This is a genomic window from Paracoccus onchidii (assembly GCF_028294535.1).
In the GTDB taxonomy this organism is placed as follows: Bacteria; Pseudomonadota; Alphaproteobacteria; order Rhodobacterales; family Rhodobacteraceae; genus Paracoccus; species Paracoccus onchidii.
The window spans coordinates 170,320-223,570 of record NZ_JAQBIE010000003.1 but is presented as its reverse complement, the minus strand read 5'-3'; the positions used below and the strand labels follow the sequence as shown (position 1 = coordinate 223,570).

Genomic DNA, 53,251 nt, shown 5'->3' with positions numbered 1-53,251 from the left:
CAAGGCCCTGACGGCGGTGCAGTCGGTGCAGGCCATCAACCCGCGTGGGGTATCCGAGGCTGACATCATCGCACTGCATATCGAACACGGGCAGGCCTGTGTGCAGATCTTCTTCATTCGCGGCAATCAGGTCTGGGGGAACCGCGATTTCTATCCCCGGCTGGGGGGCGCGGAATCGCCGGATGAGGTGATGCAGGCGTTCATGATGCAGTTCTATGACAACAAGCCGCCGCCCCGTCAGATCCTGCTGTCACATGGGTTAGAGGATCCTGAATTGGCCGCCGATGTGCTGTCGGATCGTGCTGGCCGCAAGGTCGAGGTTCTGGTGCCTCAGCGGGGCGAGAAATTCGAACTGGTGACCAATGCGCTGCGCAATGCGCGCGAAAGCCTTGCAAGGCGGATGTCGGAAAGCGCAGCGCAGGCCAAATTGCTGCAAGGTCTGGCCGACGCCTTTGATCTGCCGGCTCCGCCGCGCCGGATCGAGGTCTATGACAACAGTCATATCATGGGCACGAACGCGGTCGGCGGAATGATCGTGGCCGGCCCCGAAGGGTTCATCAAGAACCAGTATCGCAAGTTCAACATCAAGGGCACGGAAATCACGCCGGGTGATGATTTCGGCATGATGAAAGAGGTCCTGACCCGGCGTTTCAAACGGCTGCAAAAGGAAGACCCCGACAGGCAGACCGAGGCCTGGCCTGATCTGCTGTTGATCGATGGCGGTGCAGGGCAGGTTTCTGCCGTGGAAGAGATCATGGCAGATCTTGGGGTCGAGGATATTCCCATGATCGGCGTGGCCAAAGGTGTTGATCGCGATCACGGCAAAGAGGAATTCCACCGGCCCGGCAAGCGGCCATTTGCCTTGCGGATGAATGATCCGGTTCTGTATTTCGTGCAGCGTCTGCGTGACGAAGCGCATCGGTGGGCGATCGGCACGCATCGGGCCAAACGGGCGAAATCGGTCATGGCCAATCCTCTGGATGAGATTGCGGGCATCGGGGCTGCGCGCAAAAGGGCATTGCTGGCCCATTTCGGCAGCGCCAAGGCGGTCAGTCGCGCCGGCCTGGTCGATCTGCGGGCGGTCGAGGGAATCTCTGCGGCGATGGCGCAGAAGATCTATGATCACTTCCACGCCAAGGGCTGAAATGCATGCGGCGGCCCGTCATTGCTGACCTTAGGTAAGGTGCTACCGCGGGGTCGGCGTCGAATCACGCTAGGGTTGTGACCTGCTCATCACATCGAACAAGGAGGCTGCCATGCTCCGTTTCGCCAATTCTGGCCTGATTGCTTGCCGCGGTCCGCTATTTGCCCGCGACGATGTCATTTCGCGCGACCATTGGGCGGAATACGAAGACGATGTTACCCGACTGGATGCCGTGATCACGGATATCTATATCAACGGAACCGATCCAACCCTGCAGGTGCGGGCAAGTGATGGGGTCAATTGGACGGTCGAACTGGCCGGCCATGCCCGCAATCGCGAGGTCGGGCTGGAAGACGCGAATGCCAGCCCCGGCGATTCTGTCATTGTCTGGGGGCGCCAGACCCACCATTTTGGCGAAACCCGCATCAAGGCGCTGAAAATCGCGATTCTCGATCGCGTCTTTGATCTGTTCCCGGATCAGTCGCCCCCGGCCTAGCCACATGGGCCGATCCGGCAAGGTGACGGGCATTTCGGTGCCCGTTTTTTTGCCACTTGGTCGCCATCATGTTGCGTCGCCTCTTTCCAAGCGTCTGCGCAAGGACTAGCTTGCGCCCATGCGCTGGACCATTCCCAATATCCTGACCCTCTTGCGGTTGATCGCGGCACCCGCGGTGCCGCTGATGTTCCTGTATTTTCAACGCCCCTGGGCAGATTGGGCCGCACTGGCCCTGTTCATGCTGGCGGCGATCACGGATTGGTTCGACGGCTATCTGGCGCGCGCATGGCAACAGGAAAGCAAGTTCGGCGCCGCCATGGACCCGATCGCGGACAAGGCGATGGTGGTGATCGCACTGGTCGTGATCACGGGCTATTCCGGCATGAATCCGTGGCTGATCCTGCCTGCGGCGATCATCCTGTTCCGCGAGGTGTTCGTATCGGGCCTGCGCGAGTTTCTTGGCCCCAATGCCAAATTGCTCAAGGTGACCAAGCTGGCCAAATGGAAAACCACCTTCCAGATGGTCGCGATCGCCGTGCTGTTCCTGGGGACCGGTCTTGCCTATGTTGAACATGGCAAACCCCCACTTGTCGGCGAGGCAAGACTGCCCTGGTCTGACAGCTGGTCCGATCTGGCCAACCAGCTTGGCCTGAGCTTGATCTGGATTGCCGCGATCCTGACCGGCTGGACCGGATGGGACTATTTCGTGAAAGCGCTGCCCTATCTGAAAGAGCCTGCCAATGACGTTTGACGTTTTGTATTTCGCCTGGTTGCGCGAACGCATCGGAGAGCCGTCCGAACGGATTGAAAGTTCGGCACGAACGGTTGGTCAGCTTGTTGCCGAATTGGCCGCCAAGGATGATTGGCACGCTGCCGCCTTTGCCGACATGTCTGCAGTGCGCTGTGCGGTGGATCAGGAACTGGCCGATATGGATACATCAATTGAAGGCGCACGCGAGATCGCGTTCTTTCCGCCGATGACGGGTGGCTGAGAATGTCTGCGCTGGTTCAGCCCGGACCGTTTCAACCCGAACAGGTCCTGCGGGATTTCGGGGTCGGGGCGGGGGCAATCGTGACCTTCACAGGTGTTGTGCGTGATGATGGCGGGAACCTGGCCGCGCTCGAGATCGAGCATTACCCCGCGATGACGCAATCTTCGTTGACCGCCTATGGCCACGAGGCCGCCAAGCGGTTTCAATTGTCGGATTGGCGGATCGTGCATCGGCACGGGCGTCTGGAGGTTGGCGAACAGATCATGATGGTTGCGACCGCCGCGCGGCACCGGCACGCGGCGTTTCAGGCGGCGGATTACCTGATGGATTGGTTGAAATCGCGCGCTCCTTTCTGGAAGCGCGAAATTTCCAGGGATGGCTCAACGCGTTGGGTTGATGCGCGTGACAGCGATGAACACGCGCTGTCACGCTGGTAGGGTGGCGGTATGATCCGCGAACCCGTGCGCCAGATGATGTCGCGATGGGGCGAGATCTTGGCGGGCCTTGCGATCATGCTTGGAGGTGGGTGGCTGATCTGGCTGGGCGGCTGGTTTTGTCTGGTCATTGGCGGGGTCGTGGTCCTGGTCGCGCTGGCCCTGCTGATCGGGGCTTGGCGGCGATTGCCATTTCGCCGCGATATTGCCGCGCCCGGTCTTGTCGAGGTGGTCGAAGGCGCGGTTCGCTATTTCGGGGCCACGCAGATGGGTGGCGAAATAGCGCTGCGCGATCTGGTTGAAATTCGTCTGTTGCGTCTGGACGGTCGGGGGCATTGGCGCTTGCGCAGCGCGGGGGGCGAGGCCCTGCTGATCCCGGTCGATGCCGCCGGGGCCGATGCGCTGGCCCATGCTTTCACCGCTTTGCCGGGATTGCAGATGGGGGCGGTCTCGAACGCGCTGGCACATGTGGCGGAACAAAGTGACGCCATGCACACCGTTTGGCGGAGAGATGCCTGAGGCGGGTTGACTTGCGCGACGCCCGTTGCCACCTGTGACCGACCGGTAATGCAGAAAGGCCCCGTCGCATGTCCATTCCTCAGCAGGGCGGTGGCCCGATTGAAAGCCGCGATCAACTGGCCGCCTATCTGGCCGCGGGCGAAAAGCCACGCGAGGCTTGGCGGATCGGGACCGAGCATGAAAAATTCGGCTACTGCAAGGACAAGAAGCTGCCACTGCCCTATGAGGGTGATTGTTCGATCCAGGCGATGCTGACGGGATTGCAACAAGGTTTCGGATGGCAACCTGTGCTGGAACAGGGCAAGATCATCGGGCTGGAACGCGACGGCGCCAATGTCAGCCTTGAACCCGGTGGGCAGCTGGAACTTTCGGGCGCGCCGTTGGAAACCATCCACCAGACCTGCGACGAGGTGAACAGCCATCTGGCCGAGGTGAAGGCCGTGGCCGATCAGATCGGGGCGGGGTTCATCGGTCTGGGGGCGGCGCCGATCTGGTCGCAGGATCAGATGCCGATGATGCCCAAGGGGCGCTATCGCCTGATGACCGATTACATGGATCGCGTCGGAACACTTGGCAAACAGATGATGTATCGCACCTGCACCGTGCAGGTGAATCTGGATTTCGCCAGCGAGGCCGACATGGTGCAGAAGCTGCGCGTCGCGCTGGCGCTGCAACCGGTGGCGACGGCGCTGTTCGCCAATTCGCCCTTTCTCGACAATCAGCCCAACGGCATGAAAAGCTGGCGCGCGCATATCTGGCAGAATCTGGATGACGCCCGCACCGGCATGCTGCCCTTCGTGTTCGAAGATGGGTTCGGCTACGAGGCATGGGTGGATTACGTCCTCGATGTGCCGATGTATTTCGTCTATCGCGACGGCAAATATATCGACGCGCTTGGTCAGTCCTTCCGCGATTTCCTGAAGGGCGAATTGCCCGCGCTGCCCGGTCAGGTGCCGACTCTGTCGGACTGGGCCGATCACATGACCACAGTCTTCCCCGAGGCACGGGTCAAGAAATTCATCGAGATGCGCGGCGCCGATGGTGGCCCGTGGCGGCGTCTTTGCGCGCTGCCCGCGCTGTGGGTCGGGCTGACCTATGACCAGCAGGCGCTGGACGCGGCATGGGATCTGGTCAAGGGCTGGGACCACGAAACCCGTCAGGGCCTGCGCGTCGCGGCGGGTCGCGATGCGTTGCAGGGCGAGGTGAACGGCATCCGGTTGCATGATCTGGCGCGCGAGGTTCTGGCGATTGCCGAACAGGGCCTGCGCAACCGTGGCCGCGCGGGCGCGGGCGGTCTGGTCCCCGACGAGACGCATTTCCTGAACGCGCTGAAGGAAAGCGTCGATACCGGCAAGGTTCCGGCCGATGAGCTGCTGGAGAAATATCACGGCGAATGGCAGGGCGACCTGTCGAAGATCTACGGCGAATACTCTTATTGATCGCGACCTCTGGGGGCTGAAAATCGGTGCGCACGACAAGGTGACAGGCCCAACGCTGCTCAGATCTTGAAAAGAATCCGGTCCGGTGGCACCCCGATGAAAAAAGTGACGAGGTGCAAGTGATGCGGGCTGATCCGATGAAATGGGTGCAGCGGCTGGTAGGGCTGGTTTTCCTGACCGGCGTTGTCGGTCTGGGGGCTGCCGTGACGGCGTTGGTGCGGCAGGCGGAAGGGGTGCCTCCGCTGCCGATCTATCTTGGTCTGTTGGGGATGGTTGTGCTGATCTTGCTGGCGGGCAGCTGCCTGGCGCTGATTTCGCTGGCGCTCACCGCATCGCGCAGCGCTGAATTGCTGCAGCGGATCGTGAATCAAGGTCCGGCAAGTACGACGATCCGGCCGTTCTCGGCGACACCGCTGCGCGATGTCGCCCAGCCATCATCCGAAGAAGACAGCGTGCCACCCGCCCGTCCTGCGCGCCCCGCAGGGCGCAAGCTGGTGGCCGAACGCTAGGTTGGGCTGAAGCTAGTCCTTGCGCCCGATGCGCGGCTCGGATCCGTTCAGCAGGCGGGTGATGTTGGCCCTGTGGCGCAGCAGGATCAGCGCAACCATGAACAGGCAGGCCAGGATCAGGTCGCTTCGGCCCATCGACCAGGCCAGAAATGGCGAGGCAAGGGCCGCCAACAGCGCGGAAAGGCTGCTGATTCTGCTGATAGCGGCGGTCAGCAGCCAGATCGCGCAGGCTGTCAGCCCCAGCGGCCAGTAAAGTGCGATCAGCGTGCCCAGAAATGTGGCGACGCCCTTGCCGCCACGAAAGCCAAGCCATACCGGAAAGCAATGCCCCAGAAATGCGGCGCAACCCGCCAGGATCGCGGCGGTTTCACCGCCGAAATAGCGCGCCAGAAGCACGGCGATCGCGCCTTTGCCTGAATCCAGCAACAAGGTGGCAAGCGCGGCGGGCTTGTTGCCTGTGCGCAGCACATTCGTGGCGCCGATATTGCCTGACCCGATCTGACGCAGATCGCCCAGCCCCAATGCGCGCGTAATGACGATGCCGAAAGGCACCGAGCCCAGCAGATAGCCCAGAACGGTCCAGATGATTGCGGTCATGCGCCCTCTCCGAAAACGCGTTGCCCCGCGACCCATGTGCCCTTGACGCGTCCCTCCATGCGGGCGCCGTCAAATGGCGTGTTCTTGGATTTGGACAACAGCTTGAAGCGGTCCATGACGAATGGTGCATCGGGGTCGAACAGCACCAGATCGGCGGGCGCCCCCTTCGATATCCGCCCCGAAGTCAGGCCCAGTCGCCGCGCCGGGTTCAGCGACATCGCCCGCCATAGCTGTGGCAACGCAAGCCCCCCCTGATGATACAGGCGCATGGCGGCGGGCAGCAGGGTTTGCAGACCGACTGCCCCCGGCGCGGCCTCTTCGAAGGGCAGGCGCTTGGATTCTTCGTCCTGCGGGGTGTGAAAGCTGGCGATCACGTCGATGATGCCATCGGCGATTGCCTGCACCATTGCCTGCCGGTCTGCTTCGCTGCGCAGTGGGGGGGTGAAACGGAAGAATGTCCGGTAATCGCCGACATCCAGTTCATTCAGGGTGAGATGATGAATCGAGATCCCTGCCGTAACGTCAAGTCCCGCGTCACGTGCGCGTGTCAGGGCGGGCAGGGCGGCAGCGGTGGTCACCTGATCGGCGTGCCACCGACACCGGGTCATGGCGACCAGTGCCAGATCCCGATCCAGCCCCATGACTTCGGCCATCGGCGACACGGAGGGAATGCCATAGAGCGAAGCGAATTTTCCGCTGGTGGCGGCAGCACCGCGTGACAGCCCCGCATCCTGGGGGTGCCCGACGATCAGCGCATCCAAACCGCGGGCATATGTCATGCAGCGGGACAGAACCTTGGTGTCGGGAATGACCCGCACGCCATCGGAAAATGCGACTGCGCCAAGATCGTTCAGAAACCCGATTTCAACCATTTCCCGGCCTTCGCGTGCCTTGGTCAGCGCAGCCATGTGGTGAATGTTGACCGGCGCATCGGCTGCGCGGCGGGTCACGAATTCCAGCGATTCCGGCGTGTCGATCGGCGGCATGGTGTCGGGGCGGGCAATCAGCGTGGTGACCCCGCCCGCCGCCGCCGCAAGCGCGGCACTGCGAAAGCTTTCCTTGTGGCGCTCGCCGGGTTCGCCGATCTTGACGCCCCAGTCGACAAGGCCGGGGGCCAGCGCATGACCGCAGCAATCGATGACCTCTGCGCCTTCGGGTGCTGCTTCGGCGGCATTGCCCCGGGCCATGATCATGCCGTCGCGGACCAGCAGGCTGCCGGTTTCGTCGGTCTGCGCCTCGGGATCGATCAGGCGGGCATTTGCAAAAACGGTGATGCTCATGCCATGACCTCGGCTGCGGCGCGGCCGCGTTCGGCACGCAGGTTGCGCGCCAACAGGTCCAGCGCGGCCATGCGCACGGCAACGCCCATTTCGACCTGATCCTGAATGACGCTGCGGTTGATGTCATCTGCGATCGTGCCGTCGATCTCGACCCCGCGATTCATCGGGCCGGGATGCATGACGATGGCATCGTCAGAGGCCAGGGCAAGCTTGGCGGCATCCAACCCCCAGCGGTGGTAATATTCACGTTCCGACGGAATGAAGCCCCCGTCCATCCGTTCTTTCTGCAGTCTCAGCATCATCACGACATCGGCGCCCTTCAGGCCTTCGGACATGTCTTCGTAAAGCTCGACCCCCATATCCGATACGCCCGAAGGCATCAGCGTGGCGGGACCGACCAAACGGATCCGGTTTTCCATTTTTCCCAGCAGGATCAGGTTCGACCGCGCCACGCGGCTATGGGCGATATCGCCACAGATCGCGATGGTCAGCCGTTGCAGCCGCCCTTTGGCCCGCCGGATGGTCAGCGCGTCCAGCAGCGCCTGTGTCGGATGTTCATGCCTGCCGTCGCCGGCATTGATGACCGCACAGTTCACCTTTTCGGCCAGCAGGTTCACGGCGCCTGAATTCTGGTGGCGCACAACCAGCAGGTCGGGCTGCATGGCGTTCAGCGTCAGCGCCGTGTCGATCAGGGTTTCGCCCTTTTTCACGCTGGACTGGGCCACGGCCATGTTCATCACATCCGCGCCCAGACGCTTGCCGGCCAGCTCGAAGCTGGCCTGGGTCCGGGTCGAGTTCTCGAAGAACATGTTGATCTGGGTCATCCCGGCAAGGGCATCGGAATGTTTGACCGTGCGCCGGTTCAGCGCCACGTATTCCTCGGCCAGATTCAGCAGGGTCGTGATGTCTGGCGGCGCGAGGTGGTCGATACCCAGAAGATGTCGGGCGCGGAAGGTCATGGGCGGCCTCTGGCTGATATCGGAATGCTGCTTCTATCGCAGAAGGTTACCGACGCGGCAAGCGCCGAGGCATGTCCGGCAAAGGCGGGAAAATGCGCATCACCTGTTCGCGACGATTGCCCAATCGGGAATGCGGCGCTAAGGCAGTTGTATGTTCACGCCCCGTTACCGCCCTCATGTCATCGCGACGCTGTCGCTGGGTTTGCCGTTGATCGGCAGCCATCTGGCGCGCATGGCGATCGGGGTCAGCGATACGATCATGATCGGCTGGTATGGGGTCGAACCACTGGCCGCGCTGGTCATCGCGACCTCGTTCCTGATCATCCTGTTTTTCCTGGGCATGGGGTTCGGCACCGGGGTGATGGGGCTGATCGCGACCTCTATCGCGCAAGGCGACGAGACCGAGGTCAGGCGCGGCACGCGCATGGCATTGTGGTTGTCGGGGATCTATTCGCTGCTGGTCATGCCCCTGATGTGGTTTTCCGAACCGATCCTGTTGGCCCTGGGACAGACGGCCCTGACCGCCGAGCTGTCGCAGGATTATCTGCGCATCGCCGGTTGGGGCCTGTTGCCGATGCTGGCCGGGCTGACGCTGAATTCCTATCTTGCGGCGCTTGAACGAACGCAGGTGGTGATGTGGGTCACGCTGGCGGGACTGCCGCTGAACATCGCACTCAATTATGTGTTCATCTTTGGCAATCTGGGGGCGCCCGAACTGGGCGTGCGTGGCGCTGCCATCGCCAGCCTGTCGGTTCAGGTGACCCAGTTGGTGATGCTGGTCGCCTATGCCGGATGGCTGCCGATTGCACGGAAATACAGCCTGTTCCAGCGTTTCTGGCGGCCCGACTGGCCGGCCTTTTGGGCGATCTTTGGCCTTGGCCTGCCCATTGGCGTTACGATGCTGGCCGAGGGCGGGCTGTTCGTGGCTTCGAACATCATGATGGGCTGGATCGGAACACAGGAACTGGCTGCGCATGGCATCGCGCTGCAGATTACATCGATCACCTTCATGGCGCATCTGGGGCTGTCCAACGCCGCGACGGTTCGGATCGGTCAGGCCAAGGGGCGCGGCGATCCGGTCTGGATGCACGATGCGGGCGTGACCGTCATCGGCATGTCGACGGCCTTTGCCGTCTTTGCCATGGCGCTTTACTTTCTGTTCCCCGAGCCGCTGGTTCGGCTGTATCTGGACCCGGCGGACCCGGAAACGCCGGTGATCGTGACCATCGGTGCCATGCTGCTGTTTTACGCTGCATTGTTTCAGTTGACCGATGCGTTGCAGGTCGTCGCGCTGGGGCTGTTGCGCGGGGTGCATGATACGCGGGTGCCGATGTGGATCGCCGCTTTCAGCTATTGGGTGGTTGGTATGCCGGTGGCCTATGGGCTGGCCTTTGTCGCCGGAATCGGTGCGCCGGGGCTTTGGCTGGGTCTGGTGGTGGGGCTGACGCTGGCGGCGGTGCTGTTGATGATACGGTTCTGGCGCGGCCATGCGCGCGGGGACTGGACCCGTGCGCAATTCGCGGTCTAACCTGCCGGGCGAGATGAGCAACAAGAGGTCAGGGATGCGCGCCGTATTTGTTCAGTTCCGTTGCGAACCCGGCAAAACCTACGAGGTCGCCGAGGCGATTTACGACCGTGAAGTGGTCAGCGAGCTGTTTTCCACCTCGGGCGATTTCGACCTGATCGCCAAGGTCTATATTCCCGAAGACGAAGATGTCGGCCGCTTCCTGTCAGAGCAGTTGTTCGATATTCCTCATATCAGCCGCACGCTGACCACGATGACCTTCCGCGCGTTCTGACGGCCCGCCGGACCTGGGGCAGGCGGTCGCAGCGACAGCCTGCCGCGCAGCCCGCTATTGGGTTGAGCTTCAGAATTGCGTAACATTCCCCTTGTAAGTCCAGAAACTGGATCAGCAAGGAACGCGCCCATGGATATCGGTGTCGTCGAGCTTTCGCGGCTGCAATTCGCCATGACGGCTCTTTACCATTTTCTTTTCGTTCCCCTGACGCTTGGCCTGTCGATTCTGGTCGCGATCATGGAAACGGTCTATGTCATGACCAATCGGCCGATCTGGCGCCAGATGACGAAATTCTGGGGTCTGTTGTTCGGCATCAACTTTGCGATGGGCGTCGCCACGGGCGTTGTCATGGAATTTCAGTTCGGCATGAACTGGTCGTATTACAGCCATTATGTCGGCGATATTTTCGGTGCGCCTTTGGCGATCGAAGGGCTGATGGCGTTCTTCCTCGAAGCGACATTTGTCGGGCTTTGGTTTTTCGGTTGGGACCGGCTTTCCAAACCTGCGCATCTTCTGGTGGCATGGCTGGTGGCCCTGGGGTCGAATTTCTCGGCGCTGTGGATCCTGATTGCGAACGCATGGATGCAGAACCCTGTTGGTGCCGAGTTCAATCCGCTGACCATGCGGATGGAGATGACCAGCTTTTTCGACGTGATGTTCAACACGGTCGCGCAGGCCAAGTTCGTGCATACGGTCAGTGCCGGCTATGTCACCGCAGCGATTTTCGTTCTGGGGGTTTCCTCTTGGTATATCCTTAACGGACGCCATATCGCGTTGGCACGCCGTTCGATTGCCGTTGCGTCCAGCTTTGGGCTGGCAGCCGCGCTGTCGGTCGTGGTTCTTGGTGATGAATCGGGATATGATGCGGGCCTGAACCAGAAAATGAAACTTGCCGCCATTGAAGCCATGTGGGAGACCGAGCCCGCCCCGGCCTCTTTTACGTTGTTCGGCCTGCCGGATCAGGAGGCGCGCGAAACGAAATGGGCCGTGCATGTGCCCTATGTCATGGGGCTTATCGGCACGCGATCACTGACCGAGGAGATCCCGGGCATCAACCAGTTGGAACAACAGGCCGAACGGCGCGTCCGTTCAGGGCTGGTTGCCTATGACGCGTTGATGACCATCCGCGAGGATCGCGAAGCCACCGATCCCGAAATCCGCCAGACATTCGAGAAACATTCCGACGATCTGGGCTATGCGATGTTGTTGCGCCGCTATCTCGATGACCCGCGGCAGGCCACCGATGAACAGATCGCTCAGGCCGCCGAAGATACGATACCGCATGTCTGGCCGATCTTCTGGGCATTCCGGATCATGGTCGGATTGGGCTTCATGTTCATCGCGCTGACTGCCTATTTCTTCTATCGCTCGTCCTTTCGCGGCGGTGTGTTCCCGCGATGGGCGCTTGGTGCGGCCGTTCTGATGATACCGGCGCCCTGGATTGCCGTGGAAATGGGATGGATCGTCGCAGAATATGGACGACAGCCCTGGACGGTCGATGGCATCCTGCCAACCGCCCTGTCGGTCAGCGCGCTCAGCGTGACCGAGCTGTTGCTGACAATTGCCGGCTTCGCGGCTTTCTATACGACGCTTTTCCTCATCGAGATCAGGTTGCTGCTGAAATACATCCGCAAGGGGCCGCATGAGGATGTGCAATTGACCGATGACTGGCAGGCGCGGCACCGCGCCCGCCTGACCCCGGCGGAGTAAGGCCATGATCCTGCATGAATTGATTTCGTTCGAATACCTTCGCCTGATCTGGTGGTTGCTGCTCGGGGTTCTGCTGATCGGCTTTGCGCTGACCGACGGTTTCGACATGGGCGTCGGCATCTTGCTGCCCTTCGTGGCGAAAACCGATGTCGAGCGTCGCGTTGTCATCAATACCGTCGGCCCGGTCTGGGAAGGGAACCAGGTCTGGTTCATTCTGGGGGGTGGGGCGATATTTGCGGCGTTTCCACCGCTTTATGCGGTCAGCTTCTCGGGTTTTTATCTGGCCATGTTCGCGATTCTCAGCGCGCTGATCATTCGCCCCGTGGCCTTCAAGTTCCGCAGCAAGCGCGAAGATGCGACATGGCGCAGCCGCTGGGACAAGGCGTTGTTCTATAGTGGCTTCGTTCCGGCCCTGATCTTTGGCGTCGCAGTCGGGAATGTCCTGCTTGGGGTTCCGTTCCATCTGACACCGGACTTGCATGCCATCTACGAAGGTGGGGCCTTCGGCAAGCTGTTTGGCCTGCTGCGGCCCTTTGCCCTGCTGTGTGGCATCGTGTCCGTTGCCATGCTGGTCATGCACGGAGCGGGCTGGCTGGTTCTGAAAACCGATGGGGGCATAGCGCAGCGCGCCAGAAAGCTGGGCAGTCGTGCCGCATTGGTCGTGATGGCGGGCTATGCCCTGGCCGGAATGTGGTTGGCCGTCGGAATCGATGGCTACAGCCTTGTCGGGCAGGTGCCTCATGACGGGCCCTCCAATCCGCTGGCGTCTCAGGTCTTGCGGGAAGGCAGCTGGCTTCTGGCTTACCTGGAACGGCCGTGGATCGCGATTGCCCCCGCAATGGGTTTCGTGGGCAGTTTCATGGCCTGGCGGGCCTTGCAGGGCGAGGGGCAGTTTTCGCCGCTGGGTTGGTCGAAAATGGCCTTGTTCGGGTTGATTTCCTCGGTCGGGCTGACAATCTTTCCATTTCTGCTGCCGTCAAAGTCTCAACCTGACAGCTCGTTGACGATTTGGGATGCCTCGTCCTCGCATTTGACATTGTTTGTCATGCTGGGCGCGACCGTGATCTTTCTGCCGCTGATCCTGCTTTACACGGCATGGGTGTATCGCGTGCTGTGGGGTAAGGTGACGCAAAAGGATGTCTCTGACCCCGATCATCACGCTTATTGAAGAAAGGAGCAGAGCCTTGTGGTATTTCGCTTGGATGTTGGGTCTGCCTTTGGCTGCATTGTTCGCTGTTGTGAACGCGATGTGGCTCGAATTCCAGGAAGATCGTGCAATGCTGGATGGCAGATCGGATGACGCGCAAGACTGATGCTTGCGCAATATCCGGAAATGCGCGAATGCATATGGCCATGAAACTGCCTGAATTCGCCCCAATCCCCGCTTCGCTGCCCAACACGGTTCCTTTTGTCGGGCCGGAAACTCTTCAGCGCCAAAGAGGGCAGGCCTTCAAGGCGCGCCTTGGTGCAAACGAAAATGGCTTTGGTCCAAGCCCGAACGCCATATCGGCGATGCGTGAGGCTACGACAGAGATATGGAAATATGGTGACTCGACCAGCTTCGATTTGCTGAATGCGCTGTCTGGGCATTGCAGGGTTCCGGTCGACTCCATTGTCGTCGGCGAGGGAATCGACGGTCTTCTTGGCTTGCTGGTGCGGCTCATGCTCGCTCCCGGCGATGCGGTCGTGACATCGGATGGTGCCTATCCCACGTTCAACTTCCACGTCGCGGGCTTTGGAGGGCTGCTGCACAAGGTGCCCTATCGCAATGATGCGGAAGATCCCGATGCCTTGTTGGCCAAGGCGCACGAAACAGGCGCAAAGCTGATCTACCTTGCCAATCCTGACAACCCCATGGGCAGCTGGCTAGAGGGTCATCGGATCGAACATCTTGTCGACCAGCTACCTCAGGGCACATTGTTGATTCTGGACGAGGCTTATGTCGAATTTGCCCCCGCGACAGCCCGACCCCGGATCGCCGCGGACGATCCGCGCGTAATCAGGATGCGAACATTTTCAAAAGCCTATGGCCTGGCCGGTGCCAGAATTGGATACGCCATTGGCCACCCTGAGCTTGTCTCGGGTTTTGAGCGCATCAGAAACCATTTTGGCGTCAACCGTCTTGCACAGATCGGTGCCTTGGCTGCGCTGCAAGATCAGGAATGGTTGCAGATGACATGCGACAAGGTCTCGCAAGCTCGGGTGAAAATTGCGCAGATCGGAAAGGCCAATGGCTTGGTCGCGTTGCCATCCGCAACCAATTTCGTCACACTGGATACCGGTCGGGATGGCGCATTTGCGCGTGCCTTGATACCCGCCTTGGAGGCCGAAGGTGTTTTTGTTCGAATGCCCGGCGTCGCGCCACTGGACAGATGCATCCGGATAAGTTGCGCCCCCGATGCCGAACTGGCCGTTCTTGAAGCCGTGCTGCCCTCCGCGCTGAAGCACGTCTGATCGCGTATGAAAGGCAAGTTTCGTGCCGGGGTATTTTAGCGAAGAAGAAGCCTCAGGTTCTTCTCTTTTGTCTAAATACCCCCGCCGGCGGCGGCCGTTGCAAATCGGCACACCTGTGGCGGGGGCTTGGATCAGAAGGAGGCGAGCTGTGCTAGTGCCGCTTGCAGGCGGGCGACGTCATCGGACAAGCCGGCAAGCTTGTCGCGGGTCTCTTCGATGACCTCTGGATCTGCATTCGCGGCAAACTTTGGGTTGGCCAATCGCTTTGTCAATCCATCCCTATCCTTCTCGGATTTTGCAAGGGACTTTTTCAAGCGTGCGGTTTCTGCGACGACATCGATTACGTCGCCGATCGGCAGGGCAAAGCTCGCGCCCTGCGCGGCCACCGCGATCATGCCCTGAGCCATGACGCCATCCTGCGGGGTGTTCACGCGGGCGAGACGCTCGATCAGCGGGGCATTGGCGGCCAGCGCCTCGCGGGCGGGCTGGTCGGCCTCGGTCAAGATCAGGTCCAGCCTGGCACCGGCGGGCACGCCCATCTGCGCGCGGGCCGAACGGACCGCCTCGATCAGCGAGATCACCCAGTTCATCTGCCGGTCGGCATCGGCGTCGATCAGTTCCGCGCCGCAGACCGGCCAGTCGCCGTGGACCAACATCCCGTCGCGATCCCCGGTCAGGGCCCACAGTTCCTCGGTGACGAAGGGCATGATCGGGTGCAGCATCAGATAGCACTGATCCAGAACCCAGCCCATCGTCGCGCGGGTTTCCCCGGCATGATCGCCATCGAACAGGGGCTTGGCGAATTCGACATACCAATCGCAGACCTTGCCCCAGACAAAGGCGTAAAGCCCGGTCGCCGCATCGTTGAAGCGATAGGTTTCCAGCGCGGCATCGGTCGCCATGCGGATGCGCGCAACCTCGCCGATGATCCAGCGGTTCACCGTGTGGCGCGGGTCGGGGCGGGCACCGCCGCCGCGCACGCCGTTCATCTCGGCAAAGCGGGTCGCGTTCCAGATCTTGGTGACGAAATTGCGGTTCGCCTCGACATGCTTTGGCCCCAGTTTGGGGTCGCGGCCCATCGCGGCCATGCTGGTCAGGGTGAAGCGCATGGCATCGGCGCCGTATTCGTCGATCAGGGTCAGCGGGTCGATGACATTGCCTTTCGACTTCGACATCTTGGCGCCCTTTTCATCGCGCACCAACCCGTGGACATAGACCGTGTGGAAGGGGATGTCCTTCACCACCTCCTGCTGCATCATCATCATCCGGGCGACCCAGAAGAAGATGATGTCGAACCCGGTGACCAGCACGTCGGTCGGGAAATATTTCTGCATTTCGGGCGTGGGTTCGGGCCAGCCAAGCGTGCCGATGGGCCACAGCCCGCTGCTGAACCAGGTGTCCAGCACATCGGGATCGCGCCAGATCGGATAGACCAGATGCGTCGGATCCTGCGAGATATTGTAATCGGCCAGCGCCTTGGCCAGCATCTCGACTGCGGCATGGCGGTCTGCCACCTCGACCACGCGGCTGGCCTCCAGCGGCACGGGCAGGCCGGCGATGTCGTCGCGGAACTGGTTGCGCACCTCGTCGAAATTGGCGGCACAATGCTGTTTCAGGCCGGTATGGACCAGCCCGTCGGCCAGCAGGCCGAACAGTTCGACCTCATCCAGCGCGCCGTCATTTTCGGCATCGGTGAAGTTTTCGACCGACAGGTCCAGCCCGTACCACACCGGGATCTGGTGCCCCCACCACAGCTGGCGCGAGATCGTCCAGGGCTCGATGTTTTCCAGCCAGTTGAAATAGACCTTCTTGTGCTGTTCCGGCAGGATCTGGGTGCGGCCCGACCGCACGGCCTCCAGCGCGGGGCCGACGATGCGCTGCGTGTCCACGAACCACTGATCGGTCAGCATCGGTTCGATCACCACGCCGGATCGGTCGCCGAAGGGCTGCATGATCGGCTTGTTCTCGACGACCGGGCGCTTTTCCAGATGCTCGGCGCCGGTTTCCTCGTCGATTTCCTTGTGCAGATAGGTGACGGCCAGCCGCTCGGCGCTGATCTGGTCGATGACCCGCTGACGGGCCTCGAACCGGTCAAGGCCGCGCAGATCCTCGGGCACCAGATTGACATTGCTGACATCGCCCACATCCTCGCCCCGCGCGGCGCGGGATGCGATTTCGGCGCTTTCGGCATAGGACAGGCCATCGGCACGCAACGCGCCCTTGGTGTCCATCAGCGCGTAAAGCGGGATATTGTTGCGGGTCGCGACACAATAGTCGTTGAAATCATGCGCGCCGGTGATCTTGACCGCGCCCGAGCCGAAATCGGGGTCGGGATATTCGTCGGTGATGATCGGGATCAGGCGGCGATGTTCCTTGGGGCCGACCGGAATTTCGCATAGCTTGCCGACGATCGGGGCATAGCGCGCGTCATCCGGATGGACCGCGACCGCACCATCGCCCAGCATGGTTTCGGGGCGGGTCGTGGCGATGGCGATATAGTCGCGGGTCTCGCGCAGGGTGACGTTGCCGTCCTCGTCGCGTTCCACGTATTCATAGGTCTCGCCCCCGGCCAGCGGGTATTTGAAATGCCACATATGGCCGGGAACCTCGCGGTTCTCGACCTCCAGATCGCTGATCGCGGTTTCGAAATGCGGGTCCCAGTTCACCAGACGCTTGCCGCGATAGATGATGCCCTTGTTGTAAAGATCGACAAAGACGCGGATCACGGCGTCATGGAAATTGCCGTCCTCGCCTGCGGGCGCACCGGGGGCGCCCGACATGGTAAAGGCGTTGCGCGACCAGTCGCAGGACGCGCCCAGCCGTTTCAGCTGGTTCATGATCGTGTCGCCGGATTCCTGCTTCCACGCCCAGATCTTTTCGACAAAGGCGTCGCGGCCGATCTCGCGACGGTTCGGTTCGCCGCGCTGTGCCATCTGGCGTTCCACGACCATCTGGGTCGCGATGCCGGCATGGTCCTGACCGGGCTGCCACAGCGTGTCGAAGCCGCGCATCCGGTGCCAGCGGACAAGGATGTCCTGCAGCGTGTTGTTGAAGGCATGGCCGATATGCAGGCTGCCGGTCACGTTGGGCGGCGGGATCATCACGGTGAATGTCTCGCTGCGCGAGGCATTGGCCCCCGCGGCGAAGGCATTGTTGCTTTCCCATTCGGCGCTGATGCGGGCCTCGGCGGCCTTGGCGTCAAAACTCTTGTCCATGCTCATATCGGCAAATCCCCTTGCTTGGCACCGGATTACCCAAGCGGGGCGAAAAGGCCAAGGGATTGCGCGCGTTTCCGGTCAATGCCGAAGCTGTTGACCGGAAGAAATTCGTATCCTCGCCTTATTGCGACGCGTGTTCCGGGCCGACAATCGCGAAAATCACGCCCTGGGGGTCCTGCGCGATGGCGATGAACGCGCCTCCGGGCACTTCTTGGGGGCCGTGGACCAGGCTGCCGCCCAGATCCGGGATGCGCCGGACCGCATCGGTCACATCCTGGACGCCGAAATAGGGCAACCACATCGGTGATGGTGCCATAGGCATGCCATGCATACCGCCGATATCCTGACCTTCATGGGCAAAAAGCTGATAGATCTCTTCGCCGTCCATCGGCACCTTGGTGGATGCGCGCCAGCCCAGCAGATCGGCATAGAACGACAATGCTGCCTGAGGATCTGGGACCATCAATTCATGCCAATGGCCGTGACCGGGCTTGTTTTGGTCAAATGCCGTGCCGGCAGGATCGCCCTTGTCCTGTACAGGTTGCAGGATTCCGAATGCCGCACCCTGCGGATCGGCCAGAATTGCGAAACGTCCGGTGTCGGGGATGTCAGCCGGCGGGCGCAGGATACTGCCGCCTGCCTGTTCGGCGGCGGCGGCGCACCGATCTGCGTCATCGACGGCGAAATAGGTCATCCAGCATGGCGGGGTGCCGTTGTCCTGGCTGCACAGATCCATCATGCCCGCAACCATGTCATCACCGGATCTGGCAAGCCGGTATGAAAACCCCTCCATGCCGGAATCCTGCACCGTCCAGCCCAGAAGTCGAGAATAGAACTGTTCGGTATGCTGGCGCTTGTCCGGTATGCCTGACAGCTCATACCAGATTGGCCGACCGTGTATCTTTTGCATGTCCGACCTCAGCTTACATCAACGATCGGAGCGAAGCCGCCCCAGAACAGGCGTTTGCCGTCGAAGGGCAATTCGCCAAGCTCTTGCATTTCGGGATCGTCCATCATGTCCTGCCATGCGGCATCACAGGTTGCGCGATCGGGCCATTCTACCCAGGAAAAGACCGGCGTTTCGTCATCTGTCGCATTGGTCGCGCGATAGAAATCGGTCTGGTTCCCGTGTGGCACATCTTCGCCCCAGCATTCGACCATGCGCAGGGCGCCACGCTTTTGAAACATGGGCCAGGATTTTCTGGCATGCTCAATATAGGCTTGTTTGTTGCTGTTTGGAACGGCGGCAATAAAGCCGGAATAATAGGTCATTCTTCTATTCTCCCAATGCAGAAATTCAGTCTGACAGGAGCAGTCTGCGGCTTGCAGTATCAAAAAGCAACTATTAGTATCAAAATATGACTAAAGCCGGCGAAAACCCGCAGATCCGATATGATGAAGGCTGTTTGGCGGCCCATGCCTTGAATGTCATCGGGGACAGATGGGCGCTGCTTGTGGTGCGCGAACTGATGTTCGTTCCCAAGAGGTTTCAGGCTATCCGCGCGGGTTTGCCCGGCATCACGGCAAGTGTCTTGACCCGCCGTATTGCGCAGTTGTCACGATGTGGCGTGATTTGTCGGGTGCCCCATGGCACCAGCTATGCCCTGACGGAATCGGGGCGGGATTTGCTGCCGGTGCTGCAGGCGATGTGCCGGTGGGGCGCCGCGCATCCGGGGCACGATCCGCGCCGGTTCATCAGCCCGACGGCGTTGATGATATCGATGACCGCGATGATCGGTGGCGGTTCGGATCAGGATCTTGCCGGTTTCGACTTCGCCGAAGAAAAGTTCACTTTCCGGATGGGTGTGAATGCGCCGGCGCTGGTTCGGGCTGTCGATGTGATCGATGCCCCCTTCACATTGCAAGGTACGGGAAATGCGCTGGCGCATGCCGTGTACGGCCCCAGCCGCCTCGTCGATCATATCGCGGGGGGGCTGATTTCGGTTTCGGGCGATATGGGCGCCGCGCAGTCCTTTGTCGATCGGTTCAGTCTGCGCCAGCGCGGATCATAGCGCGCGGTCCAGCTTGGTCGACAAATGGATCAGGCTTTCAGAGCTGCGAACCCCGTCCAAGGACCCGATTCGGTCCAGCGTTTCGTCAAGCTCGGTTGTCGAGGCAGACGCAAGCTGCAGCAGCAGGTCGACACGCCCGCTGGTCGTGTGGATCCTTTCGACCTGGGGCATTTGTTTCAGGCGGGCCAGAACCGCAGGCAGGCTGCGTGGTTCCAGCGCGACCATGACCGTGGCGCGAATATGCGCAAGACGTGCGTTTCCCCCGAGGCGCAGGGTATAGCCCGCGATCGCGCCGGTTTTTTCCAGCCTTTCCAGACGTGCCTGAACGGTCGATCTGGCCACCTTCAGGCGCCGCGCCAACAATGTCACCGAGATGCGCGCATCCTGTGACAGCAGCATCAAGATTTTCTGATCCAGTTCATCCAAGATCGCGCGGTTCCAGTAATTTCGTCATATTGACACATATTTCGTCATATTAACGGAAACGGGCGGCAAATCTATCCTTTTCATCGGTGAAACCGCGCCACAAAAGCGCCATTCTGTTTGCCAAAGATCATGCCACCCGATCCAAGCCCACGAACCCCCGAAAGGACCGTCAATGGGACAAGACAAGACCGTCTGGGATAACCCCGCCGACCTGATCCGCCAGATGCAGCCCGAGCATCCTGTTCTGGCTTTTGCGCCCACCGTCTTGCAGGACAAGGCGCGCCAGTTCATCGACGGCTTTCCCGGTCTGGTTACCTATGCGGTAAAGTCCAATCCGGGCGAGGCCGTGATCCAGAATCTGGTGACGGCGGGGATTACCGGTTTCGACGTGGCCTCACCCTATGAGATCGACCTGATCGGCAAGATGGCGCCGCGTGCCGCGCGCCATTATCACAACCCGGTGCGTGCAACCGCCGAGATTACACATGCTGTCGCGGCTGGCATTACCTCTTGGTCCGTGGACAGCCAGAGCGAGCTGGACAAGCTGTTCGCGCAGGTGCCGACCGCCGTGGCGGATCAGGGCGTCGAGATTTCGCCGCGTTTCAGTTTGCCGGTCATGGGGGCGGTCTATGATTTCGGATCCAAGTTCGGCGCCACGCCCGAGCTGGCCGCTGAATTGCTGCGCCGGGTCGCGGCGCGGGGCTATATCCCGTCATTGACCTTCCATCCGGGCACGCAATGTGTCGACCCGATTGCCTGGGAAAGTTATATCAGCGTTGCGCGCGAAATTTGCGATATGGCTGGTGTGCGGGCCCGGCGGCTGAATGTCGGCGGTGGTTTCCCGTCCTATCGCGTCAGCGGGGTCGAACCGGACCTTGCGTCGATCTTTGCCGAAATCCGCGATACCGTGAATGAAGCATTTGGCGATGACGCGCCCGATCTGGTCTGCGAGCCGGGCAGGGGGCTTTGCGCCGATGCATTTTCGCTGATTGCACGGGTCAAGGGGGTGCGTGACGGCAGCCATGTGTTCCTGAATGACGGTGTTTATGGCGGGCTGGCCGAACTGCCGATTGTCGGCAATCTTGATCGGATCGATGTGCTGACCCCGCAAGGGACGCCGCGTGACGGAGAACTGACCGGGCGTATCGTGTTTGGGCCAACCTGCGATTCGGTTGACAGGCTGCCCGGTGAGTTGAGCCTGCCATCCGACATTGCGGAAGGTGATTTCGTCGTCTTTCATGGTGCCGGCGCTTATTCGACCGTTACCAATACACGTTTCAACGGTTTTGGCCTGCTGACAAATGCGACAGTGATGGGCTTTGATTAACCACATGGAAGCAATGGCGTGCTAGCGTCGGGGGATGACTGGGAATCGCCCGACGACACATCACGTCTTGCTGATGGACGGCACATTCGCCTCGTTGGCCGAAGGGCGGCGCAGCTCGATCGGGCGCATCCATGCTTTGCTGAACGGCCAGCACGGGGCGCTTCCGGTTCCTGCCGCGCAGCTGCGCGTCTATTACGGTGTGGGGCAGCAGTGGAACCGGTGGCAAACGCTGCCCGATCTGGCGATGGGGCTGGTGTTGGAAAGGCGGATCATCGACGCCTATGGCTGGTTGGCGTCACGTTATCGCCCCGGAGACCAGATATTCATGATCGGCTATTCGCGGGGCGCTTTCGCGGTGCGCAGTCTGGCCGGCATGATCGGTCGGGTCGGGTTGCTGCGTGCCGAGGCCGCGACTGAACGAAATATCAGGCTGGCTTGGCATTATTACCGCAATGGCGGTTCGGATCGGCACCGCGCCCTGTTTCGCAAACGCCGCACCCATCACGGCGCGACAATCCGAATGGTTGGCTGTTTTGATACCGTCATGGCCTTGGGCTTGCGGTTGCCCTTGCTGTGGATGCTGACCGAACCACGCTTTCGTTTCCATGACGCCCATCTGGTTGCCGAGGTTGAGCATGGTTTTCAGGCATTGGCCCTGGATGAAACGCGGGCGGCCTTTGCGCCGATCCTGTGGGACGATGCCACATGTCAGGGCCGTATCCGGCAACGCTGGTTCCGGGGGGTTCACCCGGATATTGGCGGCCAGCTGAGTGGTCGTGAATATGCCCGTCCTCTGGCCAATATCCCTTTGGTCTGGATGCTCGAAAGCGCCCAGTCCGTCGGACTGCCGTTGCCCGAAGGCTGGCGAGACGCATTTCCTTGTGATCCGACGGCACCGTCAGTTGGCAGCTGGCGTGGCTGGGGCAAGGCATTTCTGGCGCGCGCGCCGCGAACGGTAGGCCGCTTTGAATGCGAAGAGCTGGCACCGGGCATTGCGCCTGACACATATGATGGTCCGGCGCTTTTGGTGAACAAGCTGGCTCCGCCGGATGCGCACAAGCCACGCAGGCTGTTGCGCAGATCCGGGGCGATGACCGCCAAGCCTGTGACCGGCGGCCCTTGTGACGATCAGGATGGCGGTGGTCACGAAGCCGGTGGCGGCCCCACGGCCGCAGCGCGCTGAGGTCCGGTCAGGCGACGGCTTCCAGTTCACGGCTGGGCTGCAGCCCCAGCGCGGCGCAGACATCGCGGGTCATTTCGGGACGGTTCAGCGTATAGAAATGCAGCCGGTCAACGCCGCCGTCCAGCAGCTTGTCGCAAAGCTCGGCGCAGATTGCTGTTGCCAGCAGTCTTTCGCGATCGCCCCCGTCGCGGATGGCTGCGGCAAAGGCCTCTTCCGCCCATTGCGGGATTGATGTGCCACAGCTTTGTGCAAAGCGTTTGGCCCCCGCCCATCCCTGGATGGGCAGAATGCCCGGGATGATGGGTGCATCGATTCCCGCCGCAGCGCATTTGTCGCGGAAACGGAAAAAGGTTTCGGGCTCGAAGAAAAACTGCGTGATGGCGCTGCTGGCACCCGCGTCGATCTTGCGCTTCAGCCATGCAACATCGGCGTCGGTATCGCTGCTGTCGGGATGGGGCTCAGGATAGGCGCCGACACGAATGGTCATGTCTCCGCGCCCGGCAATCGCCTCGATCAGCTCAACCGAATTGGCAAAGCCGTCGGGGTGGGGCGTGAACTTGTCCTGACCCTTTGGGGCGTCACCGCGCAGGGCCACGATCTCGCGGATGCCGGCATCGGCGTAATCCTGCACGATCTTCATGGTGTCTTCCCGCGTCGCTTCGACACAGGTCAGATGGGCCGCGACGTTCAGGCCGTAATGGCGATTGATCGTGGTTACGGCCTCATGCGTCAGTTTGCGCGTGGTGCCGCCCGCACCATAGGTCACCGACACGAAATCAGGACTCATCGGGGCCAATGCGCGCACAGTGTCCCACAGCCGGAACGAGGCATCCAGCGTCTTGGGCGGGAAAAACTCGAAGCTGATTTTGGGCGTGGCGCGGGACATGGCAATTCCTTTCAGTTGCCGATCTTGTGTCATGGATCGTTCTGTGAGACAAATTCATAATCTTCAAGATAAACTTGAGCTGGTTTCATATGCACCTGGAGCTACGACATTTGCGTACCGTGCGTGCCATCCATGAGCAGGGCGGCTTGGCACGTGCCGCCGAAACGCTGAACATCACGCAATCGGCGCTGTCCCATCAGGTCAAGGCATTGGAGGAACAGGCCGGGATCGAACTGTTCGTGCGCCGTTCCAAGCCCATGCGCCTGTCGGCCGCGGGCACCCGCCTGTTGCGGTTGGCTGAACAGGTGTTGCCGCTGGTTGCCGCAACCGAGGCCGAATTCAAGGGGGTCGAGGCGGGTCGCGTCGGGCGGTTGCATATCGCCATGGAATGCCATGCCTGTTTCGACTGGTTGCTGCCGGTTCTGGACATATTCCGCCGTGCCTGGCCGGATGTCGATGTCGATATCCGCCAGCGCCTTGCCTTCGGGGCATTGCCCGCGCTGGCCCGAGAAGAGGTCGACCTGGTGATTTCCTCGGATCCCGAGGATGTGCCGGGCGTGACTTATCAGCCGCTTTTCGATTATGCGCCGACATTGGTGGTGCCGGCCGGGCATTCGCTGGTTGCCAAGGGCTTTGCCGAACCCGAGGATCTTGCCCGTGAAACGCTGATCACCTATCCGATGGAGCGCGGGCGACTGGATGTGTTCAGCCAGTTCCTGACACCGGCAGGTATCGAACCTGCGCGCCACCGGCAGGTCGAGTTGACGGCCGTGACGCTGATGCTGGTGGCATCCGGGCGGGGCGTTGCGGTCATGCCCGATTGGGTGTTGCGGCGCGAGGCAGCCAATGACGAGCTGGCGATGTTGCCCTTGGGGCGGGGTGGCGTGCTGCGCCGCCTTTATGCGGCGGTGCGCGAAGACGACCTGGCCCAGCCCTATATGGCGCATGTGCTGCGGCTTTCACGCACCGAACCCCTGCGAATGCTGCGCGGATCCGCCGCCTGACGCCCGTTGCGCTTCACATTTGCGCCGCTTCGCCCTATGAGGCGTCAACCTTATCCGGAGCATGTGATGGCAAGCGCCAATCTGAACATCATGATCAAGGCCGCCCGCAAGGCCGGGCGCGCCCTTGTCAAAGACTTTCGTGAAGTCGAGAACCTGCAGGTCAGCGTCAAGGGCGCCGGCGATTTCGTCAGCAAGGCCGATCAAGAGGCCGAGCGGATCATCAAGGAAGAACTGCGCAACGCGCGTCCGACCTATGGCTGGCTGGGCGAGGAAACGGGCGAAGAAGCAGGCGAGGATCCGACCCGTCGCTGGATCGTCGATCCGCTGGATGGCACGACCAATTTCCTGCACGGATTGCCGCACTGGGCGATCAGCATCGCGTTGGAACACAAGAAGGAAATCGTTGCCGCGGTTATTTTCGATGCCGCGAAAGACGAATTGTTCGTTGCCGAGAAAGGCGCCGGCGCCTTCATGAACGATCAGCGTTTGCGGGTCTCGGGCCGCCGGCAGCTGACCGATTCGCTGTTCGGGACGGGCATCCCCTTCGCGGGGCGTGGACCGCTGCCGGCTGCGCTGAAGGATCTGGCTCGCCTGATGCCCTTGTCCTCGGGGGTGCGCCGCCTTGGCGCGGCCTCTCTGGATTTGGCCTATGTCGCTTCGGGGCGTTATGATGGCTATTGGGAACGTGGCAACAAGCCTTGGGATGTCGCCGCAGGTATCCTGATGGTGCGTGAGGCTGGCGGATTCGTCGAGGGTATCCGTGACGATGATGACGTTCTGGAATCGGGGCGGATGATCGCGGCCAATCCGCAGGTTTTCGATGCCTTTGCGAAGGTGATCCGCACCCGCGACTAGCTCTGCGCTGCCGGAACCGGAAATTCACGCCATGCCTGGCTTGACCTTGTGCCCTGATGGGCGCAAGGCCGATGGCAAGCAAGGAGTTTCCGATGCCTGACAATCGCAGCAGCCAGACCTATGCCGCGTCGGCCGCCTCGGCGCCGCCGCCGATGCATCCCCAGAAGCGTCCGGCAGGGCCGCAGCGGACCGGGTTGGGGATATTGCTGATCTGCGCGACCTGCCTGATCTTTGCAGTTCAGGACGGATTTTCCAGGATCCTCGGCGCCGAGTATCCGCCGATATTCATCGTGATGCTGCGCTATTGGGCGTTCATGATCTTTGTTCTGGCGCTGGTGTCGCGCCAGCCCGGCGGTCTGCGCCGCGCCGCAAGGTCCCGGCGGCCCCTGACCCAAATCGCGCGCGGTGTCATTCTGGTGGCGGAAGTGGTCATCATGGTCGAGGCCTTCGTGCGCCTTGGGTTGGTGGAAACTCATGCCGTCTTCGCGGCCTGCCCGTTGCTGGTGGCCGCCCTGTCCGGGCCGGTTCTGGGCGAGCAGGTCGGTTGGCGCCGCTGGACCGCAATTGGTGTCGGTTTTGTCGGAATTCTGGTCATCCTGCAGCCCGGCGGCGGGGTGATCCGGCTTGAATCACTGCTGCCATTCGCGGCGGCACTGATGTTTGCGCTTTACGGCTTGCTGACACGCCATGTCGCACGCGATGATCCGGCAATGGTCAGCTTTTTCTGGACCGCGATATCGGGCGGCATCGCGATTACGCTGGTCGGCATCTGGGATTGGACCTGGCTTGCGCCGGTGGACTGGCTGTGGATGGCGGCGCTGTGCATGTGCGCCACGGCGGGACATTACCTGATGATCCGCGCCTATGAGGTTGCCGAAGCCTCTGCCCTGCAGCCATTCGTGTATACCCAGCTTGTCTGGGCCAGCATCATTGGCGTCGTGTTCTTTGGCGAAAATATGCGCAGCAATGTCGCCGCCGGGGCCGTGATCGTCGTCATGGCGGGGATTTTCACTCTGTGGCGGACGCAGAAGAAAGCGGGTTGACCCAGTTGGCCGGCAATTGCGGTCCATAGACCGGCTTGCGTGGCGGATGTGCCGACAATGCCAGTGTCAGGCGTGTGACCGGCGGGGGCATCAGCCCGCCCCCGGTCAGATCCCATGTCGGAACAATGGGGGCGGGTTTGCCATGGATGCGGGCGCGGTAAATGGGCATCGCCTCGGTGACGCGCATCACATAGTTGCGGGTTTCATCAAACGGGATCAGTTCGACCCATTCGACGGGGTCGAAATCCTTTCGCAGGTCACCAAAACTGTTCAGCCAACGGGCAGGCCGCCCCGGCCCCGCGTTATACCCCGCCGCCGTCAGTGCCGTTGAGGATCCGAACCTGTCGCGCAGCCCTGAAAGATAAGCCGCCCCAAGCCGAGCGTTATAGGCGGGATCCGTCGTCAGCCGTCCGACCGAATAGGGTTCGCCCAGTTGACGCGCCATCTGCTTCGCGGTTCCCGGCATCAGCTGCATCAGACCTTGTGCGCCTACATGGCTGCTGACGGTATGGTTGAACTCGGATTCCTGTCGCGCGATGGACAGGACCAGTTCGGGGGGCAGCCCCAGCGGCGCCTTTTCCAAACCGGTCAGCGGGAAATGTGCCGCAGGATAAATGACGCCCTGATCGGCGGCGCGCTTTGACAGGCGCAGGCCGTGCCAAGGCGCGCCGGCCTCGATCATCAGGCGTGCCATGCGCGCGATGTCGATGGGCTGCGCGGTTTCCGACAGGTGTAGAAAAAAGCGTTGTGCATCGTTGATGCGTCCCGTGGCCAGCAACCACAATCCGGCCTGAAATACCGTATTTTCGGCCAGCGGGCTGGCGCGCCAATCGGGCAGGCTGGTTTCTGCCCGACCCGTGACGGCATAGTCTGGCGGCATGACGCCATGCAGCTTTTCCATCGCAAGCTGGCCATAATAGACGCCGGGATAGCTGGCAGCCTTCTGATAGGCGGCACGGGCGGCATCCGCATCGTTCAGGGCGTCATGGGCACGGCCCTGCCAGTAATGCGCACGCGCCGTGCTGATTGCGCTGCCCACGACGCTTTGCAGGTGCTGGAAATGTCCAAGTGCTCGATCTGGCGCCGATTGCTTCAATGCTGCAAAGCCCGCAAGCCATTCGAGATCCGAATAGTGGCGGTTCTCTTGCGGCAGAAAATGCGGCGCCGCCAACCGTTCGGCCAGCGCCCAGTCGCCATTGCGCATCGCCAGCCGTGCGTAGTCAACGCGCATCTGGGCCCAGATTTCGGGTGCGCGCAGCGCCTGGGCGCTGGCCGAGGCCTGCAGCATCAATTCGCGCGCACCATCATGCTGCTTGGCCCGCACCCTCCAGCTGAAGCGATCCATCGTCAGGCCCGGATCGGCGCGATCCTGATCAGACAGGGCCAGTATCAGATCATCGACCCCGGCGCGCCGGGCTTGCAGCGCGATTCGCGCGGCAATCAATCCGCGTTGGTCCTCGGCCAGTTTGGGCAATAGACGTTCGGCCTGCTGCCATTCGCGCTGATCCAGCATCGATTCGGCGCGATCGGCAAGCAGAGGTGTCAATTCGGCCTGATACACTTCGAGGAAGGCGGTTTCCTCAGTGGAATCCAGCGGTGTTTCGATCCAGAAACGTTTGCGCTCTGCCGCGGCGTCCTGACGGTCCAGCGTGGTCAGATAGGCCGTTTGGGCCACAAGCCCATCGGGCAATCGGTCGCCGAACCATTCGCGGATCTGCTCGGCCGGCAGGCCGGGGCGCAGTTTCTGATCGCCCTTCTTTCGCAGCAGGGCAAGGCCGGGCCAGTCAGGATAGGCGCGCGCAAACTCCAGATAATCCTCGAAGTTTCCGTATCCTGCCCGCAATGCCTGCCAGCCGATCAGCGCTTCGGCCATCGGGCCGGAGCGAAGCGCGGCATCTCGGGCGGTTTTCCAGTCATGCACATCCGCCGCCGACAGGGCCAGCGCCATCGCGCCCCTGTCCTCGGCTTCGGCAGGGGTGGCAAGCGGCAGGGCCAGCGTCAGCCCCAGCAGGCATATGTCACGCAGAAGTCGCATCTTGTCCCTATGTCGCTGTCTTCTAACACATAGGCAATTCACAACCTTGGCAAGACAGGTGCCCGAGGATAGTTAGGCGCTCACAACACTGAAACATCAAGGAGCGTGTCATGTTCAAAGGGTCTCTGCCTGCCCTGGTCACGCCGTTCACTTCGGACGGCGATCTGGATCTGGACACGCTCAAGAAGCTGGTCGAGTGGCATATCGATCAGGGCAGCCACGGTCTTGTCCCTGTCGGGACCACGGGCGAAAGCCCGACACTGACGCATGAGGAACACCGTCAGGTCATCGAAGAAGTCGTCAGGCTGGTCAATGGCCGCATCCCGGTAATTGCGGGTGCCGGGTCAAACGCCACGCGTGAAGGCATCGGCTTGATCCGCCATGCGCAGGATGTCGGGGCCGATGCCGCGCTGGTTGTGACGCCCTATTACAACAAGCCGACGCAGGCCGGTCTGCTGGCCCATTACACGGCGCTGGCCGAGGCCGTCGATCTGCCTATCATCATCTACAATATTCCCGGCCGCTCGGTGATCGACATGCTCCCCGAGACAATGGGCGTTCTGGCGCGCCTGCCCCAGATCGTCGGCGTCAAGGATGCCACCGGCAAGATCGAGCGCGTCAGTCAGCAGCGGATCACCTGCGGGCCCGATTTCGTGCAGCTTTCGGGCGAAGATGCGACGGCGCTTGGCTTTAACGCGCATGGTGGGGTGGGCTGCATCAGTGTCACCGCCAATGTCGCGCCCAGACTCTGCGCACAGTTCCAAGAGGCGACCTTGCGCGGAGACTATGCCGCCGCGCTTGGGTTTCAGGACAAGCTGATGCCCTTGCATCAGGCGATTTTTGTCGAACCAGGCGTGGCCGGTGCTAAATATGCGATGTCGCGTCTGGGTCTCTGTCAGGAACGGATGCGCCTGCCGCTGACGCCGCTGACCGATCCGACACGACGTCTGATCGATGCGGCGCTTGAACATGCCGGGCTGATCTAGACGCATCGACCGGAAATGTCGCGTAGCGGGGGCATCGCCCCCGGCGACAGCGGCCCCTCTCGATGGGGGGCTGCTGTCGCATTCCCGCCCTGTCAGCGCCCAGGGCGGTCCAGGCCGAACATATTGTCCAGGGACCAGGCCCCGGGGCCGCGCGCGATCAGAATCAGGAAGCAGGCCGCCCAAAGCCCGTGGGTCTGCCAGGCTGACGGATAGACAAAGATCTGGATCACGGCGGTCATTCCCAGCAGTGCCAGCGCAGAAAGGCGGCTGAACAGGCCCAGCACCAGCAGCACGGGGAACAGATGCTCCGCCACCGTCGCAAGGCGCGCGGCAATTTCGGGCGGGATTATCGGCAATGCGTATTCGTTTTCGAACAGATAGATTGTCGACGGCTTCAGGCTCAGCCCCTCGACCTTGGTGCGGCCACTGGTCCAGAAAACGGCCGCCGGAAAGACGCGTGCCGCCAGCCCGACCAGCGCATAAGGTGTATGTTCAGCAAGGTTGTTCAGCTTTTGCAGCAAGGCCGAGCCCCGCGCGGCCACGGTTGGCATGTTCATTGAATGGACTCCTTCTTGCAGATCAGGCCGTCCTTCAGCAGCAGGGACAGCATGGGGACGGGATCGGTGATGATTGCTGCGACACCAAGGGGTTTGCCTTGCAGCAAGACGTCGATGAATGCGGCATCGGTGGGTGACAGCGCCATGACCGGCACCTCGAAATCGGGTTTTCGCCGGATCAGCGCATATTCGGCCCCGCCGGCCCGCAGCTTGCCATCCCGCGCGGGCTGGTTGGCATGCCAGATGCTGACCGCCGGATGATGTGAATGCAGGACCTGGACCGACGGATGCAAAATCAGCGGATGGTCCTCTTGCAATTGATCAGCGGGGAGCGGCGTCAGGTCGGCGGCGTGATAGGCGCGCCCGCGGGCCCATTCGATCCGGGCGACATCAGGCAGATAGGGCAGGGTCGCGACGGGTGGGAACCCTTCAAGAAATGGCGCGAATGCCTCGCCCCATTCCTGAAGAACCGGTGATTGCGGCGGATGTCGGGCAATGAACTCGGTCGCCATTGCATCGAAGAACGTGGTTCCCACGAGGCGCTTGACCACGGGAAACCGCCGACCCAGAGCCTGACGCAGGCTGTGCGCGACATTGTTGCGATACACGGCAAAGCGTTGCGCAGCTTCGGCCGGATCGGTCGCGGTGACAAAGGCCGGGATGTCGCCCCCGGACAGGGCTTGACGGAAGCTGCGGGTCAGTTCACTCAGCGGCTGCATGGCGTGTCCGATCTGAAAGAAGGGCTTCTGCGCGCTGTGCTTCGGACAACAGCACGGACCATTCCGGCACGTCATTGTCCCATTCGACAAGCGATGGCAGCGGTCCGGCGCGGTCCAGAACCTCGGCGTATAGCGCCCAGACCGGATCGGCGACCTCGCTTCCATGCGCGTCGATCAATAGCGGGCCACTTGGCAGTTCTTCTTCGTCATGCCCGCCCAGATGAATTTCACCGACATGCCGCAAGGGGAAGGCGTTCAGATAATTCAGTGGATCCATGCGATGGTTGACGCAGCTGACAAAGACGTTGTTCACGTCCAGCAACAGGCCGCAGCCGGTGCGCTGTGCGATTTGATCCATGAATTCGGTTTCCGGAATCTCGCTTTGTTCGAAGATCACGTAGGTGGACGGGTTTTCCAGCAGCAGCCGACGGCCCAGAGCGTCCTGAACCTGGTCAACATGATCGCAGATTTGTTGCAGCGTCGCGGCCGTATAGGGCAGGGGCAGCAGGTCGTTCAGATATTCGGCACCATGGCTTGACCAGGCAAGATGTTCAGAGAAACTGTCGGGGTCATAGCGATCGCACAGCGCGCGAACGCGGGCCAGATGTGCCTTGTCCAGCGTCGGACCACCGATGGACAGGCCTACCCCGTGAATCGAAATCGCATAATCCCGTCGCAGGGCCGTCAGCATGGCATGGGGCGCACCGCCATCACCCAGATAATTCTCGGCATGAACCTCGAAAAAGCCAAGCCGGGGTTGCGTGTCGCGGATCGCCTGAAAGTGCTGTGCCTTGAAGCCAAGGCCGGCGGAACTGGGCAGGGGCATATTCTGGTCCTCTCGAAACGAAATCTCGTCGCGCCATGTGGCCGGGTTGGTCGGGCGGGTGGTTTGACCCGCCCGCGCCATGATCACATTTCGATCGGTTCCAACGAGCCGTTATGGCCTGCGGGGGTTTCCATGGTTTCGCAGGTGCCAGCCGGAACCAGCTTCCAGGCGTTGCCCTGATAATCGGTGGTCGATGTTCCGGCGCAGGTCGTGCCGGGGCCTGCGGCGCAGTCGTTTTCGCCAGCCAGTGCGACACCGTAGCATTTTTCCATTTCATCAGCATGTGCGGCGGCACCTGCAAGGCTGACGGCGGTAGCGATGGCGGCTGCGAGTTTCGGGTTCATCTTCTTCTATCTCCTTTGTTGAACGGGCGGCGGTGCCGTCCCAGAATGCCATTCGTCTGCTGAACCCGTTTCGTTACCGGTTTCACGAACTCGTGATGTGCTGACTTGGGCGGGGGGATGCTGTAACGAATGCAGGTCGCACTGCGTAAGGACGAGCAAAGATGAAACATGGCGGAAAAGCCGGTCAGGATTGGTCGCAACTGATGCGTCTCGCAATTGCGGGGGATCAGCGGGCCTATCAGGAATTGCTGACGGCGATGACGCCGGTCCTGCGCGGGTTGATCAAGGCGCGTGCGGGGGGAATGGACACAAGTTGGTGTGAGGATGTCGTGCAGGAAACTTTGCTGGCGATCCATTTGAAACGTGCCACATGGGACAGCGACCAGCCGCTGCGTCCCTGGGTTTATGCCATTGCGCGGCACAAGCTGGTCGATGCCTTCCGCCGTCGTGGAAAACGGGTGCATGTGCCGGTCGAGGATTTCACCGACACGCTGCAGGCCGAGCCGGAACCGGACGGGTTCGAGAAACGCGATGCCGAAGCGGTGATCGCGAAACTGCCCGATCGCGACAGCGCGTTGTTGCGCTGTCTGGCCGTGGAAGAGCGCGGCAACGAAGAATGTGGCGAAAGGCTGGGCCTGAGCGCCGGCGCCCTGCGGGTTGCACTGCATCGCGCGTTACAAAGACTTGCCCGTCTGAGGCAGGAGGGTGAACTATGAAAACTGATCAGCTCATTGCGATACTGTCGCAAGATGATACTGAACCCCGCCCGATCGCACCGCGGGTCATGTCGCGTGCGGGATTGGCCATGGTGATTTTGGGGACTGCTCTGGTTGCCGCGCTGGGGATCAGACCGGATCTGGGGCAGGTTGTCTCGGACCCGATCGTGTTGATGAAATGGATATTTCCGCTGTCGGCTGCGGCCTTGGCGTTGAATGCCTCCATGCGCCTGTCGCGACCCGAGGTCCGGCAGGTGCCCGCCCAGAGATGGCTGGCCATTATCGGCATTACGGCCTTTTTGTGGCTGGTCGCGTCGATGTTTGCGGGGGCACAGGACGGGCTGTGGGCAACGATGAAAGGGAATACCCTCGCGGCGTGTCTGACCTCGATCACATCGTTGGCGCTGATTCCGATGGGCGTTGGCATGATGGTGCTGAAAGATGGCGCAAGCTCATCGCCGATGCGCAGCGGATTGTTTTTGGGTATCGCAGCCGGTGGTTTCAGCGCCGCGCTATACGCCCTGCATTGCAACGAGGATTCGCCGCTGTTCTTCCTGTCATGGTATGGCCTTGCGATTCTGGCTGTTGGGGCCTTGGGCGCCTTGATCGGGCGCAGTCAGTTGCGCTGGTAGATGCGAATCACCGGATCGCGAGACTGTGAATTCGCGCCATAGCCCGCGGCAAAGGCGTCAAAAGCGGCGCATACTGCGCCAAGTGACGTTGCGGCTTCCTTCTGCCGCGGGCCAAAATTCGCCAGCATTTGCACGATGCCCTTTCCAACGCCCCCCTTCACGCCCATATTGGGCATAAGGAGGCTTTGTTGTCATGCCGTTAACGCATTTTCTGCTGCTCGTCCTTGCTGTCGTTCTTGGGGCGGCCGTAACCCTGTGGGTTTCATTCTCGGCCGGTGTGCCAGAGGTGGCTTTGGCATTGGTGGCATTGACGGCGGCGGCGCTGGTGCATCTGGGTCATCGCAGCGGGCATGACCACAAGGGCTAGGGTCGCACCGCCGACATGCCTGATGCTGGCCTGCGGGGCCTTGGCGCGCGAATTGTTGGCCATCCGTGATGCAAATGGATGGCAGCATCTCGACCTGCATTGCCTGCCTGCCGACCTTCATTTGCGCCCCGAGAAAATCCCCGATGCGGTTCAGGATGCCGTGCAACGGTATCGCCCTGCTTATGACAGGATTATCGTTGTCTATGCGGATTGCGGCACCGGTGGATTGCTGAAGGCGAGATGTGATGAATTGGGGGTCGAGATGATACCCGGCCCGCATTGCTATGCCTTTTTCGATGGCGTCGCAGACCATGCCGCACGGGCGGAACAGGAATTCACCGCGTTCTATCTGACCGATTTTCTGGTCAGGCAGTTCGATGCCTTTGTCTGGCGTGCGATGGGGCTGGATCGGCATCCGCAATTGCGCGACATGTATTTCGCCCATTATGACCGCCTGATCTATCTGGCGCAAACACATGACCCCGAACTTGACCGGAAAGCACGGGACGCGGCCAGCCGTCTGGGGCTGCGTTATCAGCGACGGCATACCGGATATGGTGATCTGCCGGGGGTGCTGGCTCAGCTTTCCAGTTCGGCGTCCCAGTAAAGAAAATCCATCCAGCTTTCATGCAGGTGGTTGGGTGGAAATCGGCGGCCGACGGCGTGCATTTCCTCGGGGGTCGGGCATTTGGGTTTGCGCCGCAGGGTGAGGCCGCAATGGCGCAGGCTGCGATTGGCCTTTTTCAGATTGCACGGGCTGCAGGCCGCGACGACATTTTCCCAGCTTGTGACCCCGCCACGTGATCTTGGCACCACATGGTCAAAGGTCAGGTCACCCTTGGCACCACAATACTGGCAACTGAATTCATCCCTCAGAAAAAGATTAAAGCGCGTGAAGGCCACGCGCTTTTGAGGTTTCACATAATCTTTCAGGACAACAACCGAAGGGATGCGGAAGGCTTGCCGTTGACTTCGCACGACCTCGTCATATTCGGCGATGATCGAGACTCGATCCAGAAATACCGCCTTGATTGCCTCTTGCCAGGGCCAAAGCGACAGGGGGTAATAGCTGAGGGGCCGGTAATCCGCATTCAGAACCAGCGCGGGGTGATGTTTCAGGCCCGCGGGTTCGCGTACGAACTGCGTCCGAAATTCCGTCTGATGATGCTTGTCCAGCATGCTGCCTTCCCGCTTGCCTCGTTGCAAACTGCCTAGAGGCATGTCAGATCCATGATTGCGACTATATATCGCGCTTGGCTTCTGACAAGCCCCCGCATGTATTCAGTATGTGGATGAAATACTGGCTAAGGGTGACAACCCTGTGACAGATTGCCTTGCGGGTGGGGCAATGGCATCATCGCGGCCATGACCGATATCAGGCCGCCATTGCTGGGAACCATGGAAACGGCGCTATATGCCGATGATCTGACGGCCGCGACCGCGTTCTGGCAGGATGTGATGGGTTTGACGGCGTTTCAGACCGTGCCGGGGCGGCATGTTTTCTTTCGCATAGGCGATACGCCGCATCCGCAGGTCTTGCTGGTATTTCGTGCCGAGGCCACGGAAAGGCCGGCACCCCCGGATGCACGATTGCCGGTGCCGAGCCATGGCGCGCGCGGGCCGGGGCATTTTTGCATGGCGGTCGGGCGCGATCATATCGATGACTGGTGCCGCCATCTTCAATCCCACGATGTGGGGATCGAAGCTGATTTTCACTGGCCCAACGGCGCGCGTTCGATCTATTTTCGCGATCCTGCGGGAAACTCGATCGAGCTGGCCGAGCCGTCGCTTTGGGCCTGAGCGGCGGGTGATCTATTTCCCCAGCCGGTCTTTCAGAAAGCCCAGTGCGACCGACAACCCGTCAGGCGCGATCCCGTGGGCGGTGCCCTTCATCACATGTCCATAGACGGTGAAACCGGCCTGTTCCAACGCAGTTCCGGCTAATCCCATATCCTCGAATGGAACCACCGGATCCTGATCGCCATGCAACAACAGCACCGGCGGCTTGACCCTGGCTTCCGCGCCCAGAGTTTCGGGACGAAGAAGCCGCCCCGAAAAGCCGACAATTCCGGCGATTTCCTCGTCGCGCCGCGGCAGGACGTGCAGCGCCATCATGGTCCCTTGCGAAAAGCCGATGACGACCATGCGATCCGCGCTCAGGCCTTCGTCGGCCAGAACCTTGTCGAGATACAGATTCAAGGCCTTGATCGAGCGTTCCATCGATTCCCGGGCCTGCGCTTCGTCGGAACCATCCAGCCATGGGATCGGAAACCATTGATAGCCAAACGGGTTTCCGGTGCTTTTTTCCGGCGCGTCGGGGGCGTGAAACGCGGTGCCGGGCAAATGCGGCGACAACGGATCGGCCAGCCCCAGAAGATCAGCGCCATCCGCGCCGTAGCCGTGAAGAAAGACCACGACGGAATCGGCGGTTTCTGGTCCTTTTCGGGCGGATTTCAGCGCAGTCATTGTATTCCCTCGCGTCCTTTTGCCTGCCGGTAATAGGCCCACAGCCCGCGCGCCGCAACCGCACGCCATGGGGCCCATGGTCGCGCCATTTCCCGCAGTTTTGCGGGTGTCGGACGGGCATCCAGCCCATACATCATGCGGGCGGCCTCTTGCAGGGCCAGATCGCCGGCGGCCAGGACGTCGCGGCGGCCAAGCGCGAATTTCAAATAGATCTCAGCCGTCCAGATGCCGATGCCAGGCAGCGCGACCAGCTGTTGCAATGCCGCGTCATCGGGCAGATCGCGTAATGCGATCCAATCGGGTTGGGCGTTTGCGATCGCCGAAAGGTAGCGGGCCTTGGGGCGCGACAGCCCGGCGGCCCGCAGTTCTTCCTCGGTGGCGGCGGCAACCGCTACAGGGTCGGTCAGCCCGGCGTCTTCCAAACGCTTCCAGATCGCCGCAGCCGCAGCGATCGAGATTTGCTGCCCCACAATCGCGCTTGCGATCGCCTCAAAGCCGTCGCTGCGGCGGCGCAAGGGCAGGGGGCCAAGCGTGGGCAGCACCTTTGCCCAGACCGGACATGCCCCGGCAAGATAGGCGGCCCCCTCGGCCAGATCGTCCTGCGTTTCGATCAGGCGCATCCGGCTCATTCCGCCTGTGAAACGCGGGCCGCACGCCCGCCCCGCCGCCGGGGCTGATGCTGCCCGGCCTGCACGGCCTCGACCAATACGGCGATCATCGGGTGACGCTGGTCGTTCAGGGTCGCTGCGGGGGCATAGTGATCCAGAAGACACCGGATCGATTGGATCTGGTCCAGATTGTCGGGCAAGGACAATGCCCAATCGAGAAAGATCGACCGACACTGTGCGGCGCTGATTCCATCGATGGCGAAACTTTCGCGAATCAGGTTCTTGGGGTCTGCTTCCGACAGGGAATGCGGCGCGTCGTCAGGCATGTTCCCCGCCAGCCTCCAGTCTCAGACGCGTTTCCCATGCCATCGAGATATGCTGGCGCAATGCGGCATCGGCCGCATCGCCATCGCCCGCAGCGATCGCGTCGACGATATTCTTGTGTTCGGTCAACGCCATTTCGCCCCGCCCTTCGGCCGCCAGCGAGGTCTTTGCCATCAGCGCCATGGTCCGATGAACAAGATCCAGCTGCTGCACCAGATACCGGTTGTGAGAAGCCAGATGAAGCTGGTGGTGAAACCGTTTGTTGGCGCGGGCCAGAAATTCCGGATCGCCGATCGATTTCTGGTCCTCTGCCACCATCCGGGCCAGGACACGAACTTCTTCGGGGGTGGCATGGCGCGCGGCCAGGCGCGCGGCCAGTGCCTCAAGCTCGGCCCGCACCACGTATAGCTCGGCCAATTGATTGTGGTCCAGCGACCCGACGATCAGGCTGCGTCCGTCGCGCACAAGCATGGCCTGTGTCTCAAGCCTTTGCAGGGCCTCGCGAACCGGGGTGCGCGATACCCCGAATCGTTCGGCCAGTTCCGATTCGACCAGTCGGTCACCGGGGCGATAGGTGCCGGCTTCGATCGCGGCAAGGATCAGGGAATAGGCGTCATCTTTCATGGCAATACGATTGGCCGCATATGTGACAATTGCAAGCCGCAGACGTGCGAGCTAACGATATCGGCATGGATTTTTCAGATGTCGATGTCTGGATCTTTGATCTGGACAATACGCTTTACCCGCCCGATATGGCGCTCTTTCCCCAGATCGAGGCCCGCATGACCGCCTATGTCATGCGGCTGCTGCAGATCGCGCCACATGATGCGGACCGCCTGCGCAAGGAATATTGGCAACAGCACGGCACGACACTTGCCGGCCTGATGACCGAACATGCCATCGATCCGGCTGATTATCTTGCCGAGGTGCATGATATCGATTTCTCGCCTCTGGTCCCGGCCCCGGATCTGGCGCGGGCCATCAACAACCTGCCCGGACGGAAACTGATCCACACCAACGCCGATTCCACCTATGCCCGCAAGGTTCTCACCGCACGCGGGTTGGACCTGTTCGATGAGATCTATGGCGTCGAGGAAACCGGATTTCACCCCAAGCCGGATCAGCGCGCCTATACCGAGGTGATGCGCCTTTCAGGTATAGATCCGTCTCGGGCGGCGATGTTCGAGGATGATCCCCGCAATCTTCTGGTGCCTCACGAACTGGGAATGCGCACTGTGCTGATAGGTCGCGGGTATAGCGGCCCAGAGGTATCTGGCCAGGGCAAGGCCCCGGAAAACCGCGATTTTCCGCATATCATGCATCGCGATGACGACCTGTTTGCATTTCTGACAAAGATTGCCCTTCCCGGATGAAGCAGGCTAAATGGTTGTGGAACGCGCCGACCCATAGGGATTCTTGTCCATGACCAATGTTTCCGCTTCTGCAGATAATCGCCTTGCGCTGCGTATTTTTGCCGTTCTTCTGGTTGTGCTGCTGGTTGTCGCGGCCCTTGTCGCGACCTTTGGCTTGCCGGTGCTGGGGCTGATCGGCCTTGTGCTGACCCTTGCCGTATTCGTCGTGATGCTGGCATTCACCGCCGGAAATTGATCCTGTGCCCCAAGCCGATGACATGGAACAGGTCGATGTGCTGGTTTCGGGCGGCGGTGTCGCGGGCCTGATCGCCGCCGCTGCTTTCGGTGCCGAGGGTTTCACGACGGTCTGTGTGGATCCTGCTGCCCCAATCACCGATGACGGGCAGGCGGGGGCCGATCTGCGCACGACCGCCTTTTTGACACCCTCGGTCGACCTGCTTGACCGCATCGGCCTGTGGGATCGGCTGGCGCCCTTCGCGACGGCTCTTCAGACGATGCGGATCGTCGATGCCGGAGGGCGGAATTCCGTCCCACGTCTCACCCGCGATTTCGATGCCGCCGAGATCGGGGACAAACCCTTTGGCTGGAACCTGCCGAACTGGCTTCTGCGCCGCGAGATCATGGGCCGGCTGGGGCATTTGCAATCTGTGCGCTTCTACCCGGGCACCGGCACACGGAACGTGATTGCACGCGACGAAGGGGCGATTGTCACACTGGATCACGGGCGCAGGTTGCGGGCTTCGCTGCTGATCGGCGCAGATGGGCGCAACTCACCTGTGCGGCAATCTCTGGGTATCGGCGTCAGAACCTTTCGCTATGGGCAAAAGGCGCTGGCATTCGCGGTCACGCATGATCGCCCCCATCACAATGTTTCGACCGAGGTCCACCGCTCGGGCGGGCCTTTCACGCTGGTTCCCCTGCCTGATCGCGACGGCAAACCATGCTCTGCTGTAGTCTGGATGGAAAACGGCCGCGAGATCGAGCGCCTGTCGACACTACCACCCCGGGAATTCGCACAGCATCTGAATGATCGCTCCGCCGGTGTGCTCGGGCCTCTGACGCAGGCGACGGCATTGACGCAATGGCCGATCATCAGCCAGATCGCTGATCGCTTCGTCGCGCCCCATGTCGCGCTCATCGCCGAGGCTGCGCATGTCGTGCCACCAATCGGCGCGCAGGGCCTGAACATGAGCCTTGCCGATCTGTCCGCGCTGATTGACCTGTCACGGACCGAACCGGGCAACCGCGACGCTTTGCGCGCCTATGAACGCGCGCGGCGCCCCGAAGCCTATGCACGCCTCATGGGGATCGATGCGCTCAATCGTGCCAGCCAGGCCAGCCTCCGTCCATTGCGCGATCTGCGCGCTGCCACGCTTGGCGGTCTCTATGGCCTGTCTCCGTTGCGGCGCATGATGATGCGCGCCGGTTTGGGACTGCGCTAGACACCTTCTTCTTCGCGCAAATACCCATTCTGTCAGCGGGGCACGTGCCGCATCGGAAGCTCTTGACCGGTGCTGCGGCGGGAACTATCTTCTTACGCCGAGGACGACCTCCCCAGGATGGGAAGTATCGCCGGGACGGCCCGGCCCCGAGACCAAAGGTTCCCATGTCCTGGCTCATGCTCTTTATCGCCGGACTTCTCGAAATCGTCTGGGCGACCGCAATGAAACAATCCGCTGGCTTCACACGTCCATTGCCGACCGCTGTCATGCTTGTCGGGATGATTGCTTCCTTTTGGCTATTGGCTGCTGCCATGCGACAATTGCCGCTTGGCACTGCCTATATGGTCTGGACCGGAATTGGCGCGGTGGGCAGTTTCGTCCTTGGGGTGGTCATGTTCGGTGATGCGGTGACACCCGCGCGCCTGACGGCTGCCGCGCTGATTGTTGCCGGAATCCTCGTGATGAAACTGGCCAGTTAGGGCGCGGTGGCGCCCTTCGCGACAGATTGCACCGCTTCCAAGGGCATTTCGGCAATTTCCTTCCGGTGCAAGCAATGGTAAAGACATGCGCCGAGCCAAAGGAGAATAGCTATGCCTGCCTATCGTTCCCGCACCACCACCCATGGCCGCAACATGGCCGGCGCCCGTGGCCTGTGGCGCGCGACGGGCGTGAAGGACAGCGATTTCGGCAAGCCGATCATCGCCATCGTCAACAGCTTCACCCAGTTCGTGCCCGGCCATGTCCACCTGAAGGATCTGGGCCAGATGGTCGCACGAGAGGTCGAATCGGCCGGCGGCATCGCGAAAGAGTTCAACACCATCGCCGTCGATGACGGCATCGCGATGGGCCATGACGGCATGCTGTATTCGCTGCCCTCGCGTGAGGTGATCGCGGATTCGGTCGAATACATGGTCAACGCGCATTGCGCCGACGCGATGGTCTGCATCAGCAATTGCGACAAGATCACGCCGGGCATGCTGATGGCCGCGCTGCGCCTGAATATCCCGGTCGTCTTCGTGTCGGGCGGCCCGATGGAGGCCGGCAAGCTGGTGCTGGAGGATGGCAAGCTGAAGGCGCTGGATCTGGTCGATGCCATGGTCGCCGCCGCCGACGACGCCTATTCCGACGAACAGGTCGAGGCGATCGAGCGTTCGGCATGCCCGACCTGCGGGTCCTGTTCGGGCATGTTCACCGCGAACTCGATGAACTGCCTGACCGAGGCGCTTGGCCTTGCGCTGCCGGGGAACGGGTCCACGCTGGCCACCCATGCCGACCGCAAGCGCCTGTTCGTCGAGGCCGGTCACCTGATCGTCGATCTTGCACGCCGCTACTACGAAGGTGACGACGCGTCGGTCCTGCCGCGCAACATCGCCAGCTTCGAGGCGTTCGAGAACGCGATGACGCTGGACATCGCCATGGGCGGGTCGACCAACACCGTGCTGCACCTGCTGGCCGCGGCCCACGAGGCCGGGATCGACTTCACCATGTCCGACATCGACCGCCTGTCGCGCGGCGTGCCGGTTCTGTGCAAGGTCGCCCCCGCCAAGGATGACGTCCACATGGAGGACGTGCACCGCGCGGGCGGCATCATGGGCATTCTGGGTGAACTGGACCGAGCGGGCCTGCTGAAGACCGATGTGGGCAGCGTCCATGCCGCATCGCTGGCCGAGGCGCTGGACCGTTGGGACGTCAAGCGCACCGAATCCGCAACCGTGCATGATTTCTATCGCGCCGCGCCGGGGGGCGTTCCGACGCAGGTCGCCTTCTCGCAGGAACAGCGCTTCGAAGAGGTCGATCTTGACCGCGAAAAGGGTGTCATCCGCACCAAGGAACATGCCTTCTCGCAGGATGGCGGTCTGGCGGTGCTGTATGGCAACCTGGCCGAGGATGGCTGCATCGTGAAGACGGCGGGCGTGGACGAATCCATCCTGAAATTCGAGGGGCCGGCCCATATCTTCGAAAGTCAGGACGACAGCGTCAGCGCCATCCTGACCGGCAAGGTCAAACCGGGCGAGGTCGTGCTGATCCGCTATGAAGGGCCGCGCGGTGGGCCGGGGATGCAGGAAATGCTGTATCCGACCAGCTACCTGAAATCGAAGGGGCTGGGCAAGGCATGCGCGCTGGTCACGGACGGGCGGTTCTCGGGCGGGTCCTCGGGGCTGTCGATCGGCCATGTCTCGCCCGAGGCGGCCGAAGGCGGCACGATCGGTCTGGTCGAACAGGGCGACACGATCCTGATCGACATCCCGAACCGCAAGATCGAACTGGTCGTGGACGACGCCACGCTGGCCGCCCGCCGCGAAAAACGCGAGGCCGAGGGCTGGAAACCCGCCAAACCGCGCGCCCGCAAGGTCTCGACCGCGCTGCGCGCCTATGCCGCCATGACCACCAGCGCCGCCAAGGGCGCGGTGCGGGTGATCCCGGAGTAAACAGAACTGATGTCTTGGGGGGGCTTGCATGGCCTCACCCAAGACATCGTCCATTGTCGGAGGAGGTCGATGGGGAAACGGTTCAGGTATCTGGCAGATCTGACGCCCGTGCAGCTTGCGCATTACGATGTTGCGCTGTCTTTCGGGCGTGAGTTTTCGCGATCAGAGTATTTCTCGCGCTACAAGCAAATTTATCCTGACCTGAATGCCGAGGGAACAATCCTCCCCACCGATTTTTGCTGGAACAACGAACAAAAGGCCAAGTGCGATTTTCCATCGTTCATGGAAATCGTTGATCGCGGAGTATACCGCTTTGTTGGCCTGCAAGAAGGCGAGGCGCTGAAGCGCCGCGGCATGTCGCCCGGATCGTCTTAGGTCGGGTTGGCAGTGCTTTACGCCCCCAGCGGCCCCGGCCTGCGTTCTTCGGACAGCATCACATTCGCCTCGACCTGACCGACGCCGGGCAGGGTCATGATGCGGCGGCGCAGGATGCGTTCGAAATCGCTGATGTCGCGGGCGGTGATGCGCAGGCGGTAATCGAACTGGCCCAGAACGTGCTGCACCACCTGAACCTCGGGGATGGCGGTGACGGCGCGTTCGAAATCCTCAAGGCTGATGCGGCCCTTTGCGGCCAGCTTGATCCCCAGAAACACGGTTACGCCAAAGCCAAGCGCGGCGGCATCCACCACCACGCGCCGCCCCGTAATGACGCCCTGATCGGTCAGGCGGCGGATGCGTCGCCAGGCGGCGGGTTGGCCGATGCCGACGGCGCGGCCAATGTCGGCGGCGCTGCGGGTCGCATCCTGGGCCAGAAGGCGCAGGATCGCCAGATCGGTGGCGTCCAGATCGGTCACAGCGGCAGTTCCTCGCTGACCTTGATCGTCGAGACCAACATCAGCGCGTCCAGTTCAGAAATATGCGGCAGGGTCAGGATGCGGTCGCGATAGACCTGCTGCCAATGCGCCATGTCACGGGCGATGACGGTCGCGCGCCAATCGACGCTGCCCAGAAAGCTTTGGATTTCGGTCACTTCGGGCACTTCGCGCAGGGCGGCCAGAAAGTCGTCGAAGGCACGCGGATCGGTCTTGTCCAGGGTAAAGCGCAGGCTGACCTCGACCTCCCATCCCAGGGCACGCCAATCGATCCGGGCTTGTACGCCGCTGAGAACGCCTTCTTCGCGCAGCCGTTCCAGCCGCCGCCACAGGCTGGCCGAGGTCACGCCCGCACGCTCGGCAAGTTGGGCATTTGATGCCGAAGGATCGGCCAGAAGCTGGCGCAGAATGCGGCGATCCGTGCTGTCGGGCATGAATTTCATCATAACTGCATATCACAAGCATGATCTTTTCGGCCAGATATGAAAACGCGCGACGATTGCATGTTTCCCTGACCGGCAAGGACGCTAGAACCGACGCATCGGAAGGAAAGGATTTCCCCATGCGCGTTTACTACGACCGCGATTGCGACGTGAACCTGATCAAGGACAAGAAAGTCGCCATTCTCGGCTATGGCAGCCAAGGCCATGCCCACGCCCTGAACCTGCGCGATTCGGGCGCCAAGAACATCGTCGTCGCCCTGCGCGAAGGCAGCCCCTCGGCCGCGAAAGCCGAAGGCGAGGGCCTGAAGGTCATGGGCATCGCCGAGGCTGCCGCATGGTGCGACCTGATCATGTTCACCATGCCCGATGAACTGCAGGCCGAAACCTACAAGAAATACGTCCATGACAACCTGCGCGAAGGCGCGGCGATCGCCTTTGCACACGGACTGAACGTGCATTTCGGCCTGATCGAGCCGAAACCCGGCGTCGACGTCATCATGATGGCCCCCAAAGGCCCCGGCCACACCGTGCGCGGCGAATACACCAAGGGCGGCGGCGTGCCCTGCCTGGTTGCCGTGCATCAGGATGCCTCGGGCAAGGCAATGGATCTGGGCCTGTCCTACTGCTCGGCCATCGGCGGCGGTCGTTCGGGCATCATCGAGACCAATTTCCGCGAGGAATGCGAAACCGACCTGTTCGGCGAACAGGCCGTTCTGTGCGGTGGTCTGGTCGAACTGATCCGCATGGGCTTTGAAACGCTGGTCGAAGCGGGTTACGAGCCCGAAATGGCCTATTTCGAGTGTCTGCACGAAGTGAAGCTGATCGTCGACCTGATCTATGAAGGCGGCATCGCGAACATGAACTACTCGATCTCGAACACGGCCGAATACGGCGAATACGTGTCGGGTCCGCGCGTCCTGCCTTATGACGAGACGAAGAAGCGCATGAAAGAGGTTCTGACCGACATCCAGAACGGCAAGTTCGTCCGCGACTTCATGCAGGAAAACGCCGTCGGCCAGCCGTCCTTCAAGGCGACCCGCCGTATCAATGATGAACACCAGATCGAAGCCGTCGGTGCCAAACTGCGCGAGATGATGCCCTGGATCAGCAAGGGCAAGATGGTCGACAAGGCCCGCAACTGATCTGACAAAAAAAGAAAAAGCCCGGCAAATGCCGGGCTTTTTTTGATTTCAGGACTGCGGTTCCAGCTTGTCCTGTGTGCGGGTGTCGAAATCCGACGCATCATGGCGTTCGTGCAATTGTTCGGATAGTTCGCCCGAGGTCTTGTTGACCATGGCACCGCGTTGGGCAGCTGGGCGCGCCGCGACCTCGGCCTGCCAGCGCAGCACGTTCTTGTAGGTGTCTGCCTCGATGAATGTCGATGCATCGCCATAGGCGCCGCCGACGACGAGGCGACCATACCACGGCCAGATCGCCATATCGGCAATCGAGTATTCTTCGCCTGCCATAAAGCGATTCTCGGCCAGATGCTTGTCCAGAACGTCCAGCTGGCGTTTCACCTCCATGGTGAAGCGGTCGATGGCATATTCGATCTTGACCGGCGCGTAATGATAGAAATGCCCGAACCCGCCCCCGAGGAACGGGCCTGCTCCCATCTGCCAGAACAACCAGTTCAAGGCCTCGGTGCGTGCTGCGGGGTCATTGGGCAGGAAAGCGTCGAATTTCTCGGCCAGATACAAAAGGATCGCGCCCGATTCGAAGACGCGGCGGGCAGGGGACACGGAATGGTCCATCAGCGCGGGAATCTTGGAATTCGGATTGGCACCGACAAAACCGCTGGAGAACTGATCGCCATCGCCGATCTTGATCAGCCACGCGTCATATTCGGCACCGGAATGCCCAAGCGCCAGCAGCTCTTCCAGCATGATCGTGACTTTTTGCCCGTTCGGCGTTGCCAGCGAATAAAGCTGCAGCGGGTGTTTGCCGACCGGCAGATCCTTGTCATGGGTCGGGCCAGAAACGGGGCGGTTTATGCTGGCGAAGGTGCCGCCGTTATCCTTGTTCCAGGTCCAGACCTTTGGCGGAGTGTATTCATCGCTCATGAGAAATCCTGCATCTTGCGTTGCTTGCAGCCTGAAACTTGTGCCCAGTGTCGCAAGATTTCAACGCTTGGCGGAATTTCCGGCGATTTCAGTGGGCCGCCAGTTGATTATGCCGGCGGGTCATGAACTCTTTCGCGGTTTCCACGGCGACGGCCGCGTCGCGGCAATAGGCGTCTGCCCCGATGGCGCGACCAAATTCCTCGTTCAGCGGTGCCCCACCGACCAGAATGATGAAATCCTCGCGGATCCCCTGTTCCTTCATCGTGTCGATCACGATCTTCATATAGGGCATTGTCGTGGTCAGCAGGGCGGACATCCCGATGATATCGGCCTCTTCCCGTTGCGCGGCCTCGATATAGTTTTCCACGGGATTGTTGATGCCCAGATCGACGACCTCGAATCCAGCACCTTCCATCATCATCGAAACAAGATTCTTCCCGATATCGTGGATGTCGCCCTTGACCGTGCCGATCACCATCTTGCCCATGCGGGGCGCGCCGGTTTCCGCCAATAGCGGTTTCAGGATCGCCATGCCGCCCTTCATGGCATTGGCTGCCAGCAGGACTTCGGGAACAAACAGGATGCCATCGCGAAAATCATGCCCGACGATCGTCATGCCCGCGACCAGCGATTTGGTCAGCACATCATAGGGCGCCCAGCCGCGATCCAGAAGAATCTGCACGGCCTCTTCGATTTCCTCGCGCAGCCCGTCATACAGATCGTCCATCATCTGCTGGACCAGTTCTTCGTCGTTCAGTTCTGACAGGATGATGTCGTCGTTTTCCTCGGTCATGTCGCGGCTCCTGCTGGATATGTTCAGCGTTGCCTCGGATCGGGATGACCGAGTGACACAAAACGACATCTCATGTTCATGACGCGACCTCTGGTGCGAATCGCTGGCAAATGTTCTTCTAATGTTCTAATCTGTGATGATGTTGCCGCCACAGGATCCCAAGGAAAGATTGAAGGCCCGCGGTGCCGCCAGCCGGCCCGAGGGGCGTTTCGAAACCCAGCGGCGGGAATGGGAATCGGATGGCTGGGATCTGGTCGAGGAAACCCGGCTGTTGTGCACCGAGATTGCCACGGAACACCCCCGCAGCATCATTACACGCAACGATTCGCCCGATATTTCCTTTGACCGGTCGGTCAACCCGTATCGCGGTTGCGAGCATGGCTGTGTCTATTGCTATGCGCGGCCCAGCCATGCCTATCTGGGTCTTTCGCCCGGACTGGATTTCGAGACCAGAATCACGGCCAAGCCGGATGCGGCGCAATTGCTGGAACGCGAACTGGGTCGCCGGTCCTACAGGCCCGCTCCGATCGCACTTGGGACGAACACGGATCCCTATCAGCCGATCGAGGCAAAGCTGAAGATCATGCCGGCTGTCTTGCGGGTGCTGCGCGACTGGAATCATCCGGCCACGCTGGTGACGCGCGGTCACACGGTCTTGCGCGATCTGGATCTGTGGGCCGAGATGGCCGCGCGCAATCAGGCCCTGATCGGCATCAGCCTGACGACGCTGGACGCCGGCTTGGCGCGTTCGCTTGAACCGCGCGCACCCGCACCACACACCCGTTTGCGGATGATTCATGATCTGGCGCGAGCGGGCGTTCCGGTTCGGGTCATGGTGGCGCCGGTGATCCCGGTGCTGACCGAGCCCGAGATCGAGGCCATCCTGACGGCTGCCCGCGATGCCGGGGCCACGACGGCCAGCATGATCCCCTTGCGTCTGCCGCATGAGGTTGCCCCGCTGTTTCGCGACTGGCTGGACCGGCACAGGCCGGATATGGCGGCGCATGTGATGAACCGCGTGCAGGCGATGCGGGGCGGTCGCGACAATGATCCGCGTTTTGGCCATCGCTTTCGGGGCGAAGGTATCGAAGCCGAGCTTGCGCAGCAGCGTTTTCGATTGGCCCGGCGTCGGCTTGGCTATCAACAGGGGATGCCCGCGCTTGACTGCACGCGTTTTGGCCCCCCGCCGCGCAGTGGGGATCAGATGTCGCTGTTTTGACCGATCATCCCCGGCGGCGGCCGCGACGCTCGCGGGTGGGGCCGGCATCGTCGGTTCCATCACTGACAGAGCTGAACCCGCCAAGATGTTCGGCAATGACTTCCAACGAAGGGCGGTTGCCGCGCGGTCGGGTTTCCAACGCCTCGCGCATGGCGCGCAGATGTTCCGGCATGGTGCCGCAGCAGCCGCCGATGACGCGCACGCCCATATCGCGGGCAAGACAGGCATAATCGGCCATCAGGTCAGGCGTGCCATTGTAATGGATGTGACCGGCCTCGAATCGGGGGATACCGGCATTGCCTTTGGCGATGATGGGCCGTTCGCTTCCTGACGCCAGAAATCCGGTCACGGTGCGCAGCAGGTCCGAGGCACCGACACCGCAATTGGCCCCATATGCGACCGGCGGATTGGGCAGCTTTTCCACCAGAGACGACAGCTGGGCCGAGGTCAGGCCCATCATGGTCCGGCCGGCGGTGTCAAAGCTCATGGTGCCGCACCAGGGCATATCGACCAGGCTTGCGGCCTCGGCGGCAGCGCGAAATTCTTCGGCTGCGCTGATGGTCTCGACCCACAGCACATCCGCGCCACCGTCTTTCAGGGCCTCGGCCTGTTCGTGAAACATGGCAACTGCCGCTTCATGGGTCAGCGTGCCCATAGGGGACATGATCTCTCCGGTGGGGCCGATGCTGCCGGCCACGATCACCTTGCGGCCACTGCCGTCGGCGACCTCGCGTGCCAGTTCAGCGGCAGCGCGGTTCAACTCGGCAACGCGGGAGTCAGCCTTGTGCAACCGCAGCCGGCTGGCATTTCCGCCAAAGCTGTTGGTCAGGAACAGGTCCGAACCGGCATCGACCGCGCCGGCATATAACCTGCGAATCCGGTCGGGATGTTCGGTGTTCCACAATTCCGGCGGCTCGCCCAATTCCAGGCCCATGTTGAACAGGGTTGTTCCGGTAGCCCCATCAGCCAGCAACCAGTCGCGTTCCGACAATAGACGGGTCAGGGAATCGGTCATCAGCATATCCTCGGATTCATCGCATCAAGGTTGCGCGCCTGTGTCACAACCCTTGCCGACGGTCAAATCGTATCATGAACCCTGTCATGAAATGCAAAGCCCCGGCAAAAGAAAATCGCCGCGCCGGGGGACCGGCACGGCGAAACAGTGTGGTTCATCGCGTTGTTCAGGCGATCAGGCGTCTTCGCCTTCTTCGTCCGACGATGCGCCGCCGATGTCGTCGAACAGTTCGGCGATCTCGAATTCGGCTTCTGCGTCGGCTTCAGCGGCCAGATCCTGAATGGATTTGCCCTGCGCCTGAAGTTCGGCTTCTTCGTTCGAACGCGCAACGTTCAGCGTGATCGTGGCTTCGACTTCGGGGTGCAGCACGACGGCGACGTCATGCAGGCCCAGTTCTTTGATGGGCGAACGCAGAACGACCTGTTTGCGATCGACCGTGAAGCCGGCCTCGGTGGCCGAATCGGCTGCGTCACGGGTGGTCACCGACCCGTACAGCGCGCCCGAATCGGATGCCGAACGAATGATGACGAAGGCTTCGCCGTTCAGCTTGTCGGCAACTTTCTGTGCCTCGGCCTTGGTTTCGGCGTTGCGGGCTTCCAGCTGAACCTTGCGGTCCTCGAAAGCGGCGATGTTTGCGTCGGATGCGCGCAGGGCCTTGCCCTGGGGCAGCAGGAAGTTACGGGCGTAACCTTCCTTGACCTTTACCACTTCGCCCATCTGGCCCAGCTTGGCCACGCGTTCCAAAAGGATGACTTGCATGATCAGGTCTCCTTACTTCACGACATAGGGCAGCAGGGCGAGGAAGCGGGCGCGCTTGATGGCACGGGCCAGTTCACGCTGCTTCTTTGCCGAGACGGCGGTGATACGCGAAGGCACGATCTTGCCGCGTTCGGAAATGTAACGCTGCAGCAGACGCGTGTCCTTGTAATCGATTTTCGGCGCATTTTCACCCGAGAACGGGCAGACCTTGCGACGACGGAAGAACGGTTTGTTCGCCATGGTTCAGATCTCCTCAGTTCCGGTCGCGACGTTCGCGGCGATCGCCACGTTCTTCGCGCTTTTGCATCTGCACCGACGGACCTTCCTGGTGCTCATCGACGCGGATGGTCATGACACGCATCACATCGTCATGCAGACGGGCCAGACGCTCCATTTCCTGAACGGCAGCCGAAGGCGATTCGGTGCGCAGGAAGGCATAGTGGCCCTTGCGGTTCTTGTTGATCTTGTAGGCGAGGGTGCGGACACCCCAGTATTCGTTGTCGACGACCTTGCCGCCATTGTCGGCGAGAACGGTCGAAAAGTGTTCGATCAGCCCTTCGGCCTGCGTGTTCGACAGGTCCTGGCGGGCGATCAGCACATGCTCGTACAGAGGCATGGCATCCCTTTCATCATGGGCGACTTCACAGGCGGGGTTTGGCCTTCCGCACCCGCCACGAGAGGTTGCCGGTTGCAAAAATCTCGGCGGAAGGATGCGGCCTTATAGCGGCAAATGCTGCAGATGCAAGGTAAAAGGGGCAGGGCGCATGCCGATACGCAGATATACGCTTTACGGGGGGCACGCAGGGCATTACATCCGCATGTCATGCTTCCCGAAGATCGCCTTCACCAGATTACCCAACGGTTCGAGTTTCTCGAAGCGCAGTTGAATGCCGGCGCGGCCGCTGATCAGATCGCGAGGATCAGCCGCGAATATGCGGAACTGAAACCCGTTGTCGAACAGATCACCCAATGGCGCAATGCACGTGATGCGATGGCCGAGGCCAAGGCCATGCTGACCGATCCCGAAATGCGCGAACTGGCCGAGGATGAGCTTGCCGGTCTGCAAGAAGATCTGCCCCGTATCGAACAGGAGTTGCGGATTGCGCTTCTGCCCAAGGACGCGGCCGATGCGCGCCCCGCCATTGTGGAAATACGTCCCGGCACGGGTGGTGACGAAGCGGCATTGTTTGCGGGGGATCTGCTGGCGATGTATCGCCGCCATGCCGAGGCACAGGGCTGGAATTTCCAGCTTCTCGAACTGTCCGAGACCGAGCTTGGCGGCGTCAAGGAAGCCATGGCCCGAATCGAGGGCGAGGGCGTTTTCGCGCGACTCAAATATGAATCGGGCGTTCATCGGGTCCAACGTGTGCCCGAAACTGAATCGGGTGGCCGCATTCACACCAGTGCGGCGACCGTGGCGGTGCTGCCCGAAGCTGCCGATGATGTCGAAATCGACATTCCTGCAGGCGATATCCGCATCGATACCATGCGGGCCAGCGGCGCGGGCGGCCAGCATGTCAACACGACCGATTCCGCAGTGCGCATCACGCATATCCCGACCGGCATCGTTGTGACCAGTTCGGAAAAATCCCAGCACCAGAACCGCGCCAATGCGATGGCCGTGCTGCGCGCGCGCCTTTATGACATGCAACGTCAGCAGGCCGATGCGGAACGCGCCGCAGACCGGAAATCCCAGGTCGGCAGCGGGGATCGCAGTGAACGGATCCGGACCTATAATTTCCCCCAGGGGCGCATGACGGATCATCGCATCAATCTGACATTGTATTCGCTTGATCGGGTCATGGCGGGTGATCTCGGCGATATCATCGATGCGCTGACCTCGCACGATCAGGCCGCGCGGCTGGCCGCGCAGGAATGACCATTCAGGACGCCCGGCGACGATACGCCGCCATGCTGCGCGACGCGGGAATCGAGGGTGGCGCACGGGATGCCGAGCGTATCCTTGCAGCGGTTCTGGATGTCGAGCCGGGCCGCCTGCGTGTTATGGACGACCGGGATCTGACCCAGATGGAAACGGCACGTCTGGATGCGGCCATGCAGGCCCGCGCGGCCCATCAGCCGGTCGCGCAAATCGTGGGGTTTCGTGATTTCTACGCCCATCGTTTCAAGGTCACGCCCGATACGCTGGATCCGCGCCCCGAAACCGAAAGCCTGATCGAAGCAGCGCTGGCCCTCGATTGGTCGTCGGTTCTGGACATGGGGACCGGCACGGGGGCGATCCTTGTGTCGGTGCTGGCGGCCCGCCCCGGCGCCGCCGGAACGGGCAGTGATATTTCATCGGCCGCATTGGCGGTAGCACGGGAAAATGCCCATCGGATCGGCGTGAAGGCCCGTTTCGTCACATCCGATTGGTATGACGGCCTTGAAGGTCGCTTCGATCTGATCCTGTCCAACCCGCCGTATATTGCCCGCGCTGAAATGGCGGGTCTTTCGCCGGATGTGCTGGATTGGGAACCTCATCTGGCACTGACGGATGGGGCTGACGGGCTGACTGCCTATCGTGCGATCGCCCAAGGCGCGCGCGCGCATCTGACCCCCGGCGGACATGTGCTGGTTGAAATCGGGCATACCCAAGGGGCGGCGGTTTCTGCGTTGTTTCAGGCTCAGGGCGCGCGAACTTGTGTCATCCCTGACCTTGACGGGCGGGATCGTGTCATTCAGGCTTCATTTGACGGCTGAATCCCGCGAATTGCAGCAATTTTCAGGAAAATGACAAATTTCTCCTTGTAACGCTGCCTTCTGCATGATTAGTCAACGACGTGCCGGGGGCCAAAAGCCACCGCACAGTCCAGCCTGACAAATGCCGAGATTGACAGGGCGCAGACGGCGCCCCGCAAGGCAAGAGCCGGGTTTGAACGGTAGGCCGCAAGGAATTGCAGCCCCTTCCGTCGGAAATGCCTTCCGGACCATTCCGGATCCCCAGACGACCCTGGAACCATAACAGACAGACTGATGAGATCATCGAAATCCCGTTCGCGTAACAAGTCGAATCGCCAGCGCTCGCTGGGGAACATAGTCAACCGTGTGTTTGACAGCTCTGGTCCGGAAGGAAAGGTCCGGGGCACCCCCCAGCAGATCATCGATAAATATCTGACGCTGGCGCGGGACGCGCAGCTGTCCAATGACCGCGTGGCCGAGCAGAGCTTTTTCCAGCATGCCGAACACTATACGCGAATGTTGGGCGAGGCGCAGCGCGAAATGGCGGAACGTCAGGCGCAGCAACAGCACCATCGACATCAGAATGATGACGATCGCGATGGGCAGCAAAACAACAATCGCGACAATAACAACCGTGACAACGGTCACCGCAACCGTGACCAGCATGGCCAGCGCGAGAATGCGTCGAACGATCGCGGCAATCAGCCCGAGCGCAGCCAGCCCGAGCAGGCGCAGGCCCCCGCCGATCAGGCACCTGCCGCCACGGTCGAGGACAAGCCTGCTACCGGCGAAGGAAACCAGCCTGCCACCACGGAAAAGCCCGCGACGCCGCGCCGTGGCCGCAGCCGGCGCAATGCCGATGCCGAGGTTGCCAAGACCGAGGCCCAGCCCGATACGCAACCGCAGCTTGGCTTGCCGGACGCCGTGACCCCAGAGGGTCGGGAAGGTCCGATCGAAACCCCCGAAGCCGCGCCTGCGAAAAAGCCGCGGGCAAAGTCGACCCGCCCGCGCAGCACGACCGGTCGCAGCCGGCGCAAGGCGGATGAACCTGCCGCAACGCCACCCGCCGCCGAAGGCGCGGCAGAGAGCGGTTCGACCCCGGAAGGCAACACCGAACAGGGCTAACCCGCCCGACAGTTTCGCACATGTGTCAGGGCCGCTATTGTGGCCCTTTCCTATATGCCTCGTGGCAAAGCCCGCCGATAGTCACGCGGGTTCAGGATGTTGCACGTGCGTGCTGTAGAACACGGGCGAGCGCACAGAAACGTTCCAGTTCGATCTCTTCTGCGCGTGCGGTC

General features: G+C 61.4%; 64 protein-coding genes (2 of these 64 running past the window's edge). 37 read left to right on the top strand and 27 right to left on the bottom strand.

Features of this window, described 5'->3' with window-relative positions; all coding sequences use genetic code 11:
• The 8 genes from uvrC to PAF17_RS03830 all read left to right on the top strand — a co-directional run.
• Positions 1–1,144, top strand: partial view of an excinuclease ABC subunit UvrC gene (uvrC, locus tag PAF17_RS03865; protein WP_271887755.1) — the 3' portion only. 707 nt of this gene lie to the left of the window's left edge; only the last 1,144 of its 1,851 coding nucleotides appear in the window; its start codon lies beyond the left edge, outside the window; it ends in the stop codon at positions 1,142–1,144.
• 112 nt (positions 1,145–1,256) lie between these two features.
• A complete protein-coding gene (locus PAF17_RS03860; protein ID WP_271887754.1) occupies positions 1,257–1,640 on the top strand; it encodes a hypothetical protein in 384 nt (127 codons plus the stop codon).
• 118 nt (positions 1,641–1,758) lie between these two features.
• Positions 1,759–2,391, top strand: a complete 633-nt coding sequence (gene pgsA / locus PAF17_RS03855) for a CDP-diacylglycerol--glycerol-3-phosphate 3-phosphatidyltransferase (protein WP_271887753.1) — start codon at positions 1,759–1,761, stop codon at positions 2,389–2,391.
• On the top strand, positions 2,381–2,632 hold the full coding sequence (gene moaD, locus PAF17_RS03850) for a molybdopterin converting factor subunit 1 (RefSeq protein ID WP_271887752.1): 252 nt from the start codon (positions 2,381–2,383) through the stop codon (positions 2,630–2,632). The genes pgsA and moaD overlap by 11 nt, the downstream gene beginning before the upstream one ends.
• Positions 2,633–2,634: 2 nt before the next feature.
• Positions 2,635–3,069 carry a molybdenum cofactor biosynthesis protein MoaE gene (locus PAF17_RS03845; RefSeq protein WP_271887751.1) on the top strand — a complete coding sequence of 145 codons (435 nt, stop codon included), beginning with the start codon at positions 2,635–2,637 and terminating at the stop codon, positions 3,067–3,069.
• Positions 3,070–3,078: 9 nt separating this feature from the next.
• Positions 3,079–3,585: a hypothetical protein gene (locus PAF17_RS03840; RefSeq protein WP_271887750.1), complete on the top strand. Its 507-nt coding sequence runs from the start codon at positions 3,079–3,081 to the stop codon at positions 3,583–3,585.
• 68 nt (positions 3,586–3,653) lie between these two features.
• Positions 3,654–5,024, top strand: coding sequence for a glutamate--cysteine ligase (locus PAF17_RS03835; RefSeq protein ID WP_271887749.1), 1,371 nt, complete (start codon positions 3,654–3,656; stop codon positions 5,022–5,024).
• Between the two features lie 122 nt (positions 5,025–5,146).
• Positions 5,147–5,533, top strand: a complete 387-nt coding sequence (locus PAF17_RS03830) for a hypothetical protein (RefSeq protein WP_271887748.1) — start codon at positions 5,147–5,149, stop codon at positions 5,531–5,533.
• Positions 5,534–5,545: 12 nt separating this feature from the next.
• Here the strand turns inward: PAF17_RS03830 and plsY are convergent, their stop codons facing one another.
• Genes plsY through PAF17_RS03815 form a run of 3 tightly spaced genes read right to left on the bottom strand, consistent with a single transcriptional unit; the run spans position 5,546 to position 8,369 of the window.
• Positions 5,546–6,130, bottom strand: coding sequence for a glycerol-3-phosphate 1-O-acyltransferase PlsY (plsY, locus tag PAF17_RS03825; RefSeq protein WP_271887747.1), 585 nt, complete (start codon positions 6,128–6,130; stop codon positions 5,546–5,548).
• Entirely contained in the window at positions 6,127–7,410 is a 1,284-nt protein-coding gene (gene pyrC, locus PAF17_RS03820) for a dihydroorotase (RefSeq protein WP_271887746.1), read from the bottom strand. Before pyrC ends, plsY begins: the two co-directional genes overlap by 4 nt.
• Entirely contained in the window at positions 7,407–8,369 is a 963-nt protein-coding gene (locus PAF17_RS03815) for an aspartate carbamoyltransferase catalytic subunit (RefSeq protein ID WP_271887745.1), read from the bottom strand. Before PAF17_RS03815 ends, pyrC begins: the two co-directional genes overlap by 4 nt.
• A gap of 151 nt (positions 8,370–8,520) precedes the next feature.
• On the opposite strand from PAF17_RS03815, the gene PAF17_RS03810 reads away from it, so the two are divergent.
• The 6 genes from PAF17_RS03810 to PAF17_RS03785 all read left to right on the top strand — a co-directional run bounded on the left by PAF17_RS03810 (position 8,521) and on the right by PAF17_RS03785 (position 14,332).
• A complete protein-coding gene (locus PAF17_RS03810) occupies positions 8,521–9,897 on the top strand; it encodes an MATE family efflux transporter (RefSeq protein ID WP_271887744.1) in 1,377 nt (458 codons plus the stop codon).
• A 34-nt stretch (positions 9,898–9,931) separates the two neighbouring features.
• Complete coding sequence (locus PAF17_RS03805) at positions 9,932–10,168, top strand: Lrp/AsnC ligand binding domain-containing protein (protein WP_271887743.1); 237 nt, start codon at positions 9,932–9,934, stop codon at positions 10,166–10,168.
• Positions 10,169–10,297: 129 nt separating this feature from the next.
• Entirely contained in the window at positions 10,298–11,878 is a 1,581-nt protein-coding gene (locus PAF17_RS03800) for a cytochrome ubiquinol oxidase subunit I (RefSeq protein WP_271887742.1), read from the top strand.
• A gap of 4 nt (positions 11,879–11,882) precedes the next feature.
• On the top strand, positions 11,883–13,046 hold the full coding sequence (cydB, locus tag PAF17_RS03795) for a cytochrome d ubiquinol oxidase subunit II (RefSeq protein WP_271887741.1): 1,164 nt from the start codon (positions 11,883–11,885) through the stop codon (positions 13,044–13,046).
• A gap of 16 nt (positions 13,047–13,062) precedes the next feature.
• Entirely contained in the window at positions 13,063–13,191 is a 129-nt protein-coding gene (cydX, locus tag PAF17_RS03790) for a cytochrome bd-I oxidase subunit CydX (RefSeq protein ID WP_271887740.1), read from the top strand.
• 40 nt (positions 13,192–13,231) lie between these two features.
• Entirely contained in the window at positions 13,232–14,332 is a 1,101-nt protein-coding gene (locus tag PAF17_RS03785) for a pyridoxal phosphate-dependent aminotransferase (protein WP_271887782.1), read from the top strand.
• A 131-nt stretch (positions 14,333–14,463) separates the two neighbouring features.
• Here the strand turns inward: PAF17_RS03785 and PAF17_RS03780 are convergent, their stop codons facing one another.
• The 3 genes from PAF17_RS03780 to PAF17_RS03770 all read right to left on the bottom strand — a co-directional run bounded on the left by PAF17_RS03780 (position 14,464) and on the right by PAF17_RS03770 (position 18,822).
• The gene (locus PAF17_RS03780; RefSeq protein WP_271887739.1) at positions 14,464–17,553 is read right to left on the bottom strand and encodes a valine--tRNA ligase; all 3,090 of its coding nucleotides are present in this window, start codon (positions 17,551–17,553) and stop codon (positions 14,464–14,466) included.
• A gap of 118 nt (positions 17,554–17,671) precedes the next feature.
• On the bottom strand, positions 17,672–18,460 hold the full coding sequence (locus PAF17_RS03775) for a VOC family protein (RefSeq protein WP_271887738.1): 789 nt from the start codon (positions 18,458–18,460) through the stop codon (positions 17,672–17,674).
• A gap of 8 nt (positions 18,461–18,468) precedes the next feature.
• Positions 18,469–18,822 carry a DUF1428 domain-containing protein gene (locus tag PAF17_RS03770; protein ID WP_271887737.1) on the bottom strand — a complete coding sequence of 118 codons (354 nt, stop codon included), beginning with the start codon at positions 18,820–18,822 and terminating at the stop codon, positions 18,469–18,471.
• Positions 18,823–18,908: 86 nt separating this feature from the next.
• On the opposite strand from PAF17_RS03770, the gene PAF17_RS03765 reads away from it, so the two are divergent.
• The gene (locus tag PAF17_RS03765; RefSeq protein ID WP_271887736.1) at positions 18,909–19,562 is read left to right on the top strand and encodes a winged helix-turn-helix transcriptional regulator; all 654 of its coding nucleotides are present in this window, start codon (positions 18,909–18,911) and stop codon (positions 19,560–19,562) included.
• On the opposite strand, the gene PAF17_RS03760 is transcribed toward PAF17_RS03765, so the two are convergent.
• Positions 19,557–19,988 (bottom strand): Lrp/AsnC family transcriptional regulator, encoded by a 432-nt coding sequence (locus PAF17_RS03760; protein ID WP_271887735.1) that lies wholly within the window; start codon positions 19,986–19,988, stop codon positions 19,557–19,559. The genes PAF17_RS03765 and PAF17_RS03760 overlap by 6 nt on opposite strands.
• Before the next feature lie 172 nt (positions 19,989–20,160).
• Between PAF17_RS03760 and PAF17_RS03755 the strand changes: the two genes are divergently transcribed.
• Together PAF17_RS03755 and PAF17_RS03750 are read left to right on the top strand one after the other, a co-directional pair.
• Positions 20,161–21,315 (top strand): type III PLP-dependent enzyme, encoded by a 1,155-nt coding sequence (locus PAF17_RS03755; RefSeq protein WP_271887734.1) that lies wholly within the window; start codon positions 20,161–20,163, stop codon positions 21,313–21,315.
• Positions 21,316–21,349: 34 nt separating this feature from the next.
• Entirely contained in the window at positions 21,350–22,498 is a 1,149-nt protein-coding gene (locus PAF17_RS03750) for a DUF2235 domain-containing protein (protein ID WP_271887733.1), read from the top strand.
• A 7-nt stretch (positions 22,499–22,505) separates the two neighbouring features.
• On the opposite strand, the gene metF is transcribed toward PAF17_RS03750, so the two are convergent.
• Complete coding sequence (gene metF / locus PAF17_RS03745; RefSeq protein ID WP_271887732.1) at positions 22,506–23,384, bottom strand: methylenetetrahydrofolate reductase [NAD(P)H]; 879 nt, start codon at positions 23,382–23,384, stop codon at positions 22,506–22,508.
• A gap of 89 nt (positions 23,385–23,473) precedes the next feature.
• Here metF and PAF17_RS03740 point away from each other — a divergent pair, with 89 nt between their 5' ends.
• The 3 genes from PAF17_RS03740 to PAF17_RS03730 all read left to right on the top strand — a co-directional run bounded on the left by PAF17_RS03740 (position 23,474) and on the right by PAF17_RS03730 (position 26,286).
• Complete coding sequence (locus tag PAF17_RS03740; protein WP_271887731.1) at positions 23,474–24,388, top strand: LysR family transcriptional regulator; 915 nt, start codon at positions 23,474–23,476, stop codon at positions 24,386–24,388.
• A 63-nt stretch (positions 24,389–24,451) separates the two neighbouring features.
• Positions 24,452–25,243 carry an inositol monophosphatase family protein gene (locus PAF17_RS03735; protein WP_271887730.1) on the top strand — a complete coding sequence of 264 codons (792 nt, stop codon included), beginning with the start codon at positions 24,452–24,454 and terminating at the stop codon, positions 25,241–25,243.
• Between the two features lie 92 nt (positions 25,244–25,335).
• The gene (locus PAF17_RS03730) at positions 25,336–26,286 is read left to right on the top strand and encodes a DMT family transporter (protein ID WP_408636363.1); all 951 of its coding nucleotides are present in this window, start codon (positions 25,336–25,338) and stop codon (positions 26,284–26,286) included.
• On the opposite strand, the gene PAF17_RS03725 is transcribed toward PAF17_RS03730, so the two are convergent.
• The gene (locus tag PAF17_RS03725) at positions 26,252–28,321 is read right to left on the bottom strand and encodes a lytic transglycosylase domain-containing protein (RefSeq protein ID WP_271887729.1); all 2,070 of its coding nucleotides are present in this window, start codon (positions 28,319–28,321) and stop codon (positions 26,252–26,254) included. The two genes, PAF17_RS03730 and PAF17_RS03725, sit on opposite strands and share 35 nt — an antisense overlap.
• 110 nt (positions 28,322–28,431) lie before the next feature.
• On the opposite strand from PAF17_RS03725, the gene dapA reads away from it, so the two are divergent.
• Entirely contained in the window at positions 28,432–29,307 is an 876-nt protein-coding gene (gene dapA / locus PAF17_RS03720; protein WP_271887728.1) for a 4-hydroxy-tetrahydrodipicolinate synthase, read from the top strand.
• A gap of 92 nt (positions 29,308–29,399) precedes the next feature.
• On the opposite strand, the gene PAF17_RS03715 is transcribed toward dapA, so the two are convergent.
• From PAF17_RS03715 to PAF17_RS03700, 4 genes are all read right to left on the bottom strand, one after another.
• A complete protein-coding gene (locus PAF17_RS03715; RefSeq protein WP_271887727.1) occupies positions 29,400–29,864 on the bottom strand; it encodes a DoxX family protein in 465 nt (154 codons plus the stop codon).
• On the bottom strand, positions 29,861–30,583 hold the full coding sequence (locus PAF17_RS03710) for an HvfC/BufC N-terminal domain-containing protein (protein ID WP_271887726.1): 723 nt from the start codon (positions 30,581–30,583) through the stop codon (positions 29,861–29,863). Before PAF17_RS03710 ends, PAF17_RS03715 begins: the two co-directional genes overlap by 4 nt.
• Positions 30,567–31,409, bottom strand: coding sequence for an MNIO family bufferin maturase (bufB, locus tag PAF17_RS03705; RefSeq protein ID WP_271887780.1), 843 nt, complete (start codon positions 31,407–31,409; stop codon positions 30,567–30,569). The genes PAF17_RS03710 and bufB overlap by 17 nt, the downstream gene beginning before the upstream one ends.
• 83 nt (positions 31,410–31,492) lie before the next feature.
• Positions 31,493–31,753, bottom strand: coding sequence for a BufA1 family periplasmic bufferin-type metallophore (locus PAF17_RS03700; protein ID WP_271887725.1), 261 nt, complete (start codon positions 31,751–31,753; stop codon positions 31,493–31,495).
• A 161-nt stretch (positions 31,754–31,914) separates the two neighbouring features.
• Between PAF17_RS03700 and PAF17_RS03695 the strand changes: the two genes are divergently transcribed.
• The 4 genes from PAF17_RS03695 (at position 31,915) to PAF17_RS03680 (ending at position 34,075) form a co-directional block, all read left to right on the top strand.
• Positions 31,915–32,469: a sigma-70 family RNA polymerase sigma factor gene (locus tag PAF17_RS03695; protein WP_271887724.1), complete on the top strand. Its 555-nt coding sequence runs from the start codon at positions 31,915–31,917 to the stop codon at positions 32,467–32,469.
• Positions 32,466–33,101 (top strand): DUF1109 domain-containing protein, encoded by a 636-nt coding sequence (locus PAF17_RS03690; RefSeq protein WP_271887723.1) that lies wholly within the window; start codon positions 32,466–32,468, stop codon positions 33,099–33,101. Before PAF17_RS03695 ends, PAF17_RS03690 begins: the two co-directional genes overlap by 4 nt.
• A 193-nt stretch (positions 33,102–33,294) precedes the next feature.
• Positions 33,295–33,468, top strand: coding sequence for a hypothetical protein (locus PAF17_RS03685; protein ID WP_271887722.1), 174 nt, complete (start codon positions 33,295–33,297; stop codon positions 33,466–33,468).
• Complete coding sequence (locus PAF17_RS03680) at positions 33,452–34,075, top strand: DUF1638 domain-containing protein (protein WP_271887721.1); 624 nt, start codon at positions 33,452–33,454, stop codon at positions 34,073–34,075. Before PAF17_RS03685 ends, PAF17_RS03680 begins: the two co-directional genes overlap by 17 nt.
• Here PAF17_RS03680 and PAF17_RS03675 read toward each other — a convergent pair.
• The gene (locus tag PAF17_RS03675) at positions 34,048–34,647 is read right to left on the bottom strand and encodes an HNH endonuclease (protein WP_271887720.1); all 600 of its coding nucleotides are present in this window, start codon (positions 34,645–34,647) and stop codon (positions 34,048–34,050) included. The two genes, PAF17_RS03680 and PAF17_RS03675, sit on opposite strands and share 28 nt — an antisense overlap.
• A gap of 186 nt (positions 34,648–34,833) precedes the next feature.
• Here PAF17_RS03675 and PAF17_RS03670 point away from each other — a divergent pair, with 186 nt between their 5' ends.
• Positions 34,834–35,268, top strand: coding sequence for a VOC family protein (locus PAF17_RS03670; protein ID WP_271887719.1), 435 nt, complete (start codon positions 34,834–34,836; stop codon positions 35,266–35,268).
• 12 nt (positions 35,269–35,280) lie between these two features.
• Here PAF17_RS03670 and PAF17_RS03665 read toward each other — a convergent pair whose 3' ends face one another.
• Genes PAF17_RS03665 through PAF17_RS03650 form a run of 4 tightly spaced genes read right to left on the bottom strand, consistent with a single transcriptional unit; the run spans position 35,281 to position 37,490 of the window.
• Positions 35,281–35,934: an alpha/beta hydrolase gene (locus PAF17_RS03665; protein ID WP_271887718.1), complete on the bottom strand. Its 654-nt coding sequence runs from the start codon at positions 35,932–35,934 to the stop codon at positions 35,281–35,283.
• On the bottom strand, positions 35,931–36,563 hold the full coding sequence (locus PAF17_RS03660) for a DNA-3-methyladenine glycosylase family protein (protein ID WP_271887717.1): 633 nt from the start codon (positions 36,561–36,563) through the stop codon (positions 35,931–35,933). The genes PAF17_RS03665 and PAF17_RS03660 overlap by 4 nt, the downstream gene beginning before the upstream one ends.
• A complete protein-coding gene (locus PAF17_RS03655) occupies positions 36,560–36,868 on the bottom strand; it encodes a hypothetical protein (protein WP_271887716.1) in 309 nt (102 codons plus the stop codon). Before PAF17_RS03655 ends, PAF17_RS03660 begins: the two co-directional genes overlap by 4 nt.
• Complete coding sequence (locus PAF17_RS03650; protein WP_271887715.1) at positions 36,861–37,490, bottom strand: GntR family transcriptional regulator; 630 nt, start codon at positions 37,488–37,490, stop codon at positions 36,861–36,863. The genes PAF17_RS03655 and PAF17_RS03650 overlap by 8 nt, the downstream gene beginning before the upstream one ends.
• 65 nt (positions 37,491–37,555) lie before the next feature.
• Here PAF17_RS03650 and PAF17_RS03645 point away from each other — a divergent pair, with 65 nt between their 5' ends.
• From PAF17_RS03645 to PAF17_RS03620, 6 genes are all read left to right on the top strand, one after another.
• Complete coding sequence (locus tag PAF17_RS03645) at positions 37,556–38,239, top strand: pyrimidine 5'-nucleotidase (protein WP_271887714.1); 684 nt, start codon at positions 37,556–37,558, stop codon at positions 38,237–38,239.
• Between the two features lie 49 nt (positions 38,240–38,288).
• Entirely contained in the window at positions 38,289–38,474 is a 186-nt protein-coding gene (locus PAF17_RS03640; protein ID WP_271887713.1) for a hypothetical protein, read from the top strand.
• Between the two features lie 22 nt (positions 38,475–38,496).
• Entirely contained in the window at positions 38,497–39,681 is a 1,185-nt protein-coding gene (locus PAF17_RS03635; protein ID WP_271887779.1) for a UbiH/UbiF family hydroxylase, read from the top strand.
• A 164-nt stretch (positions 39,682–39,845) separates the two neighbouring features.
• The gene (locus PAF17_RS03630) at positions 39,846–40,160 is read left to right on the top strand and encodes a DMT family transporter (RefSeq protein ID WP_271887712.1); all 315 of its coding nucleotides are present in this window, start codon (positions 39,846–39,848) and stop codon (positions 40,158–40,160) included.
• A gap of 111 nt (positions 40,161–40,271) precedes the next feature.
• A complete protein-coding gene (gene ilvD / locus PAF17_RS03625) occupies positions 40,272–42,110 on the top strand; it encodes a dihydroxy-acid dehydratase (RefSeq protein WP_271887711.1) in 1,839 nt (612 codons plus the stop codon).
• Between the two features lie 69 nt (positions 42,111–42,179).
• Positions 42,180–42,485: a hypothetical protein gene (locus tag PAF17_RS03620; protein WP_271887710.1), complete on the top strand. Its 306-nt coding sequence runs from the start codon at positions 42,180–42,182 to the stop codon at positions 42,483–42,485.
• Between the two features lie 17 nt (positions 42,486–42,502).
• On the opposite strand, the gene PAF17_RS03615 is transcribed toward PAF17_RS03620, so the two are convergent.
• Both PAF17_RS03615 and PAF17_RS03610 read right to left on the bottom strand, forming a co-directional pair.
• The gene (locus PAF17_RS03615; protein ID WP_271887709.1) at positions 42,503–42,964 is read right to left on the bottom strand and encodes an Lrp/AsnC family transcriptional regulator; all 462 of its coding nucleotides are present in this window, start codon (positions 42,962–42,964) and stop codon (positions 42,503–42,505) included.
• Positions 42,961–43,416 carry an Lrp/AsnC family transcriptional regulator gene (locus PAF17_RS03610; protein ID WP_271887708.1) on the bottom strand — a complete coding sequence of 152 codons (456 nt, stop codon included), beginning with the start codon at positions 43,414–43,416 and terminating at the stop codon, positions 42,961–42,963. The genes PAF17_RS03615 and PAF17_RS03610 overlap by 4 nt, the downstream gene beginning before the upstream one ends.
• Before the next feature lie 128 nt (positions 43,417–43,544).
• On the opposite strand from PAF17_RS03610, the gene ilvC reads away from it, so the two are divergent.
• Positions 43,545–44,567, top strand: a complete 1,023-nt coding sequence (gene ilvC, locus PAF17_RS03605) for a ketol-acid reductoisomerase (RefSeq protein ID WP_271887707.1) — start codon at positions 43,545–43,547, stop codon at positions 44,565–44,567.
• A gap of 48 nt (positions 44,568–44,615) precedes the next feature.
• Here ilvC and yghU read toward each other — a convergent pair whose 3' ends face one another.
• Both yghU and PAF17_RS03595 read right to left on the bottom strand, forming a co-directional pair.
• A complete protein-coding gene (yghU, locus tag PAF17_RS03600; RefSeq protein ID WP_271887706.1) occupies positions 44,616–45,488 on the bottom strand; it encodes a glutathione-dependent disulfide-bond oxidoreductase in 873 nt (290 codons plus the stop codon).
• An 88-nt stretch (positions 45,489–45,576) separates the two neighbouring features.
• Positions 45,577–46,281 carry a corrinoid protein gene (locus PAF17_RS03595; protein ID WP_271887705.1) on the bottom strand — a complete coding sequence of 235 codons (705 nt, stop codon included), beginning with the start codon at positions 46,279–46,281 and terminating at the stop codon, positions 45,577–45,579.
• A gap of 136 nt (positions 46,282–46,417) precedes the next feature.
• Here PAF17_RS03595 and PAF17_RS03590 point away from each other — a divergent pair, with 136 nt between their 5' ends.
• Positions 46,418–47,500: a PA0069 family radical SAM protein gene (locus PAF17_RS03590; protein ID WP_271887704.1), complete on the top strand. Its 1,083-nt coding sequence runs from the start codon at positions 46,418–46,420 to the stop codon at positions 47,498–47,500.
• Between the two features lie 4 nt (positions 47,501–47,504).
• Here the strand turns inward: PAF17_RS03590 and bmt are convergent, their stop codons facing one another.
• From bmt to rpsF, 4 genes are all read right to left on the bottom strand, one after another.
• On the bottom strand, positions 47,505–48,515 hold the full coding sequence (gene bmt / locus PAF17_RS03585; protein ID WP_271887703.1) for a betaine--homocysteine S-methyltransferase: 1,011 nt from the start codon (positions 48,513–48,515) through the stop codon (positions 47,505–47,507).
• Positions 48,516–48,689: 174 nt separating this feature from the next.
• Entirely contained in the window at positions 48,690–49,274 is a 585-nt protein-coding gene (gene rplI / locus PAF17_RS03580; protein ID WP_271887702.1) for a 50S ribosomal protein L9, read from the bottom strand.
• Positions 49,275–49,286: 12 nt separating this feature from the next.
• The gene (rpsR, locus tag PAF17_RS03575; RefSeq protein WP_022707247.1) at positions 49,287–49,514 is read right to left on the bottom strand and encodes a 30S ribosomal protein S18; all 228 of its coding nucleotides are present in this window, start codon (positions 49,512–49,514) and stop codon (positions 49,287–49,289) included.
• Between the two features lie 13 nt (positions 49,515–49,527).
• Positions 49,528–49,890: a 30S ribosomal protein S6 gene (gene rpsF / locus PAF17_RS03570; RefSeq protein WP_271887701.1), complete on the bottom strand. Its 363-nt coding sequence runs from the start codon at positions 49,888–49,890 to the stop codon at positions 49,528–49,530.
• 207 nt (positions 49,891–50,097) lie between these two features.
• Here rpsF and prfA point away from each other — a divergent pair, with 207 nt between their 5' ends.
• The 3 genes from prfA (at position 50,098) to PAF17_RS03555 (ending at position 53,078) form a co-directional block, all read left to right on the top strand.
• On the top strand, positions 50,098–51,153 hold the full coding sequence (gene prfA, locus PAF17_RS03565) for a peptide chain release factor 1 (RefSeq protein ID WP_271887700.1): 1,056 nt from the start codon (positions 50,098–50,100) through the stop codon (positions 51,151–51,153).
• Positions 51,150–51,974, top strand: a complete 825-nt coding sequence (gene prmC, locus PAF17_RS03560) for a peptide chain release factor N(5)-glutamine methyltransferase (RefSeq protein ID WP_271887699.1) — start codon at positions 51,150–51,152, stop codon at positions 51,972–51,974. The genes prfA and prmC overlap by 4 nt, the downstream gene beginning before the upstream one ends.
• A 273-nt stretch (positions 51,975–52,247) precedes the next feature.
• Positions 52,248–53,078, top strand: a complete 831-nt coding sequence (locus PAF17_RS03555) for a DUF4167 domain-containing protein (RefSeq protein ID WP_271887698.1) — start codon at positions 52,248–52,250, stop codon at positions 53,076–53,078.
• Positions 53,079–53,169: 91 nt separating this feature from the next.
• Here the strand turns inward: PAF17_RS03555 and rsmA are convergent, their stop codons facing one another.
• Positions 53,170–53,251: the 3' end of a 16S rRNA (adenine(1518)-N(6)/adenine(1519)-N(6))-dimethyltransferase RsmA gene (gene rsmA / locus PAF17_RS03550; RefSeq protein WP_271887697.1), read on the bottom strand. Its footprint extends 773 nt past the window's final position; the window shows 82 of its 855 coding nt (coding positions 774–855); the start codon falls outside the window, past its right edge; it ends in the stop codon at positions 53,170–53,172.

What these genes read in the sequence shown, in the direction of transcription:
- PAF17_RS03860 (WP_271887754.1), top strand. Translation starts at nt 1,257, where the DNA reads ATGCTCCGTTTCGCCAATTCTGGCCTGATTGCTTGCCGCGGTCCGCTA.
- pgsA (WP_271887753.1), top strand. Translation starts at nt 1,759, where the DNA reads ATGCGCTGGACCATTCCCAATATCCTGACCCTCTTGCGGTTGATCGCG.
- moaD (WP_271887752.1), top strand. Translation starts at nt 2,381, where the DNA reads ATGACGTTTGACGTTTTGTATTTCGCCTGGTTGCGCGAACGCATCGGA.
- PAF17_RS03845 (WP_271887751.1), top strand. Translation starts at nt 2,635, where the DNA reads ATGTCTGCGCTGGTTCAGCCCGGACCGTTTCAACCCGAACAGGTCCTG.
- PAF17_RS03840 (WP_271887750.1), top strand. Translation starts at nt 3,079, where the DNA reads ATGATCCGCGAACCCGTGCGCCAGATGATGTCGCGATGGGGCGAGATC.
- PAF17_RS03835 (WP_271887749.1), top strand. Translation starts at nt 3,654, where the DNA reads ATGTCCATTCCTCAGCAGGGCGGTGGCCCGATTGAAAGCCGCGATCAA.
- PAF17_RS03830 (WP_271887748.1), top strand. Translation starts at nt 5,147, where the DNA reads ATGCGGGCTGATCCGATGAAATGGGTGCAGCGGCTGGTAGGGCTGGTT.
- plsY (WP_271887747.1), bottom strand. Translation starts at nt 6,130, where the DNA reads ATGACCGCAATCATCTGGACCGTTCTGGGCTATCTGCTGGGCTCGGTG.
- pyrC (WP_271887746.1), bottom strand. Translation starts at nt 7,410, where the DNA reads ATGAGCATCACCGTTTTTGCAAATGCCCGCCTGATCGATCCCGAGGCG.
- PAF17_RS03815 (WP_271887745.1), bottom strand. Translation starts at nt 8,369, where the DNA reads ATGACCTTCCGCGCCCGACATCTTCTGGGTATCGACCACCTCGCGCCG.
- PAF17_RS03810 (WP_271887744.1), top strand. Translation starts at nt 8,521, where the DNA reads ATGTTCACGCCCCGTTACCGCCCTCATGTCATCGCGACGCTGTCGCTG.
- PAF17_RS03805 (WP_271887743.1), top strand. Translation starts at nt 9,932, where the DNA reads ATGCGCGCCGTATTTGTTCAGTTCCGTTGCGAACCCGGCAAAACCTAC.
- PAF17_RS03800 (WP_271887742.1), top strand. Translation starts at nt 10,298, where the DNA reads ATGGATATCGGTGTCGTCGAGCTTTCGCGGCTGCAATTCGCCATGACG.
- cydB (WP_271887741.1), top strand. Translation starts at nt 11,883, where the DNA reads ATGATCCTGCATGAATTGATTTCGTTCGAATACCTTCGCCTGATCTGG.
- PAF17_RS03785 (WP_271887782.1), top strand. Translation starts at nt 13,232, where the DNA reads ATGAAACTGCCTGAATTCGCCCCAATCCCCGCTTCGCTGCCCAACACG.
- PAF17_RS03780 (WP_271887739.1), bottom strand. Translation starts at nt 17,553, where the DNA reads ATGAGCATGGACAAGAGTTTTGACGCCAAGGCCGCCGAGGCCCGCATC.
- PAF17_RS03775 (WP_271887738.1), bottom strand. Translation starts at nt 18,460, where the DNA reads ATGCAAAAGATACACGGTCGGCCAATCTGGTATGAGCTGTCAGGCATA.
- PAF17_RS03770 (WP_271887737.1), bottom strand. Translation starts at nt 18,822, where the DNA reads ATGACCTATTATTCCGGCTTTATTGCCGCCGTTCCAAACAGCAACAAA.
- PAF17_RS03765 (WP_271887736.1), top strand. Translation starts at nt 18,909, where the DNA reads ATGACTAAAGCCGGCGAAAACCCGCAGATCCGATATGATGAAGGCTGT.
- PAF17_RS03755 (WP_271887734.1), top strand. Translation starts at nt 20,161, where the DNA reads ATGGGACAAGACAAGACCGTCTGGGATAACCCCGCCGACCTGATCCGC.
- PAF17_RS03750 (WP_271887733.1), top strand. Translation starts at nt 21,350, where the DNA reads ATGACTGGGAATCGCCCGACGACACATCACGTCTTGCTGATGGACGGC.
- metF (WP_271887732.1), bottom strand. Translation starts at nt 23,384, where the DNA reads ATGTCCCGCGCCACGCCCAAAATCAGCTTCGAGTTTTTCCCGCCCAAG.
- PAF17_RS03740 (WP_271887731.1), top strand. Translation starts at nt 23,474, where the DNA reads ATGCACCTGGAGCTACGACATTTGCGTACCGTGCGTGCCATCCATGAG.
- PAF17_RS03730 (WP_408636363.1), top strand. Translation starts at nt 25,336, where the DNA reads ATGCCTGACAATCGCAGCAGCCAGACCTATGCCGCGTCGGCCGCCTCG.
- PAF17_RS03725 (WP_271887729.1), bottom strand. Translation starts at nt 28,321, where the DNA reads ATGCGACTTCTGCGTGACATATGCCTGCTGGGGCTGACGCTGGCCCTG.
- dapA (WP_271887728.1), top strand. Translation starts at nt 28,432, where the DNA reads ATGTTCAAAGGGTCTCTGCCTGCCCTGGTCACGCCGTTCACTTCGGAC.
- PAF17_RS03715 (WP_271887727.1), bottom strand. Translation starts at nt 29,864, where the DNA reads ATGAACATGCCAACCGTGGCCGCGCGGGGCTCGGCCTTGCTGCAAAAG.
- PAF17_RS03710 (WP_271887726.1), bottom strand. Translation starts at nt 30,583, where the DNA reads ATGCAGCCGCTGAGTGAACTGACCCGCAGCTTCCGTCAAGCCCTGTCC.
- bufB (WP_271887780.1), bottom strand. Translation starts at nt 31,409, where the DNA reads ATGCCCCTGCCCAGTTCCGCCGGCCTTGGCTTCAAGGCACAGCACTTT.
- PAF17_RS03700 (WP_271887725.1), bottom strand. Translation starts at nt 31,753, where the DNA reads ATGAACCCGAAACTCGCAGCCGCCATCGCTACCGCCGTCAGCCTTGCA.
- PAF17_RS03695 (WP_271887724.1), top strand. Translation starts at nt 31,915, where the DNA reads ATGAAACATGGCGGAAAAGCCGGTCAGGATTGGTCGCAACTGATGCGT.
- PAF17_RS03690 (WP_271887723.1), top strand. Translation starts at nt 32,466, where the DNA reads ATGAAAACTGATCAGCTCATTGCGATACTGTCGCAAGATGATACTGAA.
- PAF17_RS03685 (WP_271887722.1), top strand. Translation starts at nt 33,295, where the DNA reads ATGCCGTTAACGCATTTTCTGCTGCTCGTCCTTGCTGTCGTTCTTGGG.
- PAF17_RS03680 (WP_271887721.1), top strand. Translation starts at nt 33,452, where the DNA reads ATGACCACAAGGGCTAGGGTCGCACCGCCGACATGCCTGATGCTGGCC.
- PAF17_RS03675 (WP_271887720.1), bottom strand. Translation starts at nt 34,647, where the DNA reads ATGCTGGACAAGCATCATCAGACGGAATTTCGGACGCAGTTCGTACGC.
- PAF17_RS03670 (WP_271887719.1), top strand. Translation starts at nt 34,834, where the DNA reads ATGACCGATATCAGGCCGCCATTGCTGGGAACCATGGAAACGGCGCTA.
- PAF17_RS03665 (WP_271887718.1), bottom strand. Translation starts at nt 35,934, where the DNA reads ATGACTGCGCTGAAATCCGCCCGAAAAGGACCAGAAACCGCCGATTCC.
- PAF17_RS03660 (WP_271887717.1), bottom strand. Translation starts at nt 36,563, where the DNA reads ATGAGCCGGATGCGCCTGATCGAAACGCAGGACGATCTGGCCGAGGGG.
- PAF17_RS03655 (WP_271887716.1), bottom strand. Translation starts at nt 36,868, where the DNA reads ATGCCTGACGACGCGCCGCATTCCCTGTCGGAAGCAGACCCCAAGAAC.
- PAF17_RS03650 (WP_271887715.1), bottom strand. Translation starts at nt 37,490, where the DNA reads ATGAAAGATGACGCCTATTCCCTGATCCTTGCCGCGATCGAAGCCGGC.
- PAF17_RS03645 (WP_271887714.1), top strand. Translation starts at nt 37,556, where the DNA reads ATGGATTTTTCAGATGTCGATGTCTGGATCTTTGATCTGGACAATACG.
- PAF17_RS03640 (WP_271887713.1), top strand. Translation starts at nt 38,289, where the DNA reads ATGACCAATGTTTCCGCTTCTGCAGATAATCGCCTTGCGCTGCGTATT.
- PAF17_RS03635 (WP_271887779.1), top strand. Translation starts at nt 38,497, where the DNA reads ATGGAACAGGTCGATGTGCTGGTTTCGGGCGGCGGTGTCGCGGGCCTG.
- PAF17_RS03630 (WP_271887712.1), top strand. Translation starts at nt 39,846, where the DNA reads ATGTCCTGGCTCATGCTCTTTATCGCCGGACTTCTCGAAATCGTCTGG.
- ilvD (WP_271887711.1), top strand. Translation starts at nt 40,272, where the DNA reads ATGCCTGCCTATCGTTCCCGCACCACCACCCATGGCCGCAACATGGCC.
- PAF17_RS03620 (WP_271887710.1), top strand. Translation starts at nt 42,180, where the DNA reads ATGGGGAAACGGTTCAGGTATCTGGCAGATCTGACGCCCGTGCAGCTT.
- PAF17_RS03610 (WP_271887708.1), bottom strand. Translation starts at nt 43,416, where the DNA reads ATGCCCGACAGCACGGATCGCCGCATTCTGCGCCAGCTTCTGGCCGAT.
- ilvC (WP_271887707.1), top strand. Translation starts at nt 43,545, where the DNA reads ATGCGCGTTTACTACGACCGCGATTGCGACGTGAACCTGATCAAGGAC.
- yghU (WP_271887706.1), bottom strand. Translation starts at nt 45,488, where the DNA reads ATGAGCGATGAATACACTCCGCCAAAGGTCTGGACCTGGAACAAGGAT.
- PAF17_RS03595 (WP_271887705.1), bottom strand. Translation starts at nt 46,281, where the DNA reads ATGACCGAGGAAAACGACGACATCATCCTGTCAGAACTGAACGACGAA.
- PAF17_RS03590 (WP_271887704.1), top strand. Translation starts at nt 46,418, where the DNA reads ATGATGTTGCCGCCACAGGATCCCAAGGAAAGATTGAAGGCCCGCGGT.
- bmt (WP_271887703.1), bottom strand. Translation starts at nt 48,515, where the DNA reads ATGACCGATTCCCTGACCCGTCTATTGTCGGAACGCGACTGGTTGCTG.
- rplI (WP_271887702.1), bottom strand. Translation starts at nt 49,274, where the DNA reads ATGCAAGTCATCCTTTTGGAACGCGTGGCCAAGCTGGGCCAGATGGGC.
- rpsR (WP_022707247.1), bottom strand. Translation starts at nt 49,514, where the DNA reads ATGGCGAACAAACCGTTCTTCCGTCGTCGCAAGGTCTGCCCGTTCTCG.
- rpsF (WP_271887701.1), bottom strand. Translation starts at nt 49,890, where the DNA reads ATGCCTCTGTACGAGCATGTGCTGATCGCCCGCCAGGACCTGTCGAAC.
- prfA (WP_271887700.1), top strand. Translation starts at nt 50,098, where the DNA reads ATGCTTCCCGAAGATCGCCTTCACCAGATTACCCAACGGTTCGAGTTT.
- prmC (WP_271887699.1), top strand. Translation starts at nt 51,150, where the DNA reads ATGACCATTCAGGACGCCCGGCGACGATACGCCGCCATGCTGCGCGAC.
- PAF17_RS03555 (WP_271887698.1), top strand. Translation starts at nt 52,248, where the DNA reads ATGAGATCATCGAAATCCCGTTCGCGTAACAAGTCGAATCGCCAGCGC.